Source organism: Arcanobacterium bovis, from assembly GCF_004331995.1.
Classification (GTDB): Bacteria; Actinomycetota; Actinomycetes; order Actinomycetales; family Actinomycetaceae; genus Arcanobacterium_A; species Arcanobacterium_A bovis.
In genome coordinates this window covers 288,358-346,028 of the sequence record NZ_SJDT01000003.1, presented here as the reverse complement: position 1 = coordinate 346,028, position 57,671 = coordinate 288,358, and the positions used below count along the sequence as shown (strand labels likewise).

52 protein-coding genes (3 of these 52 cut by a window edge) are annotated in these 57,671 nt (G+C 52.6%); 34 read left to right on the top strand and 18 right to left on the bottom strand.

Features of this window, described 5'->3' with window-relative positions; translation table 11 throughout:
• The 4 genes from EZJ44_RS05295 to EZJ44_RS05280 all read right to left on the bottom strand — a co-directional run.
• Window positions 1-1,079 carry the beginning of a phosphoribosylformylglycinamidine synthase gene (locus EZJ44_RS05295; RefSeq protein WP_131280985.1) on the bottom strand. Its footprint begins 2,758 nt before the window's first position, so only the first 1,079 of its 3,837 coding nucleotides appear in the window; the start codon lies at window positions 1,077-1,079; its stop codon lies beyond the left edge, outside the window.
• 108 nt (window positions 1,080-1,187) lie between these two features.
• A complete protein-coding gene (gene purE / locus EZJ44_RS05290) occupies window positions 1,188-1,676 on the bottom strand; it encodes a 5-(carboxyamino)imidazole ribonucleotide mutase (protein WP_131280983.1) in 489 nt (162 codons plus the stop codon).
• A gap of 146 nt (window positions 1,677-1,822) precedes the next feature.
• Window positions 1,823-2,704 (bottom strand): phosphoribosylaminoimidazolesuccinocarboxamide synthase, encoded by an 882-nt coding sequence (locus tag EZJ44_RS05285; protein ID WP_131281086.1) that lies wholly within the window; start codon window positions 2,702-2,704, stop codon window positions 1,823-1,825.
• Window positions 2,705-2,783: 79 nt separating this feature from the next.
• Window positions 2,784-3,707, bottom strand: a complete 924-nt coding sequence (locus EZJ44_RS05280) for an ROK family protein (protein ID WP_206661848.1) — start codon at window positions 3,705-3,707, stop codon at window positions 2,784-2,786.
• Between EZJ44_RS05280 and EZJ44_RS05275 the strand changes: the two genes are divergently transcribed.
• The 3 genes from EZJ44_RS05275 to rpsI all read left to right on the top strand — a co-directional run bounded on the left by EZJ44_RS05275 (window position 3,706) and on the right by rpsI (window position 5,891).
• Window positions 3,706-4,680 (top strand): tRNA pseudouridine synthase A, encoded by a 975-nt coding sequence (locus tag EZJ44_RS05275; protein ID WP_338324612.1) that lies wholly within the window; start codon window positions 3,706-3,708, stop codon window positions 4,678-4,680. The two genes, EZJ44_RS05280 and EZJ44_RS05275, sit on opposite strands and share 2 nt — an antisense overlap.
• Before the next feature lie 244 nt (window positions 4,681-4,924).
• A complete protein-coding gene (gene rplM / locus EZJ44_RS05270) occupies window positions 4,925-5,368 on the top strand; it encodes a 50S ribosomal protein L13 (RefSeq protein WP_124054064.1) in 444 nt (147 codons plus the stop codon).
• A 34-nt stretch (window positions 5,369-5,402) separates the two neighbouring features.
• Window positions 5,403-5,891 carry a 30S ribosomal protein S9 gene (rpsI, locus tag EZJ44_RS05265; RefSeq protein ID WP_131280981.1) on the top strand — a complete coding sequence of 163 codons (489 nt, stop codon included), beginning with the start codon at window positions 5,403-5,405 and terminating at the stop codon, window positions 5,889-5,891.
• 283 nt (window positions 5,892-6,174) lie between these two features.
• Here rpsI and EZJ44_RS05260 read toward each other — a convergent pair whose 3' ends face one another.
• A complete protein-coding gene (locus EZJ44_RS05260; protein ID WP_131280979.1) occupies window positions 6,175-8,409 on the bottom strand; it encodes an alpha-galactosidase in 2,235 nt (744 codons plus the stop codon).
• Window positions 8,410-8,667: 258 nt separating this feature from the next.
• Here EZJ44_RS05260 and EZJ44_RS05255 point away from each other — a divergent pair, with 258 nt between their 5' ends.
• From EZJ44_RS05255 to glmM, 6 genes are all read left to right on the top strand, one after another.
• Window positions 8,668-10,026 carry an ABC transporter substrate-binding protein gene (locus EZJ44_RS05255; RefSeq protein WP_131280976.1) on the top strand — a complete coding sequence of 453 codons (1,359 nt, stop codon included), beginning with the start codon at window positions 8,668-8,670 and terminating at the stop codon, window positions 10,024-10,026.
• Window positions 10,027-10,088: 62 nt separating this feature from the next.
• The gene (locus tag EZJ44_RS05250) at window positions 10,089-10,988 is read left to right on the top strand and encodes a carbohydrate ABC transporter permease (protein WP_131280973.1); all 900 of its coding nucleotides are present in this window, start codon (window positions 10,089-10,091) and stop codon (window positions 10,986-10,988) included.
• A complete protein-coding gene (locus EZJ44_RS05245; RefSeq protein WP_131280970.1) occupies window positions 10,985-11,902 on the top strand; it encodes a carbohydrate ABC transporter permease in 918 nt (305 codons plus the stop codon). Before EZJ44_RS05250 ends, EZJ44_RS05245 begins: the two co-directional genes overlap by 4 nt.
• A gap of 74 nt (window positions 11,903-11,976) precedes the next feature.
• Complete coding sequence (locus EZJ44_RS05240) at window positions 11,977-12,996, top strand: LacI family DNA-binding transcriptional regulator (RefSeq protein WP_131280967.1); 1,020 nt, start codon at window positions 11,977-11,979, stop codon at window positions 12,994-12,996.
• Between the two features lie 196 nt (window positions 12,997-13,192).
• Window positions 13,193-14,200, top strand: a complete 1,008-nt coding sequence (locus EZJ44_RS05235; RefSeq protein ID WP_131280964.1) for an L-lactate dehydrogenase — start codon at window positions 13,193-13,195, stop codon at window positions 14,198-14,200.
• Window positions 14,201-14,284: 84 nt separating this feature from the next.
• Complete coding sequence (gene glmM, locus EZJ44_RS05230) at window positions 14,285-15,619, top strand: phosphoglucosamine mutase (RefSeq protein WP_131280960.1); 1,335 nt, start codon at window positions 14,285-14,287, stop codon at window positions 15,617-15,619.
• Window positions 15,620-15,635: 16 nt separating this feature from the next.
• Here glmM and coaA read toward each other — a convergent pair whose 3' ends face one another.
• Window positions 15,636-16,601: a type I pantothenate kinase gene (coaA, locus tag EZJ44_RS05225; protein WP_131280958.1), complete on the bottom strand. Its 966-nt coding sequence runs from the start codon at window positions 16,599-16,601 to the stop codon at window positions 15,636-15,638.
• 93 nt (window positions 16,602-16,694) lie between these two features.
• Window positions 16,695-16,829: a hypothetical protein gene (locus EZJ44_RS08955; protein ID WP_277751395.1), complete on the bottom strand. Its 135-nt coding sequence runs from the start codon at window positions 16,827-16,829 to the stop codon at window positions 16,695-16,697.
• Between the two features lie 18 nt (window positions 16,830-16,847).
• On the opposite strand from EZJ44_RS08955, the gene glmS reads away from it, so the two are divergent.
• The 17 genes from glmS to rbsD all read left to right on the top strand — a co-directional run bounded on the left by glmS (window position 16,848) and on the right by rbsD (window position 39,562).
• A complete protein-coding gene (gene glmS / locus EZJ44_RS05220) occupies window positions 16,848-18,704 on the top strand; it encodes a glutamine--fructose-6-phosphate transaminase (isomerizing) (protein WP_131280955.1) in 1,857 nt (618 codons plus the stop codon).
• Window positions 18,705-18,816: 112 nt separating this feature from the next.
• Complete coding sequence (locus EZJ44_RS05215) at window positions 18,817-20,484, top strand: bifunctional ADP-dependent NAD(P)H-hydrate dehydratase/NAD(P)H-hydrate epimerase (protein ID WP_131280952.1); 1,668 nt, start codon at window positions 18,817-18,819, stop codon at window positions 20,482-20,484.
• 1 nt (window position 20,485) lies between these two features.
• Window positions 20,486-21,637: an alanine racemase gene (gene alr / locus EZJ44_RS05210; protein ID WP_131280950.1), complete on the top strand. Its 1,152-nt coding sequence runs from the start codon at window positions 20,486-20,488 to the stop codon at window positions 21,635-21,637.
• A 27-nt stretch (window positions 21,638-21,664) separates the two neighbouring features.
• Window positions 21,665-22,261 carry a tRNA (adenosine(37)-N6)-threonylcarbamoyltransferase complex ATPase subunit type 1 TsaE gene (gene tsaE, locus EZJ44_RS05205; RefSeq protein ID WP_131280947.1) on the top strand — a complete coding sequence of 199 codons (597 nt, stop codon included), beginning with the start codon at window positions 21,665-21,667 and terminating at the stop codon, window positions 22,259-22,261.
• Window position 22,262: 1 nt separating this feature from the next.
• A complete protein-coding gene (locus EZJ44_RS05200; protein ID WP_131280944.1) occupies window positions 22,263-23,351 on the top strand; it encodes a hypothetical protein in 1,089 nt (362 codons plus the stop codon).
• Window positions 23,332-24,045, top strand: coding sequence for a tRNA (adenosine(37)-N6)-threonylcarbamoyltransferase complex dimerization subunit type 1 TsaB (tsaB, locus tag EZJ44_RS05195; protein ID WP_131280941.1), 714 nt, complete (start codon window positions 23,332-23,334; stop codon window positions 24,043-24,045). The genes EZJ44_RS05200 and tsaB overlap by 20 nt, the downstream gene beginning before the upstream one ends.
• Complete coding sequence (locus EZJ44_RS05190; protein WP_165496121.1) at window positions 24,026-24,493, top strand: GNAT family N-acetyltransferase; 468 nt, start codon at window positions 24,026-24,028, stop codon at window positions 24,491-24,493. Before tsaB ends, EZJ44_RS05190 begins: the two co-directional genes overlap by 20 nt.
• Window positions 24,494-24,702: 209 nt before the next feature.
• Window positions 24,703-25,413: a succinate dehydrogenase cytochrome b subunit gene (locus tag EZJ44_RS05185; RefSeq protein WP_131280935.1), complete on the top strand. Its 711-nt coding sequence runs from the start codon at window positions 24,703-24,705 to the stop codon at window positions 25,411-25,413.
• 17 nt (window positions 25,414-25,430) lie between these two features.
• Window positions 25,431-27,401: a fumarate reductase/succinate dehydrogenase flavoprotein subunit gene (locus EZJ44_RS05180; protein WP_131280933.1), complete on the top strand. Its 1,971-nt coding sequence runs from the start codon at window positions 25,431-25,433 to the stop codon at window positions 27,399-27,401.
• Window positions 27,398-28,129 carry a succinate dehydrogenase/fumarate reductase iron-sulfur subunit gene (locus tag EZJ44_RS05175; protein WP_131280930.1) on the top strand — a complete coding sequence of 244 codons (732 nt, stop codon included), beginning with the start codon at window positions 27,398-27,400 and terminating at the stop codon, window positions 28,127-28,129. Before EZJ44_RS05180 ends, EZJ44_RS05175 begins: the two co-directional genes overlap by 4 nt.
• 442 nt (window positions 28,130-28,571) lie before the next feature.
• A complete protein-coding gene (locus tag EZJ44_RS05170; protein WP_165496120.1) occupies window positions 28,572-33,335 on the top strand; it encodes a DUF7507 domain-containing protein in 4,764 nt (1,587 codons plus the stop codon).
• A gap of 334 nt (window positions 33,336-33,669) precedes the next feature.
• Entirely contained in the window at window positions 33,670-34,692 is a 1,023-nt protein-coding gene (locus EZJ44_RS05165) for a LacI family DNA-binding transcriptional regulator (protein ID WP_165496119.1), read from the top strand.
• On the top strand, window positions 34,689-36,269 hold the full coding sequence (locus EZJ44_RS05160; RefSeq protein ID WP_131280924.1) for a sugar ABC transporter ATP-binding protein: 1,581 nt from the start codon (window positions 34,689-34,691) through the stop codon (window positions 36,267-36,269). Before EZJ44_RS05165 ends, EZJ44_RS05160 begins: the two co-directional genes overlap by 4 nt.
• Window positions 36,269-37,258 carry an ABC transporter permease gene (locus EZJ44_RS05155; RefSeq protein ID WP_131280922.1) on the top strand — a complete coding sequence of 330 codons (990 nt, stop codon included), beginning with the start codon at window positions 36,269-36,271 and terminating at the stop codon, window positions 37,256-37,258. The genes EZJ44_RS05160 and EZJ44_RS05155 overlap by 1 nt, the downstream gene beginning before the upstream one ends.
• 46 nt (window positions 37,259-37,304) lie before the next feature.
• Window positions 37,305-38,252 (top strand): D-ribose ABC transporter substrate-binding protein, encoded by a 948-nt coding sequence (locus tag EZJ44_RS05150; RefSeq protein ID WP_131280920.1) that lies wholly within the window; start codon window positions 37,305-37,307, stop codon window positions 38,250-38,252.
• Window positions 38,249-39,166: a ribokinase gene (locus tag EZJ44_RS05145; protein ID WP_131280918.1), complete on the top strand. Its 918-nt coding sequence runs from the start codon at window positions 38,249-38,251 to the stop codon at window positions 39,164-39,166. The genes EZJ44_RS05150 and EZJ44_RS05145 overlap by 4 nt, the downstream gene beginning before the upstream one ends.
• The gene (gene rbsD, locus EZJ44_RS05140) at window positions 39,167-39,562 is read left to right on the top strand and encodes a D-ribose pyranase (protein WP_131280916.1); all 396 of its coding nucleotides are present in this window, start codon (window positions 39,167-39,169) and stop codon (window positions 39,560-39,562) included. It begins immediately after the preceding gene.
• 115 nt (window positions 39,563-39,677) lie between these two features.
• On the opposite strand, the gene EZJ44_RS05130 is transcribed toward rbsD, so the two are convergent.
• Window positions 39,678-40,880 (bottom strand): class I SAM-dependent methyltransferase, encoded by a 1,203-nt coding sequence (locus EZJ44_RS05130; protein ID WP_165496118.1) that lies wholly within the window; start codon window positions 40,878-40,880, stop codon window positions 39,678-39,680.
• A gap of 238 nt (window positions 40,881-41,118) precedes the next feature.
• Here EZJ44_RS05130 and groES point away from each other — a divergent pair, with 238 nt between their 5' ends.
• Window positions 41,119-41,415 (top strand): co-chaperone GroES, encoded by a 297-nt coding sequence (gene groES, locus EZJ44_RS05125; RefSeq protein WP_131280912.1) that lies wholly within the window; start codon window positions 41,119-41,121, stop codon window positions 41,413-41,415.
• A gap of 101 nt (window positions 41,416-41,516) precedes the next feature.
• Here groES and EZJ44_RS05120 read toward each other — a convergent pair whose 3' ends face one another.
• The 3 genes from EZJ44_RS05120 to EZJ44_RS08725 form a co-directional block, all read right to left on the bottom strand.
• A complete protein-coding gene (locus EZJ44_RS05120; protein ID WP_165496117.1) occupies window positions 41,517-42,665 on the bottom strand; it encodes an SGNH/GDSL hydrolase family protein in 1,149 nt (382 codons plus the stop codon).
• Window positions 42,666-42,878: 213 nt separating this feature from the next.
• Window positions 42,879-43,139 (bottom strand): WhiB family transcriptional regulator, encoded by a 261-nt coding sequence (locus EZJ44_RS05115; RefSeq protein WP_241658603.1) that lies wholly within the window; start codon window positions 43,137-43,139, stop codon window positions 42,879-42,881.
• Window positions 43,140-43,381: 242 nt separating this feature from the next.
• Window positions 43,382-43,543 (bottom strand): hypothetical protein, encoded by a 162-nt coding sequence (locus tag EZJ44_RS08725; protein WP_165496116.1) that lies wholly within the window; start codon window positions 43,541-43,543, stop codon window positions 43,382-43,384.
• 106 nt (window positions 43,544-43,649) lie between these two features.
• On the opposite strand from EZJ44_RS08725, the gene guaB reads away from it, so the two are divergent.
• The 6 genes from guaB (at window position 43,650) to rbsK (ending at window position 50,495) form a co-directional block, all read left to right on the top strand.
• Entirely contained in the window at window positions 43,650-45,158 is a 1,509-nt protein-coding gene (gene guaB / locus EZJ44_RS05110) for an IMP dehydrogenase (RefSeq protein WP_131280905.1), read from the top strand.
• A gap of 189 nt (window positions 45,159-45,347) precedes the next feature.
• A complete protein-coding gene (locus EZJ44_RS05105; protein WP_131280903.1) occupies window positions 45,348-46,331 on the top strand; it encodes a sugar-binding transcriptional regulator in 984 nt (327 codons plus the stop codon).
• Between the two features lie 213 nt (window positions 46,332-46,544).
• The gene (gene deoC / locus EZJ44_RS05100) at window positions 46,545-47,171 is read left to right on the top strand and encodes a deoxyribose-phosphate aldolase (RefSeq protein WP_131281080.1); all 627 of its coding nucleotides are present in this window, start codon (window positions 46,545-46,547) and stop codon (window positions 47,169-47,171) included.
• 2 nt (window positions 47,172-47,173) lie between these two features.
• A complete protein-coding gene (gene fucP, locus EZJ44_RS05095; RefSeq protein WP_131280900.1) occupies window positions 47,174-48,535 on the top strand; it encodes an L-fucose:H+ symporter permease in 1,362 nt (453 codons plus the stop codon).
• 18 nt (window positions 48,536-48,553) lie between these two features.
• Window positions 48,554-49,573: an aldose 1-epimerase family protein gene (locus EZJ44_RS05090; protein WP_131280897.1), complete on the top strand. Its 1,020-nt coding sequence runs from the start codon at window positions 48,554-48,556 to the stop codon at window positions 49,571-49,573.
• A 1-nt stretch (window position 49,574) separates the two neighbouring features.
• The gene (gene rbsK, locus EZJ44_RS05085) at window positions 49,575-50,495 is read left to right on the top strand and encodes a ribokinase (protein ID WP_131280894.1); all 921 of its coding nucleotides are present in this window, start codon (window positions 49,575-49,577) and stop codon (window positions 50,493-50,495) included.
• 133 nt (window positions 50,496-50,628) lie between these two features.
• On the opposite strand, the gene EZJ44_RS05080 is transcribed toward rbsK, so the two are convergent.
• Both EZJ44_RS05080 and EZJ44_RS05075 read right to left on the bottom strand, forming a co-directional pair.
• Window positions 50,629-51,438: a formate/nitrite transporter family protein gene (locus EZJ44_RS05080; RefSeq protein ID WP_241658601.1), complete on the bottom strand. Its 810-nt coding sequence runs from the start codon at window positions 51,436-51,438 to the stop codon at window positions 50,629-50,631.
• Window positions 51,439-51,722: 284 nt separating this feature from the next.
• On the bottom strand, window positions 51,723-53,105 hold the full coding sequence (locus EZJ44_RS05075) for an MFS transporter (RefSeq protein WP_131280882.1): 1,383 nt from the start codon (window positions 53,103-53,105) through the stop codon (window positions 51,723-51,725).
• A 153-nt stretch (window positions 53,106-53,258) separates the two neighbouring features.
• Between EZJ44_RS05075 and EZJ44_RS08720 the strand changes: the two genes are divergently transcribed.
• On the top strand, window positions 53,259-53,426 hold the full coding sequence (locus tag EZJ44_RS08720) for a hypothetical protein (RefSeq protein ID WP_206661847.1): 168 nt from the start codon (window positions 53,259-53,261) through the stop codon (window positions 53,424-53,426).
• On the opposite strand, the gene EZJ44_RS05070 is transcribed toward EZJ44_RS08720, so the two are convergent.
• The gene (locus EZJ44_RS05070; protein ID WP_131280880.1) at window positions 53,423-54,127 is read right to left on the bottom strand and encodes a response regulator transcription factor; all 705 of its coding nucleotides are present in this window, start codon (window positions 54,125-54,127) and stop codon (window positions 53,423-53,425) included. The two genes, EZJ44_RS08720 and EZJ44_RS05070, sit on opposite strands and share 4 nt — an antisense overlap.
• Window positions 54,127-54,894 carry a sensor histidine kinase gene (locus EZJ44_RS05065; RefSeq protein WP_241658600.1) on the bottom strand — a complete coding sequence of 256 codons (768 nt, stop codon included), beginning with the start codon at window positions 54,892-54,894 and terminating at the stop codon, window positions 54,127-54,129. Before EZJ44_RS05065 ends, EZJ44_RS05070 begins: the two co-directional genes overlap by 1 nt.
• Before the next feature lie 40 nt (window positions 54,895-54,934).
• Window positions 54,935-56,071: an ABC transporter ATP-binding protein gene (locus EZJ44_RS05060; RefSeq protein ID WP_131280875.1), complete on the bottom strand. Its 1,137-nt coding sequence runs from the start codon at window positions 56,069-56,071 to the stop codon at window positions 54,935-54,937.
• Window positions 56,058-57,671, bottom strand: partial view of an ABC transporter permease subunit gene (locus EZJ44_RS05055; RefSeq protein WP_131280873.1) — the 3' portion only. Its footprint extends 3 nt past the window's final position; only the last 1,614 of its 1,617 coding nucleotides appear in the window; the start codon falls outside the window, past its right edge; its stop codon occupies window positions 56,058-56,060. Before EZJ44_RS05055 ends, EZJ44_RS05060 begins: the two co-directional genes overlap by 14 nt.
• Window positions 57,661-57,671, bottom strand: the end of a protein-coding gene (locus EZJ44_RS05050) for a substrate-binding domain-containing protein (RefSeq protein ID WP_131280871.1). It continues 982 nt past the right edge of the window; only the last 11 of its 993 coding nucleotides appear in the window; its start codon lies beyond the right edge, outside the window — the gene reads right to left on this strand; it ends in the stop codon at window positions 57,661-57,663. Before EZJ44_RS05050 ends, EZJ44_RS05055 begins: the two co-directional genes overlap by 14 nt.

Here is a 57,671-nt window from a genome sequence, read left to right as displayed (position 1 = left end):
GCACTGGAAAGTCGTAGCGCTTGGTACACCCAGGAGCGACCCGACAGAGGGTCGCGGATTGCGCCGCCTAAACAGGTGCTCGCGCCGCCAAATGGTTCAATTTCGGTGGGGTGGTTGTGTGTTTCGTTCTTGAACATGAGCAGCCACGGTTCTTTACCGTGTGCCGTTTTCACGTCGACGAATACCGAGCAGGCGTTGATTTCCTCGGACACCTCTTGGGAGTCAAGATCGCCGCGCCGGCGCATATCACGAGCTGCGATAGTTCCTAAATCCATGAGGGTGCGAGGTTTGTTCTCGCGGCCGCAATTTCCGCGCAGTTCGTCCCAACGCTGTAAAAGTCGATCAAAATTGGCTGCGAAGCGAGCTGAATCATTGCGGATTTCGATGAGCTCTGTGCCGAAGGTGGTGTGTCGGCAATGATCGGACCAGTAGGTATCCAAGGCTGCGAGCTCGACTTCGGTAGGTACGCGCTGTTCAGTGCGGAAATATTCTTGGATCAATGCGAGATCTTCAAGCGACATCGCCATCGAGCGAGCTTGGCGCAATTCTTCGAGCTGAGCATTATCGAGTTCGAGGAAATCTGGGAACTCAGCCAATGGCTTGATTTGGGAAATTGGCGGGAGCACGAGCTCATCGAAGTTCTTCTTTCCTGCCTCAACTGGGTTGATGAGGTGGGCCGTGATTGTTTCGAGAGCTTCGGAGCTCAGATCCTCGTTGAAAACATAGAGATGAGCGGAAAATATTTGCGCCAGCGTGCCCGGCGAAACTAGACCGAGGGCTTGGGTAGCCGCGTCGGCTCGCTGATCGTACTGACCGGGTAGGAACTGGACGCCAAGGTGAGGACGATGCAACAGCTCGGCAAGAGATTCGGTGGGAACGACGTCGTCCACCCGCGGATCGCGCAACACCGATGCCGTGAGCTTGGCGATCTCAGCTTCGGTGGCATTGAAGACGTCGTACACATTGTAGGCAGCGAGATCGCGTACGCTCACGCCACTGAGAGTGTTCAATGTTTGCGTGAGCGCACGTTCCTCAGCGCGGAAACTCGGCTTTCTGCGGATCAACAGACGCTTGTCCATAAATGTATTCCTTCATGTGTGAGTGCGCGATCGCGCAGATTGTGAGCCGTCAGGTGGGTAGACGTTTCGAGCGCGTAGCTCAGAGAATATCTTGTGATGCAGAGGGCGTTAGTCGGTGATAATCGACTGATCGAGCACCTTCTGTGTCTGGTTTGCGCGGAATTCTTGATATGCCTGATTGATGGCAGGATCGCTGAGCGCGATTACGGATACAGCGAGCAAGGCGGCGTTGTATGCTCCGGTTCCGCCAGTTGCAGTGGTGGCAACTGGAATACCGCGTGGCATCTGTACAGTGGACAGCAGGGAATCTAAGCCGCCTGCGAGCGAGGTGCGCATAGGTACGCCGAATACTGGCAAATGCGTGTGGGAGGCGCAGACGCCGGCAAGGTGAGCGGCGCCGCCTGCACCTGCGATAACGGCGGCAAAGCCACGGTCGGCGAGGCCTGAAATGAATTCTTCTACTGCGGCAGGGGTGCGATGCGCAGAAAGAGCGCGCATTTCGTACTCAATTCCGAACTGTTGAAGCACGGAGCGCGCTTCGTCCATCGCTTCGAGATCAGAGCGAGATCCCATAATAATTGCGACTTTTGCGGTCATCATGACTCCTTAGGGTTGTAAAGCTAGCGGAGAGTTGCCTACTAAAGTGGGTAGTTATCTAGTAAGTGGTGGGCTTTGGAACAGGAGAGCGTTGGAATAGTTGGAATAGGTGACCGCCTGCGCAAAATTGGCAGGCGGTCAGGAAATTAGGCATTCCATGCAGTTCCGGTGAGACGCTCGTATGCGTCGCGGTAGCGTGCTGCGGTATTAGCAATCACATCCTGCGGCAGAGTTGGAGCTGGTAGAGTTTTGTCCCAATCGAGAGTTTCGAGCCATTCACGGAGGAATTGCTTGTCGAAGCTCGCTTGAGCGTGACCCGGCTCCCAGCTTTCAGCTGCCCAGAAGCGCGAGGAATCTGGAGTGAAAGCTTCGTCGCCAAGTGTGAGTACGCCGTCGAGATAACCGAATTCGAACTTGGTGTCTGCGAGCAGGATTCCACGCTCGCGTGCGTAATCAGAAGCTTCGGTGAAGAGTTGCAATGATGCAGATTCGAGCGCTTCGGCGGTTTCGGTGCCCACGACGTTGCGAAGTTCAGCAACGGAGATATTAATATCGTGGCCATTTTCTTCTTTAGTGGACGGCGTGAAGATTGGCTCGGGCAGAGCGTCACCTTGCTTGAGGCCTGCGGGCATTTTCATGCCGTTGATGGTGCCGTCTTTTTGGTAAGACTTCAGCGCTGAGCCTTCGAGATAGCCACGCACGATGCATTCGGCATTGACCATATCGAGCTTGCGCACAAGCATCGAGCGCCGGGCGAGATCCTGTGCGTAATTTGAGAAAGGCTCAGGATAATCAGCGGGATCAACCGAAATCATGTGGTTAGGAATAATATGTTCCAGCTTCTTGAACCAGAAAGCGGAAATACTGTTGAGAATGCCTCCCTTATCTGGGATGGCTTCGTCAAAGACGACGTCGAAAGCGGAAACACGATCCGTTACGACGATCAGTAGGTTCTCATCGAGGTCATATAGGTCGCGGACCTTACCTTGCGAGAGAAGGGGAACTTCAGTTACTGGGCTGTGTTTCATTAAAGTCACGAAAAATACCCTAGTAACTGCCGACCGAGAATTCTTGAGTGTATTGAATGGCGGACGTTTTTTATACGAATTATGAGACGCTGGGAATTTCTTGGGAGGGGGTGAGTAGTTCCCATGCAGCATGCCCGCCCATAAGACCAGCGGAATTGTCGATGAATGTAACTGTGTTTGCGGTAGGTCCGAAAATCTCATCGTGCAAGACGTTCAGTTTCGCGCGCACCGACTCCGTGATGTGGACGGCGTTTCCGCCGCCAATATAAACCTGATCCCATCGGAACACTGGCCACAGTGCCATCACCGCGTCGTATACGCGAGCAGACCAATCGTCGTCGGAAAGTAATGCTCGCGCGTGTTCGCCCAAGATTTCGTCAAATGTCGTATCGTGAAGCGGCGCGTGCGACATTTCGATATGTGGTACCAATGTTCCATTGACGAAGAACGCACAGCCGAGCCCAGTGCCAAGTGTTAGAACAAGTTCCGAGCCATGCCCGCGAATGACTGCGCAAGCTGCTACTTCGGCGTCGTTGACCACCAATGTTGGTATGCCGAACTCACGCACAAACAGCGCTTCGGCGTCGAGGCCATTCCATGCTCGTGCAAGCTGTGGATCTGGGCGGGTGTGTGGGCCGCGCTCGCGGATATAATGCGGAGTAAACACCACGATTCCGCCTCGAATCACGCCAGGTACACCTACAGTAATACGTTGAAAATTGGGATTTCCGAGCAGCTCAATATGTTTGCGCACGATCGTCACGAGGTCTTGTGGTGTAAATGGGTAGACGACGGCCGTGCGCATAGGCTGTGAGGTCGCTTCGCCGAGGCTATTAACGATGGCAGTTTTGATGCCGCCGCCCCCGCAGTCCACGCACAGTGTGTGAATCGTTGCAGTGGGATCGGTTGCAACAGGACTTGTGGTAGCAGGAACTGTGCCGTGCGGCATCGACGCCTGTGTCAACGCCAGTGTAGGCGCAGGCGTCACAAATACTGGAGCCATGTTTGATTGGCTGTCGTTGCTGTGCGATGCTTTTCCCATGACGACGACAGTATCGCAAAATATCCGCTTGAGGTTTGATTTAAGCTACCACGGTGCGCAATTCCACGGTTGGGCGAAGCAGGCTGGTTTGCGAACGGTGCAAGGCGCGCTGGAGTCTGCACTGGCAAAAGTCCTGCGTACAGGCGTGGAGCTTGTAGTTGCGGGACGTACCGACGCGGGTGTACACGCTGCTGGTCAGGTAGCGCATTGTGATGTGCCGCGTGAGCTGTGGCTGCGCGTGCAAGGTAGATCGATTCTCCCGCCGGAAGTGGTCTTGTGTCGGCGAGTAAATGCGGTGCTATCGCATGAAGCGCAGGGTGTGCGTGGCTATTCTGACGTGGTGATACACAAAGTTTCGTGCGTTTCGCCGGAATTTGATGCGCGTTTTTCTGCGCTGTGGCGCTCGTATACGTATCGGATTGCTGATGGGGTGGAACTGTGGGATCCGCGCCGCACTGATGTGCTTTGGCTGGATTATCAGCTCGACGTTGATGCGATGAACCGTGCGGCGCAACCCCTGCTAGGGGAGCATGATTTCCTTTCTTATTGTAAGCCGCGCGAGGGTGCGTCCACGGTGCGCACTTTGCTCGAGTTGGGTTTTCGCAGGGATGACGACGGCGTGCTGCTAGGTTTGGCACGTGCAGATGCGTTCTGTCATTCCCAAGTGCGCACGTTGATGGGAACGCTCATTGAGGTAGGGCGAGGTGCGCAAGGGGAGGATTTTCCCGCGCGTCGTCTGGAAGAAAAGAGCCGATCAAGCCATGTGATCGTTGCGCCACCGCACCCACTCACGCTGGAAGCTGTGGGGTATCCCGAGGAATCTGAGTACGGCGTCCAGGCTCGGGCGGCACGCAGATTTCGTGGTGAAACTCGTGCAGATTCTGGTCAAGAATTGGCTGGGCAGGAAGAATGCTGCGACGACTGTGATCTCTAACAGGAGCTAATGGAATGAATCGGCTCACAGCTCTCCTTTGCTCTTTGACTGGTTCGGCAAGTGCCGATAGAGTTTACTAATGTTGTGCAGTTTGTGCGTAGACGCTATCCCACTCGTCACGTTCATGGCACAACGATGAATAATGTCTTGACCATTGGACTGGTTGAGAATGTGCTCGATTATAAGCCATAACTTCGCACGTTCTTAAGATTAGGTCCACTACAAAGAAACGAAGGCTACGCAAGTGCGCACGTATTCACCGAAGCCCGGCGACGTAGAGAAGAAGTGGTACATCATTGATGCTACCGACGTCGTTCTTGGCCGTTTGGCAGCTCAGGTTGCCACCCTGCTCCGTGGGAAGCATAAGCCGAATTTCGCTCCACATGCGGATACTGGCGATTTCGTCATCATCATCAACGCTGAGAAAGTTGCGTTGACCGGCTCCAAGCGCGAGCAGAAATTTGCTTACCGCCACTCTGGTTTCCCAGGTGGACTGAAGGCAACATCCTACACCGAACTTCTTGCAGTTAACCCAGAGCGGGCTGTGCAGAAGGCGGTTGCTGGCATGCTTCCAAAGAACACTTTGGGACGTCAGCAGCTTTCCAAGCTCAAGATCTACCGTGGTGCGGAGCATCCGCACGCTGCACAGCAGCCGGAAGTTTACGAGCTCAAGCAGGTCGCACAGTAATCCGGAATGAACCGGACAGATTTTAAGGAGAACCGTGGCTGAGACCACCGTCGAAACTGAAGAGCTCGAGGAGACTCTGAGCTCGTACACTAGCGAGAGCGAAGCTCCGCAGACCGGTCAGGGTGCATCCTTGACCGCACCGGGCCAAGGCCTTGGTCGCCGTAAGGAAGCCATTGCCCGTGTCCGTCTCATTCCCGGCACCGGCGAATGGAAGATCAATGGCCGCACGCTGGAAGATTACTTCCCGAACAAGTTGCACCAGCAGCTCGTGCATTCCCCATTTGTGCTCCTTGACATTGAAGGACGCTTTGACGTTGTTGCTCGCATCAACGGCGGCGGCCCATCGGGTCAAGCTGGCGCACTGCGCTTGGGTATCTCCCGCGCGCTCAACGAGATCGACCGTGAGGCAAACCGCCCAGCTCTGAAGAAGGCTGGCTTCCTCACTCGCGATGCTCGCTCCGTAGAACGTAAGAAGGCCGGCCTCAAGAAGGCACGCAAGGCTTCGCAGTTCTCGAAGCGCTGATCATTCAGCACTCGAAGCGCTGATTATGTGCCTCTTAAGGCGCTGAGCAGGGCAAGGCTGATTATTCAGTTACAAACTTTGGTGGCTCGCCCCGAATGGGGGCGAGCCATTTTTGTGTGCTCATATGGTGCATCTTGGTTGAGGCGGGGGCTTGGGCAGGTGCGGGGCGGTGCGCTGTGCCGCATTCGCGAAAGTTGGGGCGTATTTCGCAACTTCTCGATATATATCGAGAAGTTGCGTTTTCCGCACATGTTTTCGGCGGCCGCGAGATAAATCTTCGATTCTACCCGACTTGCTCAAGGGCAATCAGCAACGCTTCTCCTGGTAGAAGATGTGGGGGCCGCAAGCCCCATTCGCTCAAGACGTTGCCAGGCAGCTGAGCGCCATCTATCCACCAATAATGGGCATAGTTGTCCGTTGCTGCGATTCGACTTGTCAAATCTTTAGCTCCCAGTGCTTCAACTCGATAAACAGCCTCTGATTTGAGTCCAGGAAACCTAATCAACCCACTGGGATAGTCTGGCGACGTTTGGCGTTGCACCACGCAGTACACCGCCCGTGACTGATCTACAGCCACCCTGCCGCTCACACGCTGAGCTGGATCTACAATATCTGTATGCACGGCACGGCCCTGAGCGAGCACCTCCCGCCAGACTTTGTAGCGCTCAACCCACTGTTTTGCCTCTGCCAAAGTAGCTGTGTCTAGCTGAGTGATGTCCAATTCAAAACCCAAGCCATACGCAAAAGCTACCGCAGCGCGTGTCGCCAAGCTCAACGTACGACCGGTCTGATGTGAGGGCGAATTGGCGATATGCGCGCCGATTCGCTCTGGCGGAACGATGAGAGCAGTATGGCGCTGGATTTCAGATCGTTCAATCGGATCGGTGCAATCAGAAGCCCATACTCTATCTACTAGTTCGAGAATGGCGAGGTCTATTCGTCCTCCTCCCGAAGAACAGCTTTCAATCTGTAAATTGGGAAACTCTGCTCGCAGTTGCCGTAATAATCGATAAAGTGCCTGCGTCTGCGTGTGTACTGCCGGTCTGCCCGTAAACGGTGAGACCGCTTCAGTGACGAATCGGTTATGATCCCACTTGATATAGTCAATATTCGCATCACGAACCACAGCAGCAATCGATTGAAGTATGTGCTCGTACGTAGCTGGATTCGACAGATCAAGCACGTATTCGTGCCGTCCGGCCACTGGCAAACGCTCGCTATTTGGCGCGATAATCCACTCTGGGTGTGCCCGAGCAAGATCCGAATTGAGTGAGATCATCTCGGGTTCAAACCAAATTCCTAGTTCCATGCCCAGCTCATGGACGTGTTTAGAGAACGGTTCGAGTCCAGCTGGCCACACGTCACGATCAACAGCCCAATCTCCCAGCGCGCGTGTATCGTCACGACGTCCACGGAACCAACCGTCGTCGATAACAAAACGCTCGATACCTAACTCGGCTGCGGTCTGCGCAAGCTTGTGCATCTGTGCAGGATTTTGATCGAAATACACGGCCTCCCAGCTGTTGAAAGTGATGCGTTCTCGCGTGCGGCTATTCGTATCGCGCAGGTGAGAGTGGAAGCGTGCAGAGACGTCGTTCAAGCCGTGCGCCCAAGCGCCGACGACGCGCGGAGAGCCGTATTCTTCGTTCGGCCCAAGCACTATTTCGCCGGGGTAGAGCAGCTCGCCACCGCCAAGTAGCCCCAACGAATACGGGGTACGTTCTGCAAAATGCGTGACGTTACCGCTCCATGCGGTGTGAACGCTAAAGCATTCGCCTGACTCGGCGTCGAAACCCGGCGTGCCAGCGGTGAATAGGAAACCAGAGGAGAAATCCGGCCGGCCCACCCACGATTCTTGCGCCACTCGGCCCTGGTGAAAAGGCTGGCGTTGAGCCGCGCGCTCGCGCAGGTGGTGTCCAGTAAACGTAAGTAGTTCACGTGCGTGAGAAGGGATCGGAAATGCGAGGTTAAGTCGTTGCACGTCGAGTGGAGTAGAGCCAGTATTGCGCAAAGTCGCTTGCTGAACTACCAGTCCGGACGTCGTTATCTCCACGTGAATGCGCAGGCTAAGCTGGGCGACGTCGTCGGTAGCCACTATCGTAGCGCGGCTAGGTGTGTGCTCGATCTCGGTGGTAGTGAAATTGGCGAAAAGTGCCACGCCAGAGCGAGAACAGAGCAGGGCAGGCGTGCCCGTCCAGCCTTCGGCCTGGGTGGGAAGGAGACTAGGAAATTCGCTGATGTCGAGGCCCGCGCCGAGAAGCTGCGGTAACTGGGAGGAAGTCAGATGCAGTGGGGTATTGAATGACGACGGTAACGAGCTTCCCCAATAGGTGATCCTGGGCAGGCCTTCGTCGGGAATCGAGAGTACAAGACTGGTGGGGGCGAGGCTGGCAGGCGTGTGAGTTGTGGGGGTGTGGCTGGTATCGGAAGAGCTGGTAGGCGTGGGTGTGCAGCCATCTGCCAAATTCCCTGCTTGGCGCAGGACTATGTCCGCCTTTGGACTTGATGCGTTGAACATTTGATTCTTGCCAATCAGAGTAGTGAACGACGTTGTGGTAATGATACAACAAAAAGTTCCGAAAGTTTCAAAGTAGTGTATAAATGTGCAGGTAAATAGTTTATTTACGCTTTTCTCTTGACAGTGGTATCGATACCATGTAAACCTACAAGTACTGAATTGTATGTCCGTTCACACGGGAAACCGGTCCAACAGGACAAACGTGTAAACGGCGTCAAGAAATGAACCTTCGGGCACAACCTTCAAGGAGGAAGGCATATGGGTCACAAACGTACCTGGGGAGCTGTTGCGGCAAGTTTCTTGGCTGCAGCACTCATGCTGAGCGGCTGTAGCAATCCAGCGGCAAAGACTAGCGGATCAGACAAAAAGGCGGACGCCAGTTCTGCCGATTACTGGCCAGCTACCGATACCAAGCTAGACGGTGTTGAACTCACCATTTGGGCAGCTCAAACATCTAACAAAATCCCTCTCAAAGTAGTTGCAGACTTCGAGAAAGCCACTGGAGCGAAAGTCAAAGTGCAGACGATTCCAGACAACTACGAGTCCAATGTCCAGACCAAGGTGACGACGGGCGACAGTCCTGACATCCTGTTCTGGCAGCCCACGGCGTCAGCTCTGGCAGGATTTGTTGCGCAAGACAAACTCCAGGTGCTCGATAACGCTCCGTGGAAGAAGAACTACGCAGACGGCGTCGCCGAAGCAGGTGGCACTTATAAAGACAAGACTTATGCTGCAATTATTTCTTCGCCAGACGTGGAAGGTATCTACTACAACAAGAAGGTATTCGCCAAAGCAGGCGTGAAGGAGCTTCCAAAGAATTGGGGCGAATTTATCGCATTGGCAGAAAAGATCCGTGATGCCAAGATTGAGGGTGTGAACTCGGCGCTCTTTGAAATGGCAGGTTCGCAGTGGGGAACCCAGTGGGCTGTGAACGTGCAGCTTGCGGAAGCAGCACGCGATGGCCTTTGGGATCGGATCAACAAGAACAAGGATTCGTTCAGTGGACCAGATATTCTTGGCGCGATCAAAGAATACAAGTCGATGCTCGATAAAGGCCTGTACAACAAGGACGCTGGCTCTGCAAAGGATAGCGATCAGTCGGCAGCTCTTTATGAAGGCAAGACGGCGATGATCATTCAGACTAACGGCACATTCAACGCGATTGCTGCCTTGGCAAATAACGATAAGAAAGTTCTTGATGAGACGATTGGTTTCTTCCCAATCTCGAAGAATGGCAACATTGGCACCTCAATTCCGCAGCAGACCGGGGGAGTGGTTGCCTTCAAGACGGGAGATGCAGCTCGTGAAGCTGCTGCTCGTCAGTTCATCTCATTCTGGATGTCCACTGGTTATGAGAACTTCGTCAAAGACCAGAACATCGTATCTGTTCTCAAGACTGTGAAGACGCCGGATTCGGTTCCGCAGGCGCTGGTAGATTCTGCTGCTTCACTGAAGAACGCTGAAGGCGCAATGCAGTCGCAGGCAGTGGCGAATCCAGATCTGTACTTGAATCTTGCCAATATGGTGAACGGCACGGTAACTCCGGAGCAGGCTGCCAAGGCAACTCAAGATCAGTTCGCACAGCTTGCTAAAGCACAGGGTGTGCCTGGATTCTAAAGTCGGTTGGTGTGTGGTTGCTTCTTCTCTGGTGAAGCAACCACACACTCATAATCTCAAGCATGATCGGAAGAATTAGTACTATGCGTGAGTCGCGGTTAAGTAATTATCCGTTACGTTACCTGATCCCTGCTGGATTCATTCTCGTGGTATTTTTCGTGGTACCAACGGTGATGAATTTTGCCTATTCCTTTACGGATTGGTCGGCGTTCAAGCAAGATATTTCCTTTAACGGATTAAGTAATCTGCAAGAACTATTCAACTCCGGCGTGCTACTTGCCGATATCCGAATCACGTTCATATACGCCGTGCTTGTTGCAGTATTCCAGAATGTGTTTGGGCTGCTCTTGGCGGTGCTTTTTGAAGCGGATACCCGATTGAATCGGCTCGGTCGAACCCTGTTTTTCATTCCAGTGATTATGTCTGCTTTAGCAGCAGGCTACATCTGGCAGGCAGTTCTCAAGACTGACGGCGTCTTGAACCAGATGTTGTCGTTTGTCTCCGGCACCGACGTCGAAATCCAATGGTTAGGTTCAACAACGTGGACTTTGGTAATTATTGCTGCCGTACACGCGTGGAAATGGATGGGCTTTTCCATGCTCACATACCTAGCGGGACTAAAAACGATTGATCCACAGGTTATCGAAGCCGCGACTATTGACGGCGCCTCACATCGCCAAATATTTTGGAAGATCAAGTTTCCGCTGCTTGCTCCGGCACTCACCTTTAATATTGCCACGGCGCTGCTTGGCTCCATGAACTCCTTTGACATCGTGCAGTCAATGACCGCCGGCGGTCCAGGTGGCTCCACGGAAGTGCTCAATCTTTTCATCTGGCGTACTTTTGGCAAAGGTCTTTATGCGCAATCAACGACCATGAGTTTGGTGCTGTTCTTGCTGGTCACTGCTGTGGCAATTCCCGTTATTATCTACTTGCGCCGGAGGGAGAATAAAGTACTATGAGCATTTTGGGGAAGAATTCAGCAGGTAAGCGAACCGTCGGGTTCGCAAGCAGTCTAGCTAGCGCACCTAGAGGAGTTCCAGTAGGCACTGAGCGGTCACGCACCCATAAAATTGCGCACGCTGCTCTAGTTATGCTGGTGATAGCGGTATTTTTGGCGGTGCCATTTTGGATGGCGATTGTAACAGCTGCCAAGACTCAGTCGGAAGCTGTAATACCTGATATGTCGTTGCCCTCGCAATGGCAGTTGCTTGAAAATATCCAAGCAGTGATTGCAGAGGGACACATGGTGCAGGCGTTTATTGGAAGTTTATTAGTCACCGTGCCATCTGTATTTGTGGCACTGTTGTTCGGTGCGATGGCTGCATGGATATTCGCACGGCGCAGCACGCGAGGTACTGCAGTTCTCTACGCTTTGTTTATCTCGGGACTCATCCTGCCACCGTCGGTGGTGACGCTGATGATGCTTCTCAAAATGCTCGGTATCGCAGGCACGGCCCTTGGCATGATTTGCGTGTACACCGGAATTTACCTGTCGATCGTCATTTTCTTCATAACCGGTTTTGTACGCACAATCCCTGTTTCGCTGGAAGAAGCGGCGCGGATTGATGGCGCCAAGCCCGCGCAAGTGTTCTTCAAGATTATTTTTCCGCTGCTCAAGCCTACTATTGCAGCAGCTACGATCCTTATCGTGTTGTATATCTGGAATGACGTGTTCTATGCACTGTTTATTTTGTCTGGAAAGATGAATACCTTGCCGCTCAATCTTTACAACGTGGCAAGCGCCGGTTTGTACCTCAACAACTGGCATTACATTTTTGCGTATATCATCGTGATGACGATCCCGCTTTTGGTGATTTTTATCGTGGGACAACGTAAGATCATATCTGGAATTACCGGCGGTGCCGTCAAATAATATAGGCACTGGCCAGCGGAAAGGCTGTGAAATGGCCTAGCTCCGCTCAAACTGTGGGGAACTAGGAGAGCCATATGGTACGCAAAGGCAACTCGGCGCCAGTGATTAAAGACGTTGCGTTGTGCGCTGGAGTGTCGGTATCAACTGTTTCACGGTATCTCAATGATTCTTCGCATTTGAGCGAGGAGAGTCGCGAGCGCATCGCTCGAGCGATCAAGATTCTCGATTATCGGCCGAGTCCGGTGGCACGTGGGCTGGTCACGTCCAAAACGAAAACAATTGCGGTGTTTTCTACCAACACCACGCTTTACGGTTCAGCTGTGGCGATTCAGGGTATCGAAGATTTTGCCCGTCTCAATGGATATAGCGTGCTTATCTCCAAGCTCGACGACGATTCTCCCGATGCGTTAAAACGTTCGATTGATTTGGTGTCTGATCTGCAACCGAGCGGCATTATTTTGCTCAAATACGACGAAACGGCGGAGGCGGCAGCTCGCATGATGCCGCGGCATATTCCGGTGGTTGCGATTGGTGGGAGCTACGATCCGCGCAGTGCACAGGTGAGCCTCGGTGATTACGACGGCGGAAAGGCAATTACCGAGCATCTGCTCGCGTTGGGGCACAAAACAGTTCACCATATTTGTGTGCCGACGTATCTCAAAGGAGCGAGCCGAACCGACGGATGGGAAGCTGCTCTTGTGGAGAACAATATCCCAATGAGCAGGCCGATTATGGGCGATTGGGAACCAACTGATGCGCGCAGGATCGGGCATGAAATTGCTGATCGTAAAGATGTAAGCGCTATTTTCGCTGGAAACGACGAGATTGCAATGGGGGTAGTGCGCGGGCTTGCCGACCGCGGCGTGCGTGTTCCAGACGATATTAGTGTGGCGGGATTTGACGATCATCCGCTCTCGGCCATTTGGCTACCTGCACTCACAACATATCGTCAAGATTTCGTGGCAGCAGGTAAAGCTGCTGTTGAAGCGCTTTTCAAACGCCTTGCTGAACAGGGTGAGGAGAGCGCCGGAGAAGTGATTGAAATTCACGGCGAGCTTGTGGTTCGCGAGTCTACAGCGGCTCCGCGAGCTTAAATCGAGTACGCATTCGCGAAAGTTGGGGCGTATTTCGCAACATCTGAATATATTTCGAGAACTTGCCCAGATCGCACACGCAATTTCACTCCGTTGGGGTGATTCCACCTACAAAGAACGTAGAAAACGCGCAGAACAGGTGGAATCAATGTTTTGAACAGGTAGAATTGAGTCAAAGCACAACGATCGGAGAACTGTGGCTACGAAGAAAGCGAAAACAAAACACTCAAAGATTATCCTCATCGGTGACGGGGCAGTGGGATCGAGCTACGCTTACGCATTGACCTTGCTTGGAGTCGGACGCGAGCTGGGCATCATCGACATGAATGTCGAAAAAGCCAAGGGTGACGCGATGGACCTTGCCGATGCGCTGTCTTTCACCTCGCCAAAGAAAATCTACGCCGCTACGTACGAGGATTGCGCCGATGCCGGTTTGGTTGTGATTGCTGCCGGTGCGGCTCAGAAGCCAGGCGAAACGCGGTTGGATCTCGTCGATAAGAATTTGCGTATCTTCCATGACATGATTTCGCAGGTAATGGCATCAGGTTTTGATGGCATTTTCCTCGTTGCAACTAACCCTGTAGACGTGCTCACCTACGCAACCTGGCGATTCTCAGGATTGCCCTCAAGCCGTGTACTTGGCTCAGGTACCGCGCTCGATTCGGCGCGCTTGCGCCAAGAGCTGGCAGAACTTCTTGATGTGGACGCACGCAATGTTCACGCCTATATCATGGGTGAACATGGCGATTCTGAGTTTCCAGTGTGGTCGCATGCCAATGTGGGCGGCATGGCTCTGAGCGAATGGATTATGCGCAACCCAGAAACGTCGTCGGCTGCACTCAAAGAGGCATTCCAAAATGTTCAGCAGGCTGCATACCGCATTATCGAGGCAAAAGGCGCCACCTACTACGGTATCGGTGCGGCATTGGCGCGAATTACTCGCGCTATTCTCTCCGATGAAAACTCCATTCTCGCCGTCTCTGGTTATATGAATGGTGAGTATGGATTCGACGATCTCTACATCGGTACTCCAGCAATCGTAGGAGCAGAAGGAATCAAGCAAGTTGTTGGTATCCCGCTTGAAATGACTGAACACGAGGCCATGCGAGCATCGGCTAAGCTATTGAAAGATACCATTGAAGAGTCTTTTGCCAAGCTTGAAGAAGATTTGGGCGTTAAGATTCCAGAAGGAAAAGTGGAATAATCCTCGCTGAGGAATCTGAGAATTCTTAAGATTCCCAGGAATCATTCCCAAAATAAAATCCGACGAATATTGCTAAGGAGCAAGATGTCACGACTATTTGGCACCGACGGCGTGCGCGGGCTCGCAAATAAGGAGATCACAGCCGACTTTGCCCTCCAGCTCGGTGAAGCCGCAGCGCGAGTTCTCGTCAATAAGAAGGGGCTCAAACACCGCCCACGTGCAATCATTGGGCGTGACACTCGCCAGTCATCAGGTATGCTTTCACATGCTCTAGCTGCTGGTTTGGCCAGCGCTGGTGTGGATGTCGAGCACGTGCGGGAGATTCCAACTCCGGGCGTTGCCTATCTGACCTCCGAAGAGGACTACGATCTCGGCGTCATGATCTCGGCCTCCCACAACCCGATGCAGGACAACGGCATCAAATTCATCGACTCCAATGGCTTCAAACTCGACGATGCCATTGAGGACGAGATCGAAGCAGTGCTTGGTCAAGAATGGGATCGTCCTATCGCAGCAGCTGTTGGCGCTATTAGCGAGAGTGCTGAGGTATCGGATCGGTTCTACATGGATCACCTCATCAAGATCGGTGGCGACTTGCATGGATTGCGTATCGCTTTGGACTGCGCAAATGGTGCGGCGTCCGACGTCGCTCCGCGGGTTTTCCAGAAGCTCGGTGCCGACGTCGTGGTTATTAACGCAGCTCCGGACGGTAAGAATATCAACGACAACTGTGGATCGACGCATCCGGAACAGTTGCAGGCGCTCACGGTTGCGACGAAAGCCGATTTTGGTTTCGCATTTGATGGCGACGCCGATCGCTGCCTCGCCGTCAACCACAAGGGCGAGCTGGTGGACGGCGATCAGATCATGGGCATGCTAGCTGTGGCGATGAAAGAACAAGGGCGTCTCAAACGCAATACTTTGGTGCTCACAGTAATGTCGAATCTCGGTCTACACCTCGCCATGAAGGCCAAGGGCGTGAAGACGATTTCAACTAAGGTTGGCGATCGCTACGTGCTCGAGGAAATGCTCGCGAAAGACTACAACTTGGGTGGTGAGCAGTCGGGACACATTATCAACCTCGACAATGCCACGACCGGCGATGGCACCTTGACGGCCGTGCTGGTAGCCACTGAGATTGCCAAGAGTGGGAAGAGCCTCGAAGAGATGGTCTCGTTCATTCAGCGCTTGCCACAAACTCTGATCAACGTGCCGAACGTGGACAAAAACGGCGTGGACGCAGTGGCTGCAGAAGTAGCGAAAGTGGAAGCTGAGCTTGGAGAAACGGGACGCGTACTCTTGCGTGCATCTGGCACCGAGCCGCTCATTCGCGTGATGGTGGAAGCGGCTACGCAAGAGGAAGCTGATCGGGCTGCTCAGCATCTAGCCGACGTAGTGAAGAACAAGCTCAGCTTATAGGAAGTACACGCTCAGCTTATAGCTTGCGAAGCATTATCTCGTTGATCACGTGATCGTCGTTCTTGTGGAGAATCACTGTGGCGCGGGTGCGGGTGGGCGCGATATTTTCGCGCAGGTTGGGAAGGTTGATGCTTTTCCAGATATCTCGCGCCAGTTGGTCGGCTTCCGCGTCCGTCAAATGCATGTAGTTCTTGAAGAATGAGCGATCGTCGGCGAATGCGGTGGAACGTAGCTTGCGGAAGCGCTCGATATACCATTTTTCGAGGCTGTTTTCGCTGGCATCGAGGTAAATCGAGAAATCAAAGTAGTCTGAGACCGCACGAAATTCGCCGTCGGTGGAAGAAAGGCGCGGAGGCTGTAACACATTCAGACCTTCGACGATGAGAATATCGGGTTGGTCGATGGTGAGAAATTCGCCGGGCACAATATCGTATGTGACGTGGTCGTATATCGGTACCTTGAGATTGCGCTTTCCTGCTTTGACCGCCGAGAGTAGGTTGATCAAGCCATGCCGATCATACGACTCTGGAAACCCCTTGCGGTGCATGATGCCTTGCTGCTCAAGCTGGGTGTTGGGCAATAGGAAGCCGTCGGTGGTGATTAAATCTACGTTCGGCGTCTGCTCCCACCGTTTCATGAGCTCTTGAAGGAGGCGAGCTGCTGTCGATTTTCCAACGGCAACTGAGCCTGCAATTCCGATGATCCATGGAGTTTTGGTGTCGGCGCGGTTTAAAAATGCATTTTCTTCGGCGAGAAGGTGCATGGTGCGCCGCGCATACATCTGTATCAGCGCAGATAATGGCCGATAAATTGCATCCACTTCGGCGAGATCTACCGGATCGCCCAAACTGGCAAGATTGCGAATATCGTGGTCGCTGAGTGGTAATTCGGTAGTCTCAGCGAGTTTGCGCCATTGTGCACTGGGAATCGACACATAAGGCGAGGGCACCGCCGCAGCACTCGAAGTGGAAAAAGAATTCATGCCCACTAGTTTTCCAGTATTTCGCTCGGCAACCAAGTTTTATCTTCGTCTGGCGGCGTCGGTGGCTTCCGTGTCCTTCGCAGGATGACGGCGTTACGTTACGTCCGAGTTGTCTGTTTCGTTACGTTTGCGCGCCGCTGCGATGCGGGTATCGATGCCGGTGGCTTCCTTTCGCTCTCGCAGGTTTCGTTCGCTTCGTGAGAGTCCTGCTTTGGAGCCACTGCTCAATGCGTTAGTCTTAAAGGTATGTGTGGAATTGTTGGATATGTAGGTTCCCAGAGCTCGTCAAAGGCTCTGGATGTTGTGATTGAAGGTCTTACCCGGTTGGAATACCGCGGCTATGATTCTGCTGGAATCGCGCTCGCGGCGGATTCTGGCATTACGGTACGGAAAAAGGCAGGACGCGTTGAAAATCTCAACGAACTGTTAGAAAAATCTGCAATACCGCAGGCACACAGTGCTATCGGGCACACGCGCTGGGCAACGCACGGTTCCCCGAGCGATGCCAATGCTCATCCTCATTGCTCGCCCGATGGAGAGATTACCATCGTTCACAATGGCATCGTAGAAAACCATCAAGAACTGCGCGAACAGTTGCTTGCCGCTGGATCGACGTTCTTATCTGAGACGGATTCGGAAATTGTGGCGCATCTGCTTGGCAAGGCGTACGCCGAGCATAAAGATTTAGAAATTGCGATGCGTGAAGTGGTAAATCTTCTTGAGGGTTCGTTCGCATTAGTGGCGATCGCGCACCAAGAACCAGGGAAAATACTGGCAGCCCGCCGCAACTCTCCGCTCGTCGTCGGCATTGGAGATGGAGAGAACTTCCTCGGCTCGGACGTGGCAGCATTCGTTGGCTACACGCGGCAGGCGATGGCGATTGATCAAGACCAAATCGTGGTGCTCACAGCTGATTCGATTGCAGTCACTGATTTTGCTGGTAACCCAGTTGAAACGAGCACTTATGAAGTGAATTGGGATGTTGAAGCTGCGATGACGGACGGCTTCGACACCTACATGGAGAAAGAAATTCACGAACAGCCGCGCGCTGTGGCGGAAACACTTTTGGGGCGCCGCACCAAAAACGGCGAGCTCCACTTAGACGAGCTAAGAATGGACGAAGCTGACTTGCGTGCAATCGATAAGATCATCGTGATTGCCTGCGGTTCAGCAGCTTATGCAGGGCATGTGGCGCGATACGCGATTGAGCATTGGTGCCGCATTCCGGTAGAAGTAGAGCTTGCACACGAATTCCGCTATCGCGATCCGGTGGTCAATTCCCGCACCCTTGTGGTTGCTATCTCCCAGTCTGGCGAGACGATGGATACGCTTATGGCGGTGCGCCATGCCCGTGAGCAGGGTGCAAGAGTACTGGCAATCGTCAATGTTTTTGGCTCCACGATTGCGCGCGAAGCCGATGCGGTGCTTTACACGCATGCAGGACCAGAAGTCGCAGTGGCTTCGACGAAGGCTTTTTCGGCACAAATTGCCGCTGCTTATCTGCTTGGCTTGTATCTGGCGCAGTTGCGCGGAAACAAATACTCAGACGAAGTGGCCACATATCTTAACGAACTTGCAATGATGCCGCAGCGCATGGAATCGGTGCTCGCTCAGGAGGACGCCGTCAAAGAGTTGGCGCGCAAGATGAGCGACGTCGAATCGGTGCTGTTCTTGGGACGTCACGTCGGATTCCCTATCGCCTTGGAGGGCGCGCTTAAACTCAAAGAACTGGCGTATATCCACGCGGAAGGCTTTGCGGCCGGAGAGTTGAAGCATGGACCAATCGCGCTGGTAGAGGAGGACTTGCCGATTTTCGTGATCGTTCCGACGCCGCGTCGCCCCCTTTTGCACGCAAAAGTGATTTCAAATCTCGAAGAAGTCAAGACGCGCGGTGCACGAGTTGTCGTGGTGGCTGAAGAAGGCGATACCGCTGTTGACAACCTTGCAGAGCTGATTATTCGCGTTCCGCACTCAACGCCAACTCTCATGATGCCGCTGGTGACGATTATCCCGCTCCAGATTTTCGCCTGTGAGTTGGCACGGCAAAAGGGCTACGACGTCGATAAGCCACGCAATTTGGCGAAGGCAGTGACGGTCGAATAATACGTTTTGGCTTTGGTGCCAACCAAATAGCACCTGCTGGTTGAGTCGACAACTGAACGGCACGAAAGCTGAACAACACAACCGAATAAGGCGTGCAGAAAATGGAGGCTTTATGGAGTACGCATTTGATGTTCAAGCCGTGCGAACGGCTGAACAGGAGCTTCTTAATGACTCTGTACCCTTGATGGAACAAGCAGCATTTGCGCTCGCGCAGTGCACGATTCGCGCAATTAAAGCCCGTGGCTTCCGGCTTCCAGGCTCATCGGTGCTGCTCTTGGTAGGTGCTGGCAATAATGGTGGCGACGCGCTCTACGCGGGAGTGACCTTGGCGGGGCGCGGATTGAAGGTCACCGCCGTCGTCGGGGATCGCGCGCATGACGACGGCGTTGCGGCAGCTCAGCGAGCAGGGGTGCGAATCGTCCGCAACCCTGACGAAACCGCAATGCGCAAGCTCGCACGCGCGAACGGTACATGGATTGACGGAATCTTGGGAATCGGAACCGTAGGGGCAGTGCGCGATCCTTATGCGTCCTGGATACGGATACTTTCCGAAGAAGCGGGAATATCGCCAGCAAAACCGCTGGTAGTGGCAGTCGATGTGCCCTCGGGAGTGAACGCTGATTCGGGAGAAAGTCCGCAGTGCGTGCTCCCGGCAGATCTTGTAGTGACGATGGGATGCCTCAAGCCTGGTTTACTTGAACCGCCAGCGGCATTTCTCGCAGGTGAGGTGGAAACCATTTCGCTCGGATTTGAATCTAAACTGTTTGGCGCGCATTGCGAGCCGGCTCGCTTGCGAGCGGTGGGAGACGCTGATGTGCGCGATCATTGGTTCGTGCCTGTGTCGTCTGACCACAAATATACGCGTGGAGTGCTGGGAGTTTTTACTGGTTCGGTAGAATACCCGGGCGCTGCGCTGCTCAGCGTGGGAGGTGCACGTACACTTGGCCTTGGCATGATCCGCTATTTGGGTGAGGTTCGATCGGTGGTGCCTCGTTATCCTGAGGTGGTAACAGTGGCAGGCCGCGTGCAAGCCTTATTGCTGGGATCGGGCGTTACACAATTGGACGGCGTGCGCGAGCTACTCGATCAAGTCCCTGCTCAGCTGCCGTTGGTTGTGGACGCCGGTGGGATAGATGTGCTGCACAGCGGCACTTTATCCGACGATTCCCAGCAACACCCCACGATTATCACTCCGCATGCTGGAGAGCTAGCTCAACTTCTCACAAAAGCTGGTGAGGAGGTTACTCGCGCTCAGGTTGAGGCGAAACCGCGGCATTTTGCCCAGCTGGCAGCCGGCAAATTTGGCGTATGTGTGGTACTCAAGGGGGCGATAACCCTCGTCGTGACCCCAGATGGAGATTGTTTTGCTCAAAGTGGTGCGCCGGCGTGGACTGGTACTGCAGGTGCAGGTGACGTACTCGCGGGAGTGATTGCCGGCGTCGTCACGATGTTTCAAGCGCAACGAGAGAAAGAGTACGACGACGCTGCCGCTCGTTGCGTGTTGAGCCACGAGGATCTTGCCTTAGCCGCGGCTATTGGAGTTCATCTGCATTTACGTGCAGCTCAGCGTGCCGCGCGAACGGGAACGGGAGGCGTGGGAAGAGGCATGGGAAGCGGGAACGAAGGATCAAAGTACCCGCCATTCTGGCGCGGTGATGCACGATTCGTTGCGAGACGTGAATTACACGACGAGCGCAGATTGGGTATTCCTATCACTGCAAGCGATATTATCGATTCATTGCCAGATGTTCTCGATGAAATTCTCAACTACGGGAGATGATATGAGCTTGAAAGACGCGTACAACGGAGAACCGCATTTTCCTTCGCGTGCGCTTATCTCGCGTAGTGCATTTGAGCATAACCTAAGCAAAGCGCGAGAGTTGGCCGGAGAAGCCCAGATCATGGCGGTGATCAAAGCTGATGCCTATGGTCATGGAGCCGAAAAGATTGGCGAATGGGCACTCGACGCTGGCGTGGAATGGCTCGCGGTTGCACAACTTGGCGAGGCTATTGCATTGCGCAAAGCCTTGCATGAGCGCGGGCGAATGCTCGCATTGATTGCCGAGCCTGGCGCGCCATTTTGGGAAGCCCTCGAATTAGGAATCGATCTTTCTGTTGGAGCTAGCTGGGCACTTGATGAAATTGCATTCGCTGCTAATGAATCAGGAATCCGTGCGCGGGTGCACATCGAGGTAGATACGGGTATGGCGCGCGGAGGTTTCTCTCTCGCAGAGTTGCCCGATATTATCCCGATGATAGCCGAATATGCGCAAAGCGGTTTGATCGAGACGGTGGGGCTGTGGTCGCATCTGGCACTTGCCGATGATTTACAGTCGCCTGAGACGCAACGTCAGACGGAAGATTTTGAGCGGGCATGTGAACTTTTTGCCGATGCCGGAATTGACATTGAATTTCACCACTTAGCCGCTTCGGGTGGTTTGCTCTGGCATCCGCGCACGCGCTTTTCGATGGTGCGCACAGGAATTATGCTCTACGGATTGAGCCCTGCACCCGAGATAGCCACCGCCGAAGAGATGGGCTTGGAGCCAGTGATGAGGCTAGAAGCGGATTTGGTATCGGTTCGCGACGTTCCCGCTGGCACTGGCGTGAGCTACGGACATACTGCTACCACGCAAGAACCTATGCGACTGGGAACTGTGCCACTGGGGTACGCCGATGGAATTCCGCGGCACGCGTCGAATAGCGTGGAAGTGGTGATCGGCGGGCAGCGCCACGGGTTGATTGGGCGAGTGTGCATGGATCAGTTCGTTGTGGCGGCACCAGGAGCAGTAGCAGGGGATACCGTTACGCTTTTTGGAGCATCTGCCAGCGGCTTTCCCACGGCCGACGATTGGGCACAACACTGCGACACAATTGGATACGAAATAGTATCTCGTTTGGGCACCCGGGTTCCGCGGTATTTCGTAGACTAAATACAGTTTCACTGAGGAGTAGTAGTGATGGACATTTCGATTCGAGTACCGCTCGTAACTGACATCCAAGCTGTTGGTGCCGCTTTAGGCCGACTTGCACAGCCTGGCGATATGGTGATGCTCAACGGCCCCCTTGGCGCAGGTAAGACGACGATGACCCAAGGTATCGCGCGAGGTCTTGGGGTGAAGGGTAAGGTATCGTCACCCACGTTCGTTATTGCGCAAATCCATCACGGTGCAACTATGGATTTGGTGCATGTGGACGCCTATCGATTGGGTTCAATCGAGGAGTTGGACGCACTGGATCTCGATACCTCGCTTGATGTTTCACTAACGGTTGTGGAATGGGGAGCTGGCAAGGTGGAAACGCTTTCCGGTGACAGACTTGAAATCACAATTGAGCGTCCCGAAGGTGCACAAGCTGGTTTGGATCCCGAGGATCTTTTTATGGATGCACCGAGGACGCTTTCCCTTCGCTCGTTTGGTGCGCGCGGCGATGAGTTTCTCAAGGATCTCGTAGCTGATGCCGACGTTGCCAAACTCATTACTGCAACAGAGCAAGCAGATGAAGCGGCAACCGATGGCGATGACGAGGTACTTTCCGATTCAGTTAAGGGCTTGTGATATGCGCAGGCGCCGTTTGTATGCTTCGGTTCTTGCCGTATTGACCAGTCCGATCCTCAGCTTCCTTGGTTCGGTGGGTTACGCTGAGCAAGCACAGGCGACGGCGCATGAGCAGGTGACGACGCAGGCGCACCTTGCGATTGACTCTGATGCAACGCGGTTGGGCGGAGCAAAGACGCATATGGAGCAAACAGCGACTTCCATTTTCGCTGATAGTGGCGATAGCGCGTATGTAGAAACGTGGTTCAACCAAAATGCACAGGCACTGATACTTGCTTCGGCTCCAGATGAATTTTCGAAAGCTACCGCTGCAGAAGTGGCTCAATATACGATTGGTAAACCGATTCGGGCAGCACAATTTGAAGCTAAAGGCACCAAGGTAGGAATTTCTGAATCGAATTTTTGGGTAACGCCGGTGCTTAGCCATACAAATGAGCCAGTGGGAGTGGTTGCTGCCAACTTCGCAGACGGAAAAGTAACAAAAGAGTCCGTTTATGGCGACGCCGACTTGGCGGTAGCTGTTGCAAGCTCTGATTCCACGCGCGCCGTCGTATATGATGAACTGCTCAACGCTTGGTTCATTGTGAAAGAGTCGGTGGTGACAGCCGTGGGCGCACCTGCGAAAAAGATTTTGCTCGGGGCAATACCGCTGGAAACGTTCCTCGTTCAACGTGACCGATTGATTGGCAGCGGTACGGAAATAGGAACCAGCCAAACGGCGTCGACGCCTACTGCTAGTGCCTCGAAAACGCAGAGTTTGTCTGCGCTACAGATCGTATTAATTGTGCTGTTCGTTGCGGCAGTTGTTACAGTATCTTTGATATGGTTACGCTGGGAACAAAGCGAACACGCAAATCGCAAGAGCGATGAGGAACAACGGATTCACCGCCCGGAAACTGGCAAGTGGAGCATCGTAGATCACACCAAAAAGCCTCGAAAAACGCGCTTTCGAGATTCGGGTGGAAAAATTTCGCTCTATCGCAAGGCGGATATCGAAAAATCAGGCACAAGTAGTGCTGGCACACCTGCCGACTCAACCATGAAAACCATTGAGGAAGACGAACACGATAATGAAGTACTTGACAATTGATGCCTCGCACCACGTGATCGTGGGTGTATGCGATGAAAACATGGGCGTTGTTGAGGAATTGAGTGCGTTGCGCTCGCCAGATTCGCGCCACCACGTCGAGCTACTCGCTCCGATGGTGCAAACAGCTTTGCAAGAGGCAGGCATCGAGAAGCCGGAGGCAATCGTCGTCGGAACCGGGCCTGCGGCCTTCACAGGCTTGCGTGCGGGGCTTGTAACTGCGCGTACATTGGCGCGAGCGTGGGATATTCCGCTTTATGGTGTTTCTTCAGCAGAAGTGATGGCGCTGGCAGGTTGCGATACCGGCTTGAATCTTGTTGAAGGTGTGATTGATGCGCGCCGCAAAGAGGTCTATGCTCTGCAAGCTCGTGCGATGGGGGCGGACGACGTCGAAATCCTCAAGGAGGTTCGGGTGCTCAAGCCTACCGATTTGGTACAGGAACTGGGCGAGGATCGTGCGATTGTGGCGTGTGCAGATGAAAACTTGTATGCAGATGTACTGCCAGAGCGGGTGACGGTGGATTGTGCGCCGTCGGTAATGGTGCGCTTGCTGTTGTCGCGAATTGCGAGAGCGGAAGCAGGCGAAAATATCACTTTTGACAGCGAACCGCAGTATTTGCGCCGGCCAGACGTGCATGGTGGAGCGCACGCGCAACCTGCACCGACCGAGAATCCCTATGGCGCTGCCGGAAAATAGCGAGATTTGCAAGATTCCTGCTGGGTGGGTGGAACGTTGTGCCAGTTTCGACCAGCAGAATTTTGGCCGTGATGCCTGGCCCGAGTGGGTGTGGCAGCAGGAGCTAAAGGCCACAGATCGTTCATATTTTGGCGTGGTGTGCGCACCGCAGCCGCATCAGAGTCAAGGAGCTTTGCTTGCGGTTGCAGGTATTTCACATGGTCCTGACGCCGAATTGCTCACTATCGGTGTAGACGTGAGGTATCGCCGTCGGGGGATTGCTCGTGAGCTGCTCGAATATATGCTCGCGATTCCACGCGCGCATGCCGCCGACCGGGTATTTCTTGAAGTGCGGAAGGCCGACGCCGGTGCCCAAGCGCTCTATGAAGCCTTCGGTTTCGAGGCGATTGCGGTGCGTAAGAAGTACTATTCGGACGACGACGCCGTCGTCATGCGGCTCGAATGTTGACTGTTTCCCGTGCGGATACGAAATACGCAAACAAAGTCTCACAAAAATAGCTGCCACATTCGTCGTCGTTTTAATTGGCTTGAGTATGCGGAATAAAGCGCATGGTTGAAAAATAACGTTCTTGAGTGAAGGCTGAATTGGCGAAAAATAAGCCTTTCTAGGTACTTACGCCCGATAATTTCATGCCGCATTCTGGTATTTTTTGGATTGTGGCTAACTCAACTGTAATTAACAATAGCGGCCGTAAGACGACCGTAGCGCTCAAAGTGCTCATGGCCGGTACAGGCCTGATCTTTGTCCTATTCTTGCTGTTCCATATGTACGGCAACCTCAAGATGTTGCTCGGAGCAGACGCTTTCAATCACTATGCACACTGGTTGCAGAATGACTTGCTTTATCCGGTTCTCCCGCACAAGGGTGCCGTATGGCTTATGCGCGCATTCTTGCTGCTTGCGATTCTCGGACATGCATACTCTGCGATCGCACTGTGGAGCCGTGCTAACAAGGCTCGCGGTGGCGCATACAAAGTGAGCACCGGAAAGAAGGTGCGCGCAGGGCAAACCTACACCGCACGCACGATGCGTTGGGGTGGAATCATCCTCGCAATCTTTATCGTGTTCCACTTGTTGCAATTCACCACGCTTCACCTTTCGGTTGGCGCAGAGAACTATGCAGCTATGGAGCCATACGACCGTGTGGTTGCCGGATTCTCGGTGCCTTGGCTGTGGGCTTTCTACTTGATCGCGATGGTTGCTGTGGCTATGCATGTGCGCCACGGTGTGTGGTCGGCATTGGCAACGCTTGGATTGTCGTCTCGCAAACGCGAGCGTGCATTCAAGATCACCGGCGATATTGTGGCATTCGCATTGATCGTTGGATTCATGACGCCGCCAACCATGATCCTGTTCGGACTCCTTTAAGAATAGGGATATAAGAAATGACTGAAACATTGATTAAGGGTCTATATCGTGAGGGCGAAGCTATTGTTGATGCTAAAGCCCCACAAGGTCCGCTTGAAAAGCGTTGGGAGCAGCGTAAATTTGACGCTCGCTTGGTGAACCCAGCGAACCGTCGTAAGCTCTCCGTCATCGTCGTCGGAACGGGACTTGCAGGTGGCGCAGGCGCCGCTTCCTTGGGCGAAATGGGATACAACGTCAAAGCGTTCTTCTACCAGGATTCCGCTCGTCGTGCGCATTCTATTGCCGCTCAGGGTGGTATCAACGCTGCGAAGAACTACAAGAACGACAACGACTCCACCTACCGCCTCTTCTACGACACCATCAAGGGTGGCGACTTCCGCGCCCGTGAATCCAACGTGTACCGTTTGGCTGAGGTTTCGGCAAATATTATCGATCAGTGCGTGGCGCAGGGTGTTCCTTTTGCTCGCGAATACGGCGGTCTGCTTGACAACCGTTCGTTCGGTGGTGTGCAGGTTTCCCGTACGTTCTACGCACGTGGTCAGACTGGTCAGCAGCTTCTTATTGGTGCATACCAGGCACTTATGCGTCAAGCAAAGGCTGGCACCGTTGAGCTGTTTAGCCGCCACGAAATGGTGGATCTGATCGTCATTGACGGCCGTGCTCGTGGCATCATTGCCCGCGACATGGTAACTGGCGAGGTAGAAACGCATATCGCGGACGCCGTCGTCATTGCCTCCGGTGGTTACGGAAACGTATTCTTCCTTTCCACGAACGCAATGGGATGTAACGGTTCTGCAGTGTGGCGTGCTCATCGCCGCGGCGCGTTCTTCGGTAACCCTTGCTACACGCAGATCCATCCAACCTGTATTCCACAGCATGGTAGCTCGCAGTCGAAGCTCACGCTGATGTCGGAATCGCTGCGTAACGATGGTCGAATTTGGGTTCCAAAGAAGGCTGAGGACACCAAGAAGGATCCGCGTGACATTCCTGAAGAGGATCGCGATTACTACTTGGAGCGCATCTACCCATCGTTCGGTAACCTCGTGCCACGCGATATTGCATCGCGTCAAGCAAAGAATATGTGTGATGAAGGTCGCGGCGTAGGTCCAGAGATCGACGGCGTTGCACGCGGCGTCTACCTCGACTTCGCTGAGCCAATTCAGCGCATGGGCAAGGCACAGGTGTCTGCGAAGTACGGCAACCTCTTCGACATGTATGAGCGTATTACCGGTGAAAACCCATACGAAGTGCCAATGCGTATCTACCCAGCAGTGCACTACACCATGGGTGGCTTGTGGGTTGATTACGATTTGCAGTCAACGATTCCTGGTCTGTTTGTTGCCGGTGAAGCTAACTTCTCGGATCATGGTGCGAACCGCTTGGGTGCTTCGGCGCTTATGCAGGGCTTGGCCGATGGCTACTTCGTTCTTCCTAATACGATCAACGATTACTTGGCAGATGGTCCATTCCCAGCAGTTGATGCTGAGAACACTGAGCTCAAGGCAATCCAGAAGGAGAATACCGATCGTATCGCTCACTTCATGTCGAACGACGGAAACCGTTCGGTCGATTCGTTCCACAAGGAATTGGGTCAGATCATGTGGGAGTACTGCGGCATGGAGCGTACCGAGGAAGGCTTGAAGAAGGCTATCGGTATGATTCGTGCGTTGCGCGAAGATTTCTGGAAGAACGTTCGTGTGACCGGTAAGGCCGATGAGCTCAACCAGGCATTGGAGAAGGCAGGTCGTGTTGCGGACTTCTTCGAACTCGGTGAGCTGATGTGTATCGACGCTCTTCACCGCGAAGAATCTTGTGGTGGACACTTCCGTGCAGAATCGCAGACGGAAGAAGGCGAAGCTCTCCGCCACGACGATAAGTTCGCTTACGTGGCGGCGTGGGAGTTTGCTGGCGACGGCGAAGCCCCAGTCCTACACAAGGAAGACCTCAACTACGAATTCGTCCATATGAAGCAGCGGAGCTACAAGTGAAAATTAACCTCGAATATTGGCGTCAGGCTGGCCCACAAGATAAGGGTCACTTCGAGACGCACACCATCCAGAATGTTGAAGAAGAGGCATCGTTCCTTGAGATGCTCGATCAGCTGAACGAAGAGCTGTTCGATGAGGGCAAGGAACCTGTTGCCTTCGATTCGGACTGCCGCGAAGGAATTTGTGGTCAGTGTGGAATCGTTATTAATGGCGATCCACACGGACCGGAAGTTACCACCACGTGTCAGCTTCACATGCGTCACTTCAAAGATGGCGACACCATTACCATCGAGCCGTGGCGTTCAACGGCATTCCCAGTGCTACGCGATCTTGTTGTGGATCGTTCGGCACTTGATCGTATCGTGCAAGCAGGTGGTTACATCTCCGTGAATACCGGAGCTGCTCCAGATGCACACGCTGCACCAATTCGCAAGGAAAATGCCGACAAGGCCTTTGAGGCCGCGGCATGTATTGGTTGTGGTGCTTGCGTGGCTGCTTGTCCGAATGGTTCGGCAATGCTGTTCACTTCCGCTAAGGTAGTTCACCTCGGTCTTTTGCCACAGGGTCAGCCTGAGCGTAAAGAGCGTGTTGTAAATATGCTCTCTCAGCATGATGCTGAAGGATTTGGCGGTTGTACAAATACTGGAGCTTGCGCTTCGGCTTGCCCGAAAGAAGTTCCGCTTGAGTTCATCTCGATTCTCAACCGTGATCTGATTAAAGCCATGTGATATTAGCGTGCTCGAAAGGGAGCGCAGGTCGATGACCTGCGCTCCCTTTTGTTTTGCGATGGAGGTAGTGGGAGCGGTTTGTGGGATGGGGTGGGTTTTAGGGGATAAGGGCGAAAGGCTGGCTTAAAGGCCAAAGGCTTTTATTCAAATAGATAATCTGTAACCTGGTCAGGTTTTCGACGGCGATTAACAGACTGAGGCAAGCGTAGTGATATGTGAGGCAGAGCTAATATTTTACGTGGAAAACGTAGTACCAAGAAGGTAATGTTTAATTGATTATTCAAATGACTCGGAAGAGATTTTTATGCGTACTTACCCTTCTCTTAGTGACGAACCGAAAAAGGCGAGCTTGGTTCATTTTTTGAGTGGTAAATATGGTTTCCGTAAAGCTAACGGTAGAAAATACGGCGTTTTAGGGTTGTGTTTCGCAATAATTATTGGAATGTTTTCTGGTGCAGCACTGCCTGCTTTTGCTGCCGGCGGTCAGATGAGCGTGTCTATCACCCCGCAACAAAGCACTTTTAAGCCTGGTGAGACGGTTAAATACGTAGTTTCATACACCTGTAGTGTGGCGAGCTGTGATAATTCGCAGATTAGTTTTCAAGTTGCCGGGCAAAAAGGAGAAACTCTCTCTGAACTTATAACATCTGCCAAGATTAATACATCATACGTTAATACTTCGATAATGAATTGGAATGCTGGCAATTTAGCTGCGGGTACAACGGGTTCTTTTGTGGTGGAGCTGACCACTACTAATGGTGGATATGGAAACGGTGAAACTCTCACTCTGAGTGCCACAATGTCTGCCACGGGTAGCACTAATGCTACAACTAACGCTAACGTGACTGCTCAAGCTACTGATCAGGCGAAGATCAATTTAGCCTATTCGCCAGCTAATCTAGCCGTTGGCAACACCGGCAAATATGCCTTTAATATGGTGGTGGGCAACAGCGTGGGTGCGCTGTACCTGTATGATTCGCAATTCGTCGTCGATATTCCAGCCGGTGCAGTATTGCCTTTCATAGAAAACAATTGGAATGGAACTCCAGTATGGACCCCAGGCGCAGATGGAACAGGCGGAACGTTAACATGCCCGCTTCCTGCGAGACCAGGGCTTTCAGGGATGTATGGATATAGTCCCAGTAATTTTGCGTGGTGCACGGCGGACATTACTTTTCCAAAAGATCGTTTTACAGCCGGGCAAACAGTGCAGATTCCGGGTCGCTGGGTTGGAAATATTGAGGATTGGACCTCTGGTTCGCAAGTGCGCACCCAGGTGACGAAAACTGCCACTTTTAGCACTACGTTGTCAGGTACAGTGCCGAATCAAACCTCGCAGGATACGAATGTACATGCGAGCTCTGGAACGAAATGTATGCAACCTGAACAAGGTTATACTGGATCAATCGGTTTTGATACTTACGGTGCGGATGTCACAAAGGCTGTGTTTAAGATTTCTCAGCCTACGGGTGGAAGTTGGACACTCACAAATGTAGTCACACCGTTTAAAACCAATCTTGATCTCGTTATTGAGTATCGCTACGTGGGGGACACGACCACGCGTACGAAACATATCGCGCCAAATACTGATTCAGGTGCATGGCCCGATTCTGGTGGTGTACTAGATTGGGTGCAAGTCACTGCAACTGGTCTCATTGTAGGCGGAGGCATTACTTCTCCACTCGATGATCTGCAGATTCAGTATAGTGGCAAGTTCCCTCTTGGTACGACGCCGGGCGCGAGCACAACCCTCCAGCGCTCGTTAGAACTGACCTACGGTGACGGCACCGTACTTGCCACAACCATTCCTAATAATGAAACTATTTCACTGTGTGAATCATGGCGTGGGCGTCTCACAATTATGTCGGGTCAATCGTATAACGAGAGTATGGTCGGCATGCCCTTTAGTCACTCACTTACGGTATCTCAAGAGTCGTACACCGCTTCATTGGCGCCTCATGTTTCGTTTATTTTGCCGACAAATTTGGCATTTGATCCTAAATCGGTGGCCTTCGTTTCTGGTACAGCGGGGATTCCTAGTGTTGCGCCGTTGTCGATCACGAGTAAAGCTGTATCGGGCGGTACACAATGGGATATTGATTGGAGCAATATCGTAATGCCGCCGTTGGTTGATACGAAGACTCCGATAAATTTCAAATTTTCCTATAATGTGATACCCACTGCTCCAACAACAGCATCTAATATCCCGTATCAGGCCTTGTTGTGGCAAAACACGACTGTTCCACTACAGTCGCAGCCTTTTCCTGGAATGTATGCAAACGACACCTATAATGTGGATTCTAATGCAGCAACAACAGCGCTACCCTGGAGCTCAGGGGCATTGACCTATGTTCCTCTTACTCAGGTGACGACTAATTTGTTGACTGATCCTGCCGGTGTTGCGATGCGTGACGCTCAGGTTGAGCCTGGTTCTACGTATGCGCAGGATTTGTTGTTGAGTAATTCGTCTGCTGTGGATTATAAGGATGCGGTGTTGTATGCGGTGCTTCCGTATGTGGGGGATCATGGTTTGCTTGCCTCGAATGAATCGTTGGCGCATGGTTCGCAGTGGACGCCGGTGTTCGCGGGAGTTTCGAGTGTTCCTGCTGGGTATACGGTAGAGTATTCTACTTCTTCTAATCCGTGCCGGCCTGAGGTTTATGCGTCGGTTGCTGGGTGTGTGGATGATTGGACGTCGACGGCACCTGCTGATCTTTCTACGGTTAAGGCGCTGCGTTTTAAGGCTGGTGCTACGGTGCTGTCTGTTGGGAAGTCTGTGTCGTTCCAGTGGAAGCTCACTGCACCTGCCAATGCAACTGGCACGGCGTATGCGTCGGTTGCTCGTTCGAGTGTGCCTGTTGGTTCGAGTGCTTATGAAATTACTGAGACTGCTTTGACATCGGCCACGGTGATGCCTTCTGCGATTGATGTGACGTCGTCGTTTGTGTTGAATGATAAAGACGGCGATGGGAAAGGTGACGCGGGCGAAACTGTTACGTGGAATTACGTTGTGAAAAACACTGGTGGTGCTACGCTCAACAATATCGTGATCAACGGACGTGCGGTCACCTGCACCCCAACTACCTTGGCGGGTGGAGCACAAGCTACGTGTAGTACAACGTCGACGATTAGCCAGGCGGATGTGGATGCGCAGAGCTATTTGGATGCGGTGACGGCCTCGGGGATCAATAACGCGTCGCAGAAGGTGACGTCGGTGCAGCGCACGCTTAGCGTGCCGTTGGCTTCGGGTATTGGTCTTAAGCTGGATAAGCAAGCGGTGCTGTCCAAGGACGCCAATGGTAATGGTCTTGCTGATGTTAATGATGTGGTGACGTATTCGTTTGCGGTGACGAATACGGGAGACCAGACAGTCAACAACCTCAAGCTTGACGATAAAATGCTCACCGATCTAGGTTTGACTCTCACCTGCCCGGCGTCGGTGGCGCCTGGAGCGAGTGTGAATTGTACGAGCGTGGATATGATAGTGTCCGCGCCGCAGGTTGATACTCTTGCCACGATTAACAATTCGGCGAGTGTTTCGGGTGTGACTGGTTTGAATGCGGATGTGACGTCTAATGTTTCGACGACGAACACCGCAACGAACCAAGCAGCAGGTATTGCTGCGAATAATGCGTCGCTGGTTTTAGTCAATGATGCTGATGGTGACGGTGTTATTGATCTTGGCGATACAGTCAAAGCTGTGATCACAGTGGTGAACACGGGCGGTGTCACGTTGAATACGGTAGGGGTCGCGTCAACGAACGCGTCGCTACCGATGACATGTGTCAAGACATCTCTTGGAGCAGGTGACACTACGACGTGTGAGTCGGGCGTGTATGCGGCGTCGCAGGCCGATATTGATTCAGGAAAGATTACTACCACGCTTAATCCCACGGGTATTAGCCCAGCAAGTACGAAGCTGAGCGCTGGTGATTTCCCGGTTTCCCTCGCCACGTCTCAAGTTAGTGGCTTGGTGCTCGTTAAGACAGCCAAGCTCACGGGCGATGTGAATAGTAATGGTGCTGGCGATCCTGGCGATACGGTAACTTACTCGTTCAAGGTAACGAATACGGGTGATGTGACGGTATCGAGTCCAGTTATTGCCGATCAGAATCTGGCAGATCGTGGCATTACGGTGACGTGCCCTGCCACGATAGGTGCTAAGACCAGCGTAGATTGTGATCCGGTTGATATGAAGCTCACGCAAGCTGATATAGACGCTGGTGCGACGCTCGTTAATACGGCGACGGCGTCGGGGAAGAATCCAGACGGTACGGCGGTGACGAGCCTATCCCATCAGGCCACCACAGGTCTGAGCCAGATCGTGCAGATCACAGGTACAACGGTGCTTAAACTTGTTGATGATGTCGATGGTGATGGGCTTGCTGATGCCGGTGATAGCGTGCAGCTGATCATGACTGTAATCAATACTGGTGCGGTCAGTGTTGATGCGCTCACGGCTAGCGCGGGAAGTAGCTACACAATGACTTGCACTCCGAGCAAGATTGGTGCTGGACAATCCGCGGTGTGTTCCTCTCAGCCAGTTAGCGTTACCCAAGCTGATGTTGATGCAGGTACCGTTCAAGGAGCTGTGGAAACAACGGGCGTGGGCGTGAACAAAGTTAACGTCACCACGGGCAAACAAACTGCTTCGTTACCTACCGATTCTCGCGCTGAGTTATCGCTGAGTGGGAAAGTACGGCTCGACGATGTGAACGGAAATCAGCTAGCTGATGAGGGCGAAACGGTTACGTTCGTCTATACGGTGACTAATACTGGTACGCGCTCAGTCGCTTCTTTGACGGGCGTTCTCAATCCGAGCGTCAATGGATCTGGTCTAGTTGCAGGTAATGTTGATCGAGTGATCAGCTGTGATGCGGCGGCGCTCGAACCGGGTAAGAGCGCTGTATGTATCGAGGAAGTTACTGTGACGAAAGCCGATATCGCCAACGGAAAAGTGCGTTCGGCGATGCTTGCTCGGGCAACTCCCAGTGGCAATATCGCGGTACAAACTACGCCAGTGATCCTCGAACAAGAAACCACAAAACCAGTCGCAGTGCCACCGGCAGAAGCGCCAGCGCCAACGCCAGTGTTGGACGTGGTTGAATCAGTTCTCGCTAAAACTGGATCGACCTCAATAGCATTGCTCCTGACGGCACTCATGCTGCTAGGCGCAGGCGTGCTAGTTCGTAGAAAACAAGCATAAGTTTACAAAACCAAGCGTTTATAACGAGCACTTATCCTTTATAACAAGGCTGACCGACAGGGTAGCCGCGTACATAGCGTGGTTACCCTGTCGGTCAGCCTTTGTTGTAAGCCGGTTAGGGGCGGTCGGTTGGGTTCACTCCTCGAACCGACTATAGGTGCGGCGATATTCCAAATCCCAATGCGCTAAAACTCCTGAACAATGGCATAAAATAATTTTTCTCTTGACGTGACGTGGATCATGCAACTACACTTCCCATTAGGAAATCGATTTCCTGAACTGATGGAGGTTCAGTGGTCGGTTTTTAGAATCTCTACAAAACATGGAGTCGATGATGACGAACGTGGCAATACGCGACATAGCAAATCGGGCAGGTGTATCACCCGCCACGGTATCGCGCGTGCTCAACAGATCGAAGCCAGTAGCTGACGAACTGCGTCGTCGTGTAGAAAAAGCAATCGAGGAGCTTGACTATCAGCCTTCTCGAGTGGCACGAAACTTGCGACGCTCGCGCACCGATACGATTGGCTTCGTCGTCGACTCTATCCAAAACCCTTTCTTCCCAACCTTGATCGAGCAGGCTACTGAAGTTGCTCAGCGCCACAACTTCGCAGTGAATGTGACCATCTCCCACACGCCGCTCAAAGCGGCTTACGACCTGTTCCGAGCGCCGATGGTTGATGGTGTATTGCTCGTCGGCGGGCAGCCGGAATTGGACATGCAAGCCTCGCTCAACTCAACGCGGAAGATGCCAATCGTGGCAATCGATCGTGAGGTCGACGGCGTCGCACTGCCACGATTCTCGGCCACCAATGAGCGCGGTGCATTCGAAGTAGTGCAGCATGTGCTCGGTGCCTTGCATACCGCGCCAAAGAAGTTCGTGCATATCCAAGGCCCACAGGACTTGTCGATTACCGAGCAGCGTCAGCGTGGTGTTATTGCCGCTTGCCAAGAAGCACAAGTTCCTTTGGAAGCGCTGTTGAATATCGCAGGCGACTTTACTGCGCAATCTGGTTACGACGTCGTCGCCGAACTTTTCGCAGGAGAGAAAAACCACTGGCCGCAAGCGATTTTCGCTGATAACGACCTCATGGCGATTGGTGCGATCAAAGCTGCGAAACAAGCGGGTGCCCTGGTAGGCACCGATGTGCTCATCGCTGGATTCGACGGTCTTGAACTGGGCGAATGGATTTCTCCCACACTCACGAGCTATCGCCAGCCCATCCGTGAAATCACTGCTGCTGCGGTTGAATGCCTCATTGAGCTCATCGAATCTAACGGCGCAGCAAAGTCCACTGAAGGTTTCGAGTTCGCGGGCGAACTTGTTATTCGAGATTCCACAGGAGGAACACAATGACGGAACCTGTATTAGTGCTCGATCACGTTACGAAGCGTTTTGGCCCGGTAACGGTTATCGACGACGTCACGGTGCCGGTGCGTCCGGGGCAGGTACAAGTTCTCCTCGGTGAGAACGGAGCCGGAAAGTCCACGCTTATCAAGATGATGTCGGGTATTTATCAGCCCGACGGCGGTCGAATCCTGATCGATGGACGCGAAGTTTCGTTGCCAAGCACGAAAGCGGCGGAATCCTTTGGCATCGCAACTATTCACCAAGAACTGAATCTGGCTCCGAACCTTTCGGTGGCGGAAAATATTATGTTGGGACGAACTCCAAGCAAAATGGGGTTATTTGACAAGCGTGAGACTTTCCGGAGAGCCCGCGAAGCGCTCGATATCATTGGCTTGGACGTGGATCTTTCCACGCCGGTTCATCGGCTCGGCGTGGCCAAACAGCAGCTGGTTGAGATTGCCAAGGCATTGAGTCAAAACGCGCGCATCCTCATCTTAGATGAGCCAACAGCGACGCTCACAAAACCTGAAATTGCCCAGCTATTCGCGGTGATGAATGATCTGCGTGCTAAGGGCGTGGCAATGGTGTTCATTTCCCATCACCTCGACGAGATCGCCGAAATAGGCGATACCGTAACAGTGTTGCGCGATGGGCAGTTCATCGAAGAAGTTCCAGCTAAGACACCTGAAAATCAACTTGTTCAGCTCATGGTGGGACGCTCGATCGACCAACAGTTCCCGCGTCAGAAATCTGAGTTGGGCGAGACTTTGCTCGAAGTGAAAGGTCTGACGCGCGAAGGCGTATTTGAAGATGTCACTTTCAGTGTTCGAGCTGGGGAAGTAGTTGGCATCGCAGGGCTTGTTGGTGCAGGAAGAACAGAAGTCGTTCGTTCCATCGCTGGCGCTGATCCTTATGACGCCGGCACAGTGACCGTACGTGGAAAAGCCATTCCACGTTTCAACGTGGCAGCCGGCATTGCGGCTGGTCTTGGGCATGTGCCAGAAGATCGCAAGGTACAGGGGCTGGTACTCGATGCTTCTGTGAATGAAAACTTGGGATACGCCACGCTAAAAAGCACTGCGAAAATGGGGCTTGCGGATCGACGCGGGCAACGACGTCGTGCCACAAGTGTTGCGGAGAAACTCCGCGTGCGTATGGCATCGGTGGATCAGAAAATACGCAATCTTTCGGGCGGAAATCAGCAGAAAGTCGTGTTTGGGCGCTGGATGCTGGCAAATTCCCACGTGTTGCTACTCGACGAGCCGACCCGCGGTGTTGACGTTGGTGCGAAAGTCGAGATTTACCAGCTCATCAATGAAGTAACGGCTCGTGGCGGTGCCGTGCTGATGGTGTCATCCGAACTACCAGAGGTCTTGGGAATGAGTGATCGCATCTTGGTGATGAGCCGAGGGCGGATCGCTGGCGAACTTGATGCGGCGCAAGCCACCCAAGATGCAGTGATGACTCTGGCGGTGCGCAATGTGACTTCCGCGGTGCATACCCACGACGTGCCAACAGATGGCAGTGCTACGACAAACAATGAACCCCAAGGCAAACAAGCTTTTCATGAAGGAGAACTCTGATGACATCAGCTACTGAGACAACCCCGGCGGCAAAGAAGTCGCTGAGCGCTCCACGCCATTCGAAAATAGGGCATTTCTTGGCAGAAAATGGCGCACTTGTAGGCCTCGTGGTGCTGTGCATCGCGCTGTTTATTGCTACGCCCAACTTCCTCACCACGCAGAATCTGCTCAACGTGGGAATCCAATCCGCGACCACCGCAATTTTGGCATTCGGCATGACTTTCGTGATCGTCACTGCTGGTATTGACCTCGCAGTGGGATCAATTGCTGCCTTGGGTGCGATGGTGAGCGCATATATGTTTACCAATATTGGTTTGCCGGGCTTCGTGACTTTGCTTATCGGGCTGCTTGTGGGGCTTTTAGCAGGCGTTATTTCGGGTATTGGCGTCGCATACGGCAAACTCCCTGCATTTATTGCCACGTTGGCGATGATGTCCGTGGCTCGCGGCTTGACGCTGGTGCTCTCAGATGGCCGCCCGATTCCAACGGCTCCAGAGGTGAATTTCCTCGGTTCGTATATCGGCCCGGTGCCTGTGCCTGTGATTATGCTGGCTGTGGCAGGCGTGGTGTGCTGGTTTATTCTCAGCCGCACTGTGTTGGGACGCTCGATGTATGCCGTTGGTGGAAACCTTGAGGCGGCGCGTTTATCTGGTCTACCGGTAAAGCGTACTTTGGTATCGGTTTATGCACTTTCGGGATTATTTGCCGGATTTGCAGGACTGTTGATCGCGGGTCGACTCTCCTCTGCACAACCTGGCGCCGCCACCGGCTATGAAATGGACGCGATTGCCGCCGTCGTTATTGGTGGTGCTTCGCTCGCAGGTGGTTCCGGAAAAGCCTCGGGCACGCTCGTGGGTGCCTTGCTCTTGGCCGTTATTCGCAACGGCCTCAATATCCTCAATGTCAATTCTTTCTGGCAGCAAGTAGTGATCGGTTGTGTTATCGCGGTTGCGGTAGGAATCGATGTGCTACGCCGGAAAAACGATTAAGAAAACCACAACTGAAATCAGTTGTAAAACAAGAAAGGAAACTCCGATGAAGAAGTTCCGTAAGGTTGCAGCTATTTTCGCTGCGAGCGCGTTAGCAGTTACGAGCCTGAGCGCATGTAACCGCGATTCATCTGCCGACGGCGGTAAGTCCGGTGGCGAGAAGAAGAAAGTTGTGCTGTTGGTTTCGACCCTCTCCAACCCATTCTTCGTCCAACTCCGTGACGGTGCTCAGAAAGAAGCGGATGCAGCCGGCGTCGAACTCCAAGTTCAGGATGCTCGTGACGACGCAGCAACCCAAACCAACCAGATCGACAACGCAATCGCTACTGGCGCGAACCTCGTGATTATCAATCCGGTGGATTCCGATGCTGCTGCACCTGGCGTGAAGAAGCTCAATGAAGCCAAGATTCCAGTGATTGCAGTGGATCGTGGCGTGACAGGTGCCCAGCTCACCTCTTTCGTCTCTTCCGATAACGTTGCAGGTGGCAAGCAAGCTGCTGAGTCGTTGGCTAAGGCAATTGGCGAAAACGGTGAAGTGCTCGTGCTCCAAGGTGTGCCGGGTTCGTCTGCCTCTCGTGACCGTGGCAAGGGCTTTGAGCAGGGAATTGCTGCGTTCAAAGGTATCAAAGTTGCGGCCAAGCAAACCGCTGAGTTTGATCGCGCGAAGGGCTTGGACGTAACCAACAACCTTCTCCAAGCAAATCCAAACATCAAGGGAATTTTTGCTGAAAACGACGAGATGGCACTGGGTGCAATCGAGGCATTGGGACAGAACCCTAAGGGTATCAAGGTAGTTGGTTTCGACGGTACGAAGGATGGACTTGCAGCTATCAAGGCTGATCGCATGGTTGCAACGATTGCACAGCAACCAGAACAGCTTGGTAAGCTTGCTATCCAGCAAGCAAAGAAAGCACTCGATGGTGGCAAGGTAGAAGCTGAAGTTCCAGTTTCAGTTGTGACCGTGACCAAGGAAAACGTGGGCGAAGTCAAGTGACAAACAAGATTGTAGTGGTGGGGTCTATCAATGCGGATCTGATGATTCGCGTTGATAGGCATCCACTGCCAGGCGAAACATTGCATGGTCGGGGCGGCAATATCGCCCCAGGTGGAAAAGGTGCCAATCAAGCGGTTGCAGCGGCAGCCCTAGGCGCGGACGTGGCGATGATAGGGGCCGTAGGGCAGGATGCCAATGCGGCGCCTGCGTTGCAGTTCCTCAAAGAGTCCGGCGTTGATCTTGCGGGCGTACGTGAGGTAGACGACGTGACTGGACTCGCCGTCGTCGCCGTTGATAACGCTGGTGAGAACAACATCATCGTGATCAGCGGAGCCAATGCCTACATGACCAATGAGCTGGTGGAAGAAAGTGCTGATCTCATTAGCGCTGCTTCCATCGTGGTACTGCAAGGTGAAATTCCGCGGACGGGATTTGAAACTGCAGCACGGCTCGCTCAGCATCGCCTGATTATCAATCTTGCTCCAGTTGTTGAGGTAGATCATGACCTTCTACTCAAGGCCGATCCGCTCGTGATCAATGAGCACGAGGGAGCCCTCGTATTAGATCAGCTCGGAGTGCCAATCACAGAATCGTCCTCTCCTTTCGATATTGTGACGGCGCTTCGAGCACAGGGCTTCGCTTCGGTGGTGATGACGCTCGGGGCGCAGGGTGCTCTCGTTGCGCGCGACGACGCTGTGGTTGAGGTCGCGTCGCCCCGGGTAGATGTCGTGGATACCACCGGCGCTGGCGATGCCTTTGTGGGTGGTCTTGCTTACCGCTTGGCAGCTGGGGATTCGCTTGAAGAAGCTGCTCGGTTTGCAGTGCGAGTTGGGGCGTTTGCATGCACAGGGCATGGCGCGCAGACGTCGTATGCACGCTCAGTCGAACAACTTCCCGAAGTTCAGGAGGCATAGGTGAAAAAGGACGGGATCCTCAATCCTGATTTGAACAGAGCCATCGCACGGCTCGGGCACATGGATACATTCGTGGTAGCCGATTGTGGATTGCCTATTCCGCAGCATGTTGAGGTGATTGACCTCGCCTTGGTATTTGGCATACCGCGGTTTACGCAGGTTCTTGATGCGGTACTCAAAGAAGTGGTGATTGAGGGTGTGACCTTGGCTCATGAGGTCAACGGCACGGTTGCGCAAACATGGGTTGAAGACCGAGTTGGCAATTGTGCTGGCACTATTGAATATGTGTCACACGAGGATCTAAAGCGGCAGGTTGAGCAGGCCTCATTTGTTATTAGGACTGGTGAAACAACCCCGTACGCTAACGTGATTTTCCACTGCGGTGTGCCCTTTTAGATAGGCAGATATTCAACCTCAACCTTTGTGGTTCTCTTGCTCTAGGTGAGCTAGTTTTGTGGGGATCGCGTTTTGCAATCGCACGTTGCAGACGCGATCCCCACAAAACAACTAATTAACGCTCGCTGATTCGAGTTGATATGACGGCCCGGTGTTTCCCAAGCAGGGGAGTGGCAATAATCGTTGCTGCATGTGGCTGTTTTGGATCAAGCTTGAGCTTTTTGCGTAGCTCTTCGGGCAGTATATCGGTGCCGCGTTTCTTAATTTCCACCCGCCCAATTCCTTTTTCAGCTAATGTTTTGCGCAATACTTTGGGATTGAGATCGCACACGCACTCCACTTTGAAAGTGGACACAAAGGGGCTAAGAATTTCATCATCGCCCGTGAGATAAGCGATGCGGGAAGAAACGGGTGAAATCTTGTGCTGATCTGCCAGCGCCATGATTGATCCAGACCGGATAATAGCGGGATCAGGCTCAAAAATGTAGTCTCCAAGTTCCTTAGGTTCCAACTCGATAGCTGGCAAACGAGGATCGGAACTGCCTGAATCGAATACGTGTGAGCGCCCGTCTTTCAAAATCAGAGCGCTTCTACCTGCCTGTGGTGCCGCATCTCCGAGCCAAACTACCGCTTCAACTAAGTCGCCATCAACACTGATCCACTGCACATGGGATTTGCGGGGGAGTACCGTGTAGTCAATTCCAGGAGCTATCTTTATTCCGGCACTCGCAAACTCTGCTGCCATTGCAATGGCGCTGCTCAGTGCTGGATACCATTGTTCAGGGTCTTTGATGCGTTTTCCGCCTTGGCGGCGAGCAGGATCTACCCACAGAGCATCTGTGCCAAGCGATGCTAAATCAAGAGAGTTCCCGTCGGCATGAATAACACGTGCGCCAGGAAAATAGCGTAGGTTTGCGCTGGCAGCCGCCGCGGCGTCGTCATCCATTTCGACGGCGGTGACGTTGAGATTCAACCCTGCGAAAGCAATCGAATCCGCGCCAATACCGCATCCAAAATCGAGCACGTGCTGCGACTGAGCTTCTTCACGGAAACGTTGGGCGTGGAAAGCCGCCACATTGAGGCGGGTGGCTTGTTCAAGACCAGCAGGCGTGAAGTACAAACCTGAGGAAAAATCACCGAATTTAGCCTGTGCTTTCGCGCGCAGTCGCGACTGGGTGAGCGCTTCGGAGATGAGGTGTGGCTCGTGGCCAGCCTTGCGAAGTTGCTCGGTGAGTCCAAAAATACTTGTCTCTGAGTAGGGTGGTAGAGATTCGAGGAGTTCGGCGCCGCGCCCGCTCAGTAGATCTTTAATGCTCACAATATAAGTCTCTCATAGATGGGGCACACTGTTTCGCTCTAGAAGCGTTACCGTGTTTCGTTCGCAGATAGCGAGTTTCTACACCCGTATTAGCACTCAAATTGACCGAGTGCTAGAAGAAGCATAATCTTTATTATGTATGTAGCAAATGCTACTCCCTGGATTGGGCTCGACCCCCGCGACGGCGGGTCCACTAGGTTCGTTAACAAAGGTACGAGTTTAGAAAAGGGGGAACCGCATGTCGGTCTCCATCAAGCCCCTCGAGGATCGCATTGTCATCCAGCAGGTTGAGGCAGAAGAAACAACCGCTTCCGGTCTTGTTCTTCCTGGCAGCGCTCAGGAAAAGCCACAAGAAGGCACTGTTGTTTCGGTAGGACCAGGTCGTATTGACGACAACGGTAACCGCGTTCCGCTTGACGTTAAAGTTGGCGACGTTGTTATCTACTCCCGTTACGGCGGAACCGAAGTCAAGTACGGCGCTGATGAGTACATCATTCTCTCTGCACGCGATATTCTCGCAATTGTAGAGCGCTGAGCATAGATTTAATTGGTTGAGGGGCGGCATATGCCGCCCCTCAACCATATCTACCGCTATATGAGCCGTAAGATATTAGTTTGTCTTGTTAATCGCGAGAGCTATCGTCCGATTAGTATAGCGTCGTCCAAATCGAGGCTCGGTGCTTTTCCGGTGTCAAAATCTTGTTGCACGTGTTGTGTGAGCACGCCTGCTTCCACATTCCAACCTGTCTGATTTGGATGCATATAGCTAGACATAGAGAAATTGCTCAGCGGCGGAACTATCCATGAGTTACTTTGGTCGGCAAAAATGTACGGGTTCAAGCCGTGACCTAAAAATGCCTTCTTCACATCTACGAAGTGGAACCGTTGTGAATCGGTTGAAGCGTTCATTGCCTCGAGAGCAGCGGTTTCAACGCCGTCGTACTCCTTTTGAAGAGATCGAAGCTCGTTACCAACGTTGTACCAACCAGCTGGTCCTTCTGGCAGTGTGTAGAAATCAGTGTTGAGTAGATCGGGATAGTTGAGTAGATAGACGTGTGCGTGGCCGTGTGAGCGCTCGTCAATCGCTTGCAGAACTTTCTGTAGCAACGCTGGTCCAGTTGTGGTAGCAACGTTTCTGCCTGCATCTAGCCGTGTCTTACACGTATTTGCGTTGCGCATTACGAAGCAGTGCAAAACGATGCCTACGAAATTTGCATCATTGCCTCCGATAGTAAGGAAGACGGCGTCTGTATCAGGCGTTACTGCTTTTATCTGCACATCGTTGTATAGGTGGCACTCAAGGGTTGCAGTGAACAGATTACCTGCCGGTGCTGGAGCTACCATTCGGTATTCCCAAAAACCGTTGTCGAGCGGAACGGGTCCACAGAGGTTCTCCGCCTTGACACGATTTAGCCACTCGGCTGCCTGATCTGGATATGCGCTGGTGGGGATGTTGTATCCGCGCGTTACGAACGAGATTTTTCCCAAGTGCTGAGGTGTGTCGATCAGATTTGCACCCACAGCGTTGCCACACGCAACGTTTCGGTAAGACGCCGCAAGGGTGCTCGCCGTTTTGTTGCCGTAGTTTTCGAGTGAGCGATGGCAATTTAACTCATAGTAGCTGTTTGCGCCATTTCCAGAGGAGTAGGAATCTCCGAGCTGAACGAAGTTGAGTTTCTGTGGATTTGTGGGGGAGTCATCTCCCTGTGCGGTAAGCGGACTAGTTGCCACTGCAAACAGGGAAAAGGCCGCAATGATTGCGAGGAAGTTCCGCCGTTTTTTCACGAAGAGCACCTTTCTGTGAAGCGCGCTAGGTAAACGCTATAATGAGAACAATGGAGTGTTCTTGTTAAGTACTCTACGCTATGGAGGTTAACAAAACGAAAAGCCTGAGCAATTCACGTATGAAGAAAAAACTTCGTACAAGAAAACTGCTCAGGCTGAATATTTAATTAAATAGATTGTGGATGGGTGACGAAATAGTAGGTATTTCTTGGCTTAAGCGGTTCTGCCGCGGCGCCGTTGCTGAAGAATACGCCCGCGTTCTTCTTCGGAGAGTCCGCCCCAAACTCCGTATGGTTCGTTGTGTGAGAGTGCGTAGTCGCGACACTGCTCGATTACAGGGCAATTTTGGCAGATGCGCTTTGCGCGCTCAATACGTCGTCGGCGTGGACCGCCACGTTCGCCTTCTGGATGGAAAAAGAACTCTGGATCGAGGCTGTTGCAGCTTCCAAGAATCTGCCAATCCCAGAAGTCCACAAGGGCTCCTTGCACATCTTTGATGTGAGCAACCAATGGTCACGTCCTTCCTGCGCATAATGCGCACTCATCGTTGATCGAGCAGGATTTGACCCGAGATTTCGGCAATGTTGCTCCCAACGATGCTTTGTTCAATTTTGAACTAGCTGTTCTTAACATTAGTTCCTTAGTCCTGTTTTTTGCAAGAATCCTGCTCACAATAGCGCTCTGAGCAAAATTATGTGGTATGGGGACATTGAAAGCTAGACTTCATGCTCGCCCGCAGCCGATGCGTCCGGCGTCGTACTCGGATGCTTCCGCTCGTAACCTACTTTGTATCGTTGACGTTCTTCGTTGGTGTAAAACGGTGCGTGACCTACGAGCGTGCCCCCGTCGTCGTCCTGCGTGTTAACCGGCCGCATCACTGCGACCGCCTCACAATGTGAAATCCATTTTGGCGATATAAACCATGTGGTGGAACACCCAGAACGCAAAATACGAATCTGGAGCAATTCCGAATAGACTGGATGTGTGACTGAAAAAGATCCTTTTGCCCTCATTGGCTTAACTTATGACGACGTCCTCCTCCTTCCTGGTGCAACCGATGTTGTGCCCTCGGAAGTAGACACCACCACGAAATTAACCAAAAAGATCGAACTAAAGATCCCGCTGCTGTCTGCTGCGATGGATACCGTGACAGAGTCTCGTATGGCTATTGCGATGGCACGTCAGGGTGGAATCGGCATTCTGCACCGCAATCTGTCGATTGAGGATCAGGCGAACCAAGTTCGTATCGTGAAGCGTTCGGAGTCTGGAATGGTGACTGATCCAGTTACTATCGATCCAGATTCAACTATCGCTGAGCTAGATAAGCTGTGCGGGCGCTATCGGGTGTCCGGCCTACCAGTGGTTGATGCCGATAATGTGTTGCTCGGAATCATCACCAACCGCGATCTGCGTTTCATTCCGGCTGCTACGTGGAGTGAACTGACCGTTAAAGAAGTGATGACTCCGATGCCGCTCATCACCGGAAAAATCGGTATTACCAATGAAGAAGCCGCGAGGCTTTTGGCGAAGAACAAGATCGAGAAACTTCCACTTGTAGACGACAATGGCAAACTCGCTGGTCTTATCACTGTTAAGGACTTTGTGAAGACCGAGCAGTATCCGAATGCTACGAAAGACGACGAAGGCAGGCTTCGCGTCGGTGCAGCCATCGGTTACTGGGGCGATGCGTGGGAGCGTGCGGAGGCGCTCGCGGAAGCCGGCGTTGACGTTCTGGTTGTAGACACTGCAAATGGTGAAGCGAAGCTTGCGTTGGAGATGATTTCGCGCATTAAGAGCGATCCAAAATTCGCTAACATCCAGGTTATCGGCGGTAACGTAGCCACTCGTGAAGGTGCGCAAGCCCTGATTGATGCAGGCGTAGACGCAGTGAAAGTAGGAGTTGGCCCAGGTTCGATCTGTACCACGCGCGTTGTTGCTGGTATCGGCGTCCCACAGGTGACGGCGATTTACCTCGCCTCGCTTGCATGTAAACCAGCCGGCGTGCCTATCATCGCAGACGGCGGCTTGCAGTATTCCGGTGATATCGGCAAGGCATTGGTAGCAGGTGCTTCGTGCGTGATGCTTGGATCGCTGTTGGCAGGCTGTGAAGAATCCCCAGGTGAACTGGTGTTCGTGAACGGTAAGCAGTTCAAGAACTACCGTGGTATGGGTTCCTTGGGAGCGATGAGTTCGCGTGGACGAGTGTCCTATTCGAAGGATCGCTATTTCCAGGCGGACGTTTCAACTGACGACAAAATTATTCCGGAAGGAATCGAAGGTCAAGTGCCTTTCCGTGGACCTTTGAGTGCAGTGTCTTATCAGCTAGTCGGCGGTTTGCACCAGACGATGTTCTACACGGGTGCGCGTACTATTGCTGAACTGACTGAAAAGGGACGATTCGTGCGCATTACTTCGGCAGGTCTGCGCGAATCGCATCCGCACGATGTCCAAATGACGGTTGAAGCACCGAACTATTCGCATTCAAATCGCTAATTTCTGAGCATAGCTCTACACTGACTAGAGAAGTCATTCGTGGGTGGGCAAGTCTGACTTGCCCACCCACGGTCGTATCACTCAGTTGTGTTGCTGGCGTGCGAGTCTCATCGTTGGGTTCGATTATAGGGTCCACCGCGAGGTTTCACGTGCGCTGATCCATCAACTGATCTGGCAGTTCGAGAGATTATGTCTGAGAAATCAATTTCCCTACAACCGCGCGATATTCAAGCTATCGATGCGGCGAAGTTGTATTACTCAGGCATGACTCAAGCTGAGGTGGCCGATAAACTTCACGTGGCGCGGCCAACCGTTTCAAAACTGCTTGCCCACGCCGAAAAACGCGGTTTTATTCGGGTGCAGGTACTTGATCCGCGTGAACGCGATGAGATGCTCGTCGATACACTCATTCAGCGTTACCACCTCCTTGACCTCATTTTGGTGAGTCCAGCGCGTCCTGACGAAGACTCGCTGCGGCAAGCACTTGGGCAAGCAGGTGCGAAACTACTGAAATCTCTTGTACGCGACGGCGATATGATCGGCGTCGTACCATCGCGAACGGTGGCAGCGCTCGCGGATCACCTCGAAATTCTTCCGCGTCGCGACGTTACCGTGGTGCAGGTTTCGAACGGACTCTCCGAGCCACGTGCAGCTGAAGGCCAGCCGACGACGATGCAACGCTTGGCACACGCATTCGGCGCGCAATGTGTGGCTCTTACTGCGCCTACGTTCCTTGGCTCTGTGGCAGTGCAAAACAGATTGATGAAAGTGCCCGAGTTTCGCCGCGTTCTTGATTTAGCAGTTCGCGCCCGTATCGTGTTGTACACGGTGGGGGATATTGAAACGAATCGGCATCTCATCGAACGTAGCCCATTGACTCAACAAGATCGGGAAGAGCTGATTTCTCGGGCGGTGGGAGACATTTGTTCGCGGTTCGTTGACGAATCAGGGCGTGTGTGTTTGCCTGATTTTAACAACCGCACGCTTGGCATTTCGCTTCCTGATTTGCGGCACAAGGAACAGAAGATACTTGTGGCGGGCGGGTCAAGTAAGGTCAAAGCTATTCGGGCGGCTTTGGAAAATGGCTACGTTAATCGACTTGTCACGGATGTTGACACTGCTCGCGCGATAGTGCAAAGCCCAAGCGCTCAGTCCTATATGCAAGTTTTTTGATTTATTTTACTGCTGCGGAACATATGTTCTGCTTGGGAACTTATGGGCGAGTTTTCGGCAAAAAATCGCGGTATTGATGGCGTTTTCCCTGATAGTATGCTGTTTTTCTAATTTCGCCGCACCAAAACGTCAATCTTCCCAACTGTGCTCTGCCTTGTTAAGTTGTGGATAACCATCACGAACAAAGGAGTTTCCCCGGTGAATAAATCAAAAATGATCGATCACACCTTACTCAAGCCAGACGCAACCCGCGCTCAGGTAGAACAATTGTGCTCTGAGGCGATTGAATGGGGTATGGGTGCAGTGTGTGTGAATCCAACTTGGATCAAAACCTGCGCCGAGTTACTCAGCGGTTCAGACGTAAACATCTGCACCGTCGTCGGCTTCCCGCTCGGAGCAATGACTTCCGAAGCGAAAGCTTACGAGGCGAAAGACGCCGTTGCGGCCGGCGCAACGGAAGTAGATATGGTGATCAACATCGGTGCTGTCAAAGATGGCGACTGGGCATTAGTGGAAGCTGATATTGCCGCCGTCGTTGAAGCATCTGCCGGCGCATTGGTTAAGGTAATTTTGGAAACTTGCCTTTTGACCGATGAAGAAATCGTGCGCGCAAGTGAAGCAGCTGTAAAGGCTGGCGCTGATTTCGTCAAGACGTCCACCGGATTTTCCACCGGTGGAGCCACAGCACACGCTGTAGCAATAATGCGGAACACAGTGGGGCCAGACTTCGGAGTCAAGGCCTCGGGCGGAATCCGCACCGCCGCTGATTTTAACGAAATGGTAAACGCCGGAGCCAACCGCATTGGCGCGTCGGCTGGCAAAGTACTCATCGGAGAGTAAACATGACAACTATTGAAACCGGCGCTCGCGAAGAGGGCGTCAAGAATGAAACCTTTGGATTGATTAAGGATCCATCCCTGCAGCTCTCGGACGGCTATCTCAACAAGACGCCGATCTTGCAATACATTCTGCTTTCGATCTGCTTCCCGATGTGGGGCGCAGCCGCGAGCTTGAATGATATCCTCATCACCCAGTTCAAAGCCATCTTCGAACTGTCTGATTTTGCTTCGGCATTCGTGCAGTCCGCATTTTACGGCGGCTACTTCTTGCTCGCTATTCCAGCTTCGCGCGTTATTCGCAAGTGGAGCTACAAGTCGGGCATCTTGGTTGGTCTGAGCTTCTACATCATTGGCTGCACGCTGTTCTTCCCGGCGTCGCGCATGGCCACCTACACGGTGTTCTTGGCAGCACTTTTCGCAATTGCAACTGGTCTTTCGTTCCTGGAGACTTCCTGCAACACCTACTCGTCAATGGTGGGTCCACGTCGTCTTGCAACGCTGCGCCTCAACATCTCCCAGACCTTCTACCCGCTCGGTTCCATTTTCGGAATCCTTTTGGGCAAGTACCTGATCTTCACCGAGGGCGATGCACTGCACAAGCAGCTCGGCGAGCTCACCGGTGCTGAGCGCACCCAGTTCGCGAATGATATGCTTCAGCGCACCTTGCAGCCTTACCGCTTCATCATCATTGTGTTGGCAATTCTGTTCATCATCGTTGCTATTACACAGTTCCCGCACTGCAAGCCGATGCGTGCACATCATGAGGTAAAAGCCAGCATTGGTGAAACGCTTTCCTACCTGGCCAAGAACGCCAAGTTCCGCGAGGGCATCTTGGCACAGTTCCTTTACGTTGGAATGCAGACGGCGGTGTGGTCGTTCACGATTCGCCTTGCGTTGAACCTTGACGATTCTCTCAACGAGCGTGCGGCTTCGAACTACATGGTGGCAGCGTTTATCGCGTTCTTCCTCGGTAAGGTGCTCGCCAATGTCTTGATGACCAAGTTCAATGCCGATCTCGTGCTCATTGGTTACTCGGTTGCTGGCGTGCTCGCACTCGCTTACGTGATTGCTGTGCCAAATATGACCGCAGTATACGCAGCGATTTTGACCTCCGGTCTGTTCGGTCCATGCTGGGCAACAATCTACGCACGAACCCTTGATTCGATTGAGGACAAGCGCCACACCGAAACTGGTGGAGCTGTGATCGTTATGTCGATCATCGGTGGAGCTGTTATCCCAGTTATCCAGGGTCTTGTATCCGATAAGCTCGGCTCGATGCAGATGGCATTCTCGGTATCTCTCGTTTGCTTCGTGGCAGTGCTGGTTTACTTCCTGCGCCGTTACAAGGCTTCGAAGAACGCATAGTCGGAGAGGGATAAAATCATGTTACGTATTCCTTTACACCGCAGTGCGTTCACGCAAACCGAACGCGTCGTCGCTTCCAATGAGGAATTTAAGGTTGTTGCCTTCACATACCCGAAGGGTATCGAGTCGGTTCGAATCGAAAACTCGCGCGGTTACGTTGAAGTGCTACCTTTCATGGGCCAGATTATTTGGGACGCATTCTTCGATGGCAAGACGCTGCGCATGAAGAATATGTTCGCGGCGCCGCAACCATGCAAGGAAATTGTTGATACATACGGTTGCTTCTCCTTCCATTCAGGTCTGCTTGCTGGTGGATGCCCAAGCCCTGAGGACACGCATCCTTTGCATGGTGAGTTCCCAACTGCCACGATGGATGAAGCCTGGTTGGAGTTCGACGGCGATACCGTACGGATCGTATCGTCCTACGAGTATGTGCAGGGATTCGGTGCGCATTACCGCGCATTGCCATCGGTTCGAATGGCTGCAAAATCCGCACTGTTCGACATTGAGCTCGAGGTGACGAACCTTTCTGAGTACGCTCCGATGCCATTGCAGTACATGTGCCACATGAACTACGCATTCGTGGAAGACGGCGTGATGCGTCAGTCGCTTCCTGACGGCGCCTTCCAGTTGCGTCGTTCGGTGCCGGCACACGTGAATCCGACGCCGCGTTGGACGGAGATCAACGAAGAGATTCTTTCTGGAAAGATCGATGCTAATTCGCTTGCACAAGCAGGAGAATTTGATCCAGAGATCGTTTTCTTTGCTGATGATCTGCCACAATATGGCGAGAAAGCAGAATTTGAACTCGTGGCTCCAGATGGAACTACTTTCGTGACTCGCTTCGATACTGCTTCGTTCCCCGTGGCGACGCGTTGGATTTTGGTTAATGCTGATCAGCAGGTTGCAGCTTTCGTGCTTCCTGGAACCTCGCGTCCGGAAGGATTCTTGGCAGCGAAGGCAGCGGGTATGTTGATTGAACTTGAGGCTGGCGCAACGAAGTCATTCTCAGTGACCACCGGAATTAAGGAGAACTAAGGTGGATATTGCAGTAATCGGTTCGAATATGGTGGATTTGATTTCCTATATTCACCGTATGCCCAAAGAGGGTGAGACGATTGAAGCGCCTGATTTCAAATTGGGTTGCGGAGGCAAGGGAGCTAATCAAGCGGTAGCAGCTGCTCGGCTTGGCTCGGAAGTATTGATGCTCACCCGTGTGGGAAATGATGTGTTCGCAGACAACACGATCAAGAATTTCGAAGCAAACGGTATCGACACCAAATATGTGTTGCGCACTGATGCGACTTCAGGTGTGGCTCCGATCTTTGTTGATCCAGAGTCTCATAACTCAATCATCATTGTGAAAGGTGCAAATGCGCAGCTCTCGCCGGAAGATATCGAGAATGCCAAGGACGATATTTCGAAGTGTAAATTGATCGTTCTTCAGCTCGAAGTTCCATTGGAGACGGTGTATGCGGCGATTCGCTTCGGTAAAGAGCACAATATCCCAGTGTTGCTCAACCCAGCTCCAGCACAGCCAGATTTGGTGCTGGCCGAAGTGAAGGACTGCGAGTACTTCGTGCCAAACGAATCAGAGCTTTCGCTGCTCACTGGCATGCCAGTGGACACGGTGGACGACGTTCGCAATGCTGCTGGCGCTTTGCTTGAGGCTGGAATGAAGAACGTTATCGTCACACTAGGATGGCGTGGCGTTTTGTGGGTAAGCAACGACAAAGAAGTGCTTATCCCAGGCACTCAAGTTGATGCTAAAGACACCACAGGCGCAGGAGATGCGTTCATCGGTTGCTTTAGCCATCACCTGGTTCATACCGGAGACGTTGAGGCATCCTTGCGGATGGCAAATCTCTACGCTGCTGATTCGGTGACTAAGCTCGGAACTCAAACCTCCTACGCAACACGCGATGACTTCCTCGCAGCGTTCCCTGATCAAGAAGTTTGAGAACTGATCCTGAGGATGGATGGAAATAGGGCGTGAGCCCACATGGGCTGTGCCCCAGATACGATGGAGCGATTGGCATCGTATCTGGGGCACAGTCGTATTTTGTTAGTTTTTGGGAAAGCAACCCCGGTTGTTACTGCACCTCAGAAGGAACCGTGACAACGCCGTCGTCGGAAATATGCGGAGCTTTTTGCGCAGCCTCGCGGATAGAACCAGACAACGCAAGCATCGAACCGCCCACGAGCAAGCCGCCGCCGACGAGGTTACCTAAGCCCACGAAAAGGAAATTTCGGGCCGCTTCGGCGAAGGTGGCCGCTGGCATTCCATGCATCAATCCGAGTGAGAAGGTGGTCATATTAGCCACAACGTGCTCGAATCCTGAGGAAATGAAAGCGGCTACGCACAAGAAAATCACGATCATCTTTGCGGCGTCGTTTTTGGTGCGGGACTGGCTCCATATCGCAAAACAAACCAGTACGTTACACATGATTCCGCGCGTGAACAACGCCAGCGAGGACTTTCCTGACTTTGCTACGATGAGCATCTCCAACATGGCTTGAGCTGGTGTGTCGCCGTGGAAAACATGAGTGCCTGTCATGATTGCACTGAGTGCAATCGCGCCGAGTAGATTTCCGAGAAATATCAAAAGCAATACCAATGCGGCTTTGCGCCAGGTAATCAGCTTACCTGTGGCTGCTTGAGGTAGTGCCATCATCGCTGAGGTGGCAAGATTTGAACCGCTAGTAACTACCAAAATCAGGCCGACGCCGAACGCTAAGCCCGCGATAAGCATGGCCGCTGGCTGGTGGGTTGCGTAAAATGGGCCGGCGGTGGCAAACATGGCCACGTCTGCCACTCCAATGAGCGCGCCAGCGAGCATCGTGGAGATAACAAAAGTCAGAGGTTTATGAACTTCGTGAGCCTTGTGGTGGCCTGATTTCATTTGGATAGCAAGAGTATTATTTAGCGAGATCACCTAGTTATTTTCTCTAACTTTCAGCTGAAATGCCTAGGACTCATTGCTGAAAATAGGGTCAGATTGTTCACATCGGTCGTTGTTGTTCACACAGCCGGTTCATTAATGCCCGCTCTGCAGGGCAGCGGGCAAATATAGGCATCAAACAAATAAATGGGGCGGTACCCCCATCCAGATACCGCCCCATTTGTGTGGGTAATCCACACCGCCAAGAATCACATTATTAGAGCGTGGTGTGATTCTCTGAGTATTTACTTGTTGCGAGCTACGTGCTCGTCCATGAGCTTGCGCTCGTACTTGCCCACAATCATCATCAGCACGAATGCCAGAGCTACAACTACCACGAGGCAGATGTAGGTGACGTTCCAGCCAAAGTTGTGAATGAGCAGGCCAACGCCGGTGGAAGCGAGCGAAGCGCCGAGCAGGTAGCCAAAGAGGCCGGTGAATCCTGCAGATGTTCCAGCAACGCTCTTTGGCGAGAGATCGATAGCTTGCAGACCAATGAGCATCACTGGGCCGTAGATCAATCCACCAATCACTGCGATGAGGAGGTAGAACAGCCAGGCCGGTGCGCTAGCAGGAAGCTGCCAGTAGATAACCAGTGCAATGCCTACACCTGCGATGAAGAGCATGCCAGCTCCAGAGCGCCAGCCCTTGAATACCTTGTCAGAAATCCAACCACACAGAAGAGTTCCAACGATTCCGGCGATTTCGTAAATCGAGAATCCGAGGATGCCGCCGGAGGTGTTGGTTACGCCAAGTTCGGTGGTGAGGTAGATAGGAATCCAGTTAAGCACGCCATAACGCAGGGTGTACACGAATACGTTTGCCACTGCGAGCAGCACAATTACTGGATTGGTGAGTACGTGCGTCCAGACTACCTTGAACCACGAGCCTTCAACTTCGGCACCAGCATCGGATACCTTGGCGGGATCGTTGTTGTACTCCTCAATTGGTGGCAGGCCGAGAGCCTCAGGATTGTCGTGAATGAGCAGGAAGGCAATTGCGGCCACCACGAGCGCAATGATTGCTGGGAACCAGAATGCCGGAGTCCAATCAGCCTTATTGCTTTGCCAGTTCGCGAGTGCGTAAGCGGCAGCGACGCCGACGCCGGCACCACCGACGTTGTGCGCGCAGTTCCAGATCGACGTCTTCCAGCCACGCTCGGACGTGGAGAACCACTGTACGAGAACGCGACCTGAGGGAGGCCAACCCATTCCTTGGAACCAACCGTTGAGGAACATCACGGTAGCGAATAGGCCAACGCTTGCCGAGATAGCCGGAATGAAAGCGATGGCAAGGTTAGTGATTGCTGATAGTGCGAGTCCAAGTGGTAGGAAGTATCGGGCATTGGCGCGGTCAGAGAGCATCGCCATAAAGAACTTGGACAAACCGTATGAGAACAGTACGGCGTTCGCAACGATACCGATTCCCACAGTGTTGAGGATGTCATGTTCTTTCAGCATTGCTGAAACGAGTGAGACGTTATTTCGGATCAGATAAAAGCCGGCGTAACCGATGAAGATGCCCATGAAGGCGTTGAAACGTGCCTTCTTATAAACGGATGCGATCTGCGATTCGGGTAGGCGCGGCGCTGGTCCTGGCGCGGACAAAAATCCGAGACTGCTTGCCATGTTTGCTCCTTATTAATATGTTTGAAACGTCAATGTTTCAATTACATACTCAAGAATGCATGGCGGTAGGTAACCGTGAGACTGCCTTTGGTTACACTTGGTAACAGGGGTGTTACCAAGTGTAGATAATACCAAGTGTAGATAATACCAAGTGTGGGCGTGGCTGTTGGTTGCGTGATCGTGTGTCCGCGTTCTTTTCCTGCTCAGTGCCGTGGTGGCCGACGTCGCGCTCTCGCGATATTTTTGCCGTGGTTCGACGCTGTGCTTGACGTCGTGGTGACCGACGTCGTGCTCGATGCTGTTGCCGCGCAAAGCTACTAGGAATCGTTTTGCGATGCTATTTTCATCGAATACCCGCGTGAGCGCACCGAAAGGATTTCGATGTCGCCGATACCTTGTGCCGTGAGGTCCCTGCGTAACCGGTATATCGATGTCTTAATCATTTCGCGGCCGCCACTGGTTTCGTTCGTATTCCACACCTGCGCGAGTATTTCTCGATGGCTGACGACGTCGTTGTGGTTGCGTGCGAGCACTGCCAGTAATCGTACTTGCGTTTCCGTGAGGTCAATTTGAGTATTGTTCCAGTAGGCTTTTGCCTCAGCGATGTGGATGGTGAGGTTACCGAGGTTAATGGCTGCCGAAATATTGTGATCACTGTAGCGTCGAACCGCAGCAAGGGCGCGTAATGCGAGCTCACGAGGTGAAAACGGTTTGGTAACGTAATCGTCTGCCCCCGCCTCGAGTCCGGCGATGCGATCGTCTTCATCGCCAAGAGCGGTGAGCAAAATGATCGGGAACTTGAGATGGCTATGGCGGATCTTCTTGGTGAGTTCAACACCGGATCCGTTGGGAAGCATAACGTCGAGGACTGCCAGATCAATCCGATGGTGCTGAATCACGCTCCAGGCTTCGGTGGTGTTTTTGGCAGTAAGGCACTCGAATCCTTGCGTTTCAAGCGCAAACTTGATGATCGACACCATCTGAGCTTCATCGTCAACGACTAGTGCCACGGGATTGTGCATTAAGATTCCTTGCTTTCGGCTAAGTGTTGAGGCAGAAGAACATGTATCACTGTTCCGATACCCTGAGCAGAGTCTACTAGTATTTTTCCTTCATGAGCATCGACGATTTTCTTTGACACCATCATTCCTATTCCGCTTCCAGGGCGGCGGGTGCTGCCTGACGAGAAGGGCGTGAATAGTTTTTCAAGATCGACATCGCTCATGCCTTCGCCACGGTCAATAATCGAAATATGTGCGCCACTTCCTTCGCCGTTTTCAATGCGCACAGTGACGGGATTGTCGCTGTGTGCATGACGAGCAGCATTGTTAATGAGATTCCAGATGAGCTGACGAATGAGCTGCTTGTCGGCGTATATGGGAAGCAAGCCTCCTGCGGCATCAACGTCGATACGTATCGGAAAAATTTTTCTAATTTCTTTTGCTGTATCAGCAACAATTGCGCGAATGTCTATTTCTTGGAGTTGAAGTGGACGAATATCCATGTTGAGATCAATGAGAAAATTTTCTGCAATATCGATTGCTTGCCGAGAGTTCTCAGAGATCGTTTCGATAAAAGATCGCTGTAGTTCGTTGAGCGGCCCGGGTGTTTCTTCGGCCATCAACTCAGCTGCTCCTTGTACCAATGACAACGGCGTGCGTATCTCATGCGAGATCATCGCTGGTCTTTTTTCAAGGTAGTCGTTGCGGTCTTTGAGTTCCTTGACTTCTTGCTGTAAATCGTGGTTGCTTCGCCATTGTGAAACGATCACTACTAAAGCAATCGTCATGACCAGTGCTATTGCAACAATTACAACTGGACTGAGGACGTTATTTTCCATGCGGTACCAGCCATCCGTACTCGATATCGAGGCGAACGTCGTCACCAATATTTTTCGCACCATGATGTGAAGTCTCGTGTACTACTAGAGTTCCTACCTCGGTTTCTATCTCATATTGGTAGAAACTTCGCACGAAATAACGGTTAATGATCTTGCCCGTCAGGCAAGCTAAACTGTTGTTATTGTGTGTATTCGTGCTGGTAGATGGGTCAATGGTTGCTGTGGTTGATGAAATTCGAATTCGTTCAGCGGGGATACACAGCGCTAACTTATCCGCGTGTGCCTCACCTGGAAAGACACACGCGCTACGTCCAAGTAGTACAAAACCGCTGGGTGAGTGTGGCGGAGTGTTTACATCCACAATATTGGGAATACCCATAAAGCGCGCCACAAACCGAGAATTTGGCTGCTCGTAAGCTTTCTGAGGATTTGTGCACTGCGCAATTACGCCGTCGTTCATCACGGCAAGTGCATCTCCAATTGCACAGGCTTCGTCAACATCGTGCGTCACATAGATTGTGGCGATATTGAGCCGCTGGATTTGGAACAGAATATCTTTGCGAATTACTTTTCTAACGGCGTCGTCTACATGGGCGAGCGGTTCGTCGAGCAAAAGGACGCGGGGACGCCTCACTAATGTTCGAGCTAGAGCAACACGTTGGCGCTGACCACCGGAAAGCTGTGACGGTTTGGCGAGCGCGATTCCAGAAATATTCATCTCGGCAAGCGCGATGTCGATCATATCGTGATACTTGCGATCAGGAATGGACGAATCATCGAGACCATAGGCTACGTTTTGCCACACGGTCATATTGCCAAACAGGGTTGGATCTTGAGAGACGTATCCGGAGGGGCGATCCGTGAGGCTGTTGTTCGTTATCGCACATGAATCGACGTTGATGCTTCCAGCGGTAGCTTTTAATAGGCCAGCGATTGCTTGAACGAGAGTTGTTTTTCCTGAACCTGATGGGCCGATCAGTGCCAATACTTTTCCTGGTTGCACCGTGAGATCGATGTTGTGGAGAATCGGCGCCGATTTCGGGTTGCGGTGCACAGTCAAACCGCGAACCTCGAGTCCGGCGCAGTCTTTACCGGCTGGTACCTGCGGCGGATTAGTGAGTGCCATCGTGACTCCTTTGATTTGAGAAAAACAAAACGCCAGAGATTCCTAGTATGAACAGGAAAATTGATACGAATGACGACGTAGTAGTCAAGGCATAAACGGCGGCGTCGTGTCCTTCTTCAGCAGCACCAAGTATACTTGAGCCAACTTGCGGGAATGAAGCGGAATTGAGAAATATCGCCGGAGTGTTGCGTGTGAAAAGTAAACCGATGAGCAGGGCAAAAGTGGGAATCCACACCGGAATAATAGTCGGCAAGATTATCGTGAAGAATATGCGGGTTCGTTTAGCACCAAGATCACGTGCAGCGAGCACCGCTGGTCGATGTGCTTCGAAGACCGAATAGCTGACTAGGTGAGCAATAGGGAAAGCTATCACCATATATGACAGTGCGATTGCCAAGTAGCCATTGCCGTATCCAGCGTTTCCAACTAGTGGCGGAATTAAATAAAGATTCCCTAACTTGATCCAGTCTTGGTGGAGAAAAGCGATGAGCATTCCTCCCGTTGTTAAGGAAATCAGAACTAGAACTACCATGCAAGTATTAAAGATTGCAGCAAGTCGTGGGTGCCAAAATGCGATTGATGCAGAGTTCAGGCTGAGAATCCAGGCTACGAGGATTACTGGTACAACTGTGATCGTGGTAGACCATAGCGATTGGTACAGGCCTTGCGGAATATTTGTAGCTGCGTGTGTGAACATTTCGCCCAGACCGTTTTTCATGATCACCACCAGCATGAACATGATGGTGAGCGCGTAAGTTCTACCGATAAGAATTCCGATTCGCGAGATAGTACGTGCAAGCGGAACCGAAGAAAAGACGGCGCGTTCGTCGTCGGACATCGTCCTGTTGGTGTTGCCAGGATAATGGAGCGTATCGGCCAACAAAACTGCTGCTACCACTGCTAGAACTATCAGTGACACAACATGGGGGATTGCTGCAGCTTGTGAGCCTCCCGAGCTGAGCACATGCAATACGTGATTTGCCAAAAATGGAGTGGTACCACCGAAAACTAAGTGCAGTGATGGATCAGCGAGCAGTATTCCGGTGCCTAAGACAAAGGACAACATTCCAGCTCGAATCACCGTTGAGCTGTGGGCTTTCCATATCCAACGGATTGATCCTTCCGACCATTGCAGACTTTGGAGCAGGACTGATGAGCCGAGCCGATCAAATACGAAAAGTTCAAGGAGCACCGTGAATGGGAAGATCGAAATGAACTGAGTAGTGAAGATTACGCCGATGCCGTAGGGTGAAAAACTAATGAAATCTCCACATAGAATTGTAGCCATTGCGAGCGGCGAAATTGTGAGTGGCACGTATAAAAGTCCGAGATAAGTGATGAGCTTTTTCGTCGACGCAGTTAGTAGCGCAATCGCCAAGGGCAGAGCAAGCACGGCAGATAGAGCGCTCGTGAGCGAGGTGACGGCGAGCGAATAGGAAAAGTTATGCGTGAACGCTCTTCCGAAATAGTGTGGAAAAGCGAGAAAGAAAATCACGAAGAGAGCTAGGGAGCAGCTCAACAACACCGCAATGAATTTATTGACGTCGTGGATGCGCGTTACTAAGAAACGAGGCAGGATTTGAGGTCGCCTAATATTGAC

Bases quoted from the DNA above. Each gene is read 5' to 3' on its own strand.
- purE (WP_131280983.1), bottom strand. From the start codon at position 1,676: ATGACCGCAAAAGTCGCAATTATTATGGGATCTCGCTCTGATCTCGAA.
- EZJ44_RS05285 (WP_131281086.1), bottom strand. From the start codon at position 2,704: ATGAAACACAGCCCAGTAACTGAAGTTCCCCTTCTCTCGCAAGGTAAG.
- EZJ44_RS05275 (WP_338324612.1), top strand. From the start codon at position 3,706: ATGTTTGATTGGCTGTCGTTGCTGTGCGATGCTTTTCCCATGACGACG.
- EZJ44_RS05280 (WP_206661848.1), bottom strand. From the start codon at position 3,707: ATGGCTCCAGTATTTGTGACGCCTGCGCCTACACTGGCGTTGACACAG.
- EZJ44_RS05260 (WP_131280979.1), bottom strand. From the start codon at position 8,409: ATGTTCAACGCATCAAGTCCAAAGGCGGACATAGTCCTGCGCCAAGCA.
- EZJ44_RS05255 (WP_131280976.1), top strand. From the start codon at position 8,668: ATGGGTCACAAACGTACCTGGGGAGCTGTTGCGGCAAGTTTCTTGGCT.
- EZJ44_RS05250 (WP_131280973.1), top strand. From the start codon at position 10,089: ATGATCGGAAGAATTAGTACTATGCGTGAGTCGCGGTTAAGTAATTAT.
- EZJ44_RS05245 (WP_131280970.1), top strand. From the start codon at position 10,985: ATGAGCATTTTGGGGAAGAATTCAGCAGGTAAGCGAACCGTCGGGTTC.
- EZJ44_RS05240 (WP_131280967.1), top strand. From the start codon at position 11,977: ATGGTACGCAAAGGCAACTCGGCGCCAGTGATTAAAGACGTTGCGTTG.
- glmM (WP_131280960.1), top strand. From the start codon at position 14,285: ATGTCACGACTATTTGGCACCGACGGCGTGCGCGGGCTCGCAAATAAG.
- coaA (WP_131280958.1), bottom strand. From the start codon at position 16,601: ATGAATTCTTTTTCCACTTCGAGTGCTGCGGCGGTGCCCTCGCCTTAT.
- glmS (WP_131280955.1), top strand. From the start codon at position 16,848: ATGTGTGGAATTGTTGGATATGTAGGTTCCCAGAGCTCGTCAAAGGCT.
- EZJ44_RS05215 (WP_131280952.1), top strand. From the start codon at position 18,817: ATGGAGTACGCATTTGATGTTCAAGCCGTGCGAACGGCTGAACAGGAG.
- alr (WP_131280950.1), top strand. From the start codon at position 20,486: ATGAGCTTGAAAGACGCGTACAACGGAGAACCGCATTTTCCTTCGCGT.
- tsaE (WP_131280947.1), top strand. From the start codon at position 21,665: ATGGACATTTCGATTCGAGTACCGCTCGTAACTGACATCCAAGCTGTT.
- EZJ44_RS05200 (WP_131280944.1), top strand. From the start codon at position 22,263: ATGCGCAGGCGCCGTTTGTATGCTTCGGTTCTTGCCGTATTGACCAGT.
- tsaB (WP_131280941.1), top strand. From the start codon at position 23,332: ATGAAGTACTTGACAATTGATGCCTCGCACCACGTGATCGTGGGTGTA.
- EZJ44_RS05190 (WP_165496121.1), top strand. From the start codon at position 24,026: ATGGCGCTGCCGGAAAATAGCGAGATTTGCAAGATTCCTGCTGGGTGG.
- EZJ44_RS05180 (WP_131280933.1), top strand. From the start codon at position 25,431: ATGACTGAAACATTGATTAAGGGTCTATATCGTGAGGGCGAAGCTATT.
- EZJ44_RS05170 (WP_165496120.1), top strand. From the start codon at position 28,572: ATGTTTTCTGGTGCAGCACTGCCTGCTTTTGCTGCCGGCGGTCAGATG.
- EZJ44_RS05165 (WP_165496119.1), top strand. From the start codon at position 33,670: ATGACGAACGTGGCAATACGCGACATAGCAAATCGGGCAGGTGTATCA.
- EZJ44_RS05160 (WP_131280924.1), top strand. From the start codon at position 34,689: ATGACGGAACCTGTATTAGTGCTCGATCACGTTACGAAGCGTTTTGGC.
- EZJ44_RS05155 (WP_131280922.1), top strand. From the start codon at position 36,269: ATGACATCAGCTACTGAGACAACCCCGGCGGCAAAGAAGTCGCTGAGC.
- EZJ44_RS05150 (WP_131280920.1), top strand. From the start codon at position 37,305: ATGAAGAAGTTCCGTAAGGTTGCAGCTATTTTCGCTGCGAGCGCGTTA.
- groES (WP_131280912.1), top strand. From the start codon at position 41,119: ATGTCGGTCTCCATCAAGCCCCTCGAGGATCGCATTGTCATCCAGCAG.
- EZJ44_RS05105 (WP_131280903.1), top strand. From the start codon at position 45,348: ATGTCTGAGAAATCAATTTCCCTACAACCGCGCGATATTCAAGCTATC.
- deoC (WP_131281080.1), top strand. From the start codon at position 46,545: ATGATCGATCACACCTTACTCAAGCCAGACGCAACCCGCGCTCAGGTA.
- fucP (WP_131280900.1), top strand. From the start codon at position 47,174: ATGACAACTATTGAAACCGGCGCTCGCGAAGAGGGCGTCAAGAATGAA.
- EZJ44_RS05090 (WP_131280897.1), top strand. From the start codon at position 48,554: ATGTTACGTATTCCTTTACACCGCAGTGCGTTCACGCAAACCGAACGC.
- EZJ44_RS05080 (WP_241658601.1), bottom strand. From the start codon at position 51,438: ATGAAATCAGGCCACCACAAGGCTCACGAAGTTCATAAACCTCTGACT.
- EZJ44_RS05075 (WP_131280882.1), bottom strand. From the start codon at position 53,105: ATGGCAAGCAGTCTCGGATTTTTGTCCGCGCCAGGACCAGCGCCGCGC.
- EZJ44_RS05070 (WP_131280880.1), bottom strand. From the start codon at position 54,127: ATGCACAATCCCGTGGCACTAGTCGTTGACGATGAAGCTCAGATGGTG.
- EZJ44_RS05065 (WP_241658600.1), bottom strand. From the start codon at position 54,894: ATGACGATTGCTTTAGTAGTGATCGTTTCACAATGGCGAAGCAACCAC.
- EZJ44_RS05060 (WP_131280875.1), bottom strand. From the start codon at position 56,071: ATGGCACTCACTAATCCGCCGCAGGTACCAGCCGGTAAAGACTGCGCC.